The following is a 57,671-nucleotide window of genomic DNA, read 5'->3' as shown; positions in this document are numbered from 1 at the left end:
GTAGCGGCGCACCGCAGCCGGGGTGGCACCTGGCCGGGCGGCGGTGAGCACCAGCCCGAGTAGCGAGACCCCGTCAGGGGCGAGTCCGGCGTGCCATTCACGCAGCCGATCCGCCGCGGCGGTCAGGCCCGGAATGCACAGGCGGGCGGCGATGACGACCTGCTGGGTGGTGCGCGGGCTGGCAGGCCACGCCAGGCCGGTGTCGGCCGCAGGTGCCCACCAGCGGGCCAGGGTCGACGTACCGGCGCCGCCGTGGGCACCGAGCACGGCGAACAAGGGCGCGTGGGGGCCGGTGGTCGGCAACGGATTCTCGCGCACCGGCGCCCGCCGCTGCGGGGGTGGGGCGGCAACAGTGCCCGGGTCCAGGCCCCTGGCGGGTCTACTGGGCGGGCGGGTTTGCAGGGCACCGGTCATGATCGTCAGCCCCGCTTCTGGATATTGGTAATGAGCAGCCGGTCCCCGTCACGGCGCACGTTGATCACCTGCAGGTAGTCGCGGCGCTGCCCGCCGGGGTGCACCTCAACCAAGTGCACCTCGGCGGCGGTGTCGGCGACCGGAGTGATCGCAACGCAGTGGCGGGCGCCGGCCGGGATAGAGGCGATCCCACCGGCCAGCATGTGCGGGTCCAACCCGGCCTCCGGACCGGTCAGACGCAGCGCCGCCGCCGCGTCGCGCGCGGTGTAGTAGGCGTATTCGAACGCCGCGATCACCCCGGTCACAGTGGCGGCGTCACCATCGCGGTCAGTGACGAGATCGCCCGTCAGTCCACGACATGCCTCAGGACTCGCAGGGGCCGTGGAGGGTGTCTCCGAGGTGAGCGTGAGTGGCGGGGCGGCGGTCACGCTGGGCAGTTCCGGAGCGGTGGTGGTGCCGCCGTGCAGCGTGAACACCCCGCCGCCGATCAGGATCACCGAGACGATCAGGCTGGCCGTCAGCGCAATCCGGGCCCGGACCGGCATGCGGTGCGCCCACCTGGCGACCGTTTCGGGTTCGGGTTCGGGTGGTGTAGTCAGGCTGGGTGGTTCGGCCGTCGCCGTGTCGAATGCGTTGTCCGGGTTCGCTTCGTGCCGGTGGGTGAGCGGGATCGGGTCGGTGGTGTCGAGCCAGCCCCACCCATAGTCGGTGCCGGGCTCGGTGTGACTGCCGGTCGGCATGGTGTTCACCTCCTTGCGATGTCGGATCGGGCCCTTCGGAAGGACGTCAGGGGACGGATCAGTGGATCGGGTACGTCTCTCCACTTGGGGTTGCGTCCTTCCGAAGGGGTTCAGGGGCCGCCGCTGCGTTCAGGTGCCGTCGGCGTCGAGGACACCGACGTCGTGGTGGTGGGAGCGGGGGCTGGGGGTGTGGGTGTTGCCGCGGCGAGGTCGGTGGCCAGGGCTGTGAACCAGTTGGCGACGGCTGTGAGAGGGGATGCGCCGTCGGCGGTGGCGCTAGCGGTGGTGGTGGTCTGGTAGGAGCCGTGGCGGCTGACGGTGTCGCTGTAGCCGGCGGTGCTGGCGACCTGGTAGAGCTCGCTTTGGTCGGTGATGTTGGTGGTGATTGCGTCGAAGGCTTCGTTGGCCCACCGGCTCGCGGTCTGCGGGGGTATGAGTTGCACGACGGCGCCGGCGAGTTTGGCGCCCAGGACCGCGGCCGCCGCCCACGGGTTGGCCATTCCGACGGTGGCCAGTTCGGCGATGGTGGCCGGGGTGAATACCGTCCGGGCAACGGTGATCACCGCGTTGAGGCCGATGCCGCCGAGTTTGAGTAGTGCGGCCAGCGCCTCGTGTGGTCCGGGCAGCTGGGCACCGGGGGCCGACGCTTCGGCCAGTCGTTGCCCGACCGTTTTTTGCGGGGAGTAGGACAGTGTGTCGAGGGTGGTGCCGGTCAGGTCCTCGTTGACCACGTTCACCGCGGTGGTGAACACCGTGGCCGAGAGTGCTTGCGAGATCGTGGATATCGCCGCGATCGGATCTCGCAGGTCCGAGCGGGCAGCGATATTGGCGACCGTGGCGGCCAGGGTTCCGCCGACCGGGGTGTCGCAGGTGGCATCACCGGGGACGCACAGATCGGCGACCCGCCCCGCTAATGTGCCGTAGTCGCTGGCCGGGCTGCCGGTGCCGATGCCGCCACCGGTCAGGGTCGGGGTGTGCAGGGATACCTGCGCGACCGCCTGTCCGGTCGTGCCCGGCGACGCCGCCGGGTGGGTGTCGCCGGGGCGGCCCGGCAGGATCGGGGTTCCCGCGGCGCGGCCGGGGTGGGCCAGCAGCGCGATGCCGGCGACCCGGTCGGCGGGCACGGTGGTGTCGCCGCGGCCGATGCGGTGGGCGAATTCCGAGACCGCGACCGCGCCTTGGGCATAACCGGCTGCGGCGATCTTGGTGTCCGGGCAGCGGTCCAAGACTTCACTCGCCCGGGTGAGCAGGTTGTCGGTTGCGGCGGCGGTGGCCTGTTCGTATGGCAGGGCGGTGCCGTGAGAGTCGTAACCGTACTGGATATAGGCGCGCTGGACGGTATCGCCGGAGCCGGCGAGCAGCGGCCCGAACACCCGCCCCAGCGCCCCGCTGTCGCTGTCGGTCGGCGCGTCGGGCGAGGATTCCTCGCCGCCCTGCACGCCGAGCACATACAGGTTTGGGCACCGCGCTCCGACAGCGTTCGGGTCGGTGGGGGCTGCCGACACCATCGTGGCGGTCGCAGTGACAGCGACCACCACGACCAGGACCGCGCGCAGCAGCATCCGGGACACAGTCACGACAAGTGCGACGGGACGCATAGGGTGTCACCTCTTTCCCAGGGATCAGACCGAAGGACGGCGGAGCTGTCCGGGCAGGTGGTTGAGGTCCTCGGCCAGTTGGTCGAGAGCGTCAGCGGTGCCGGCTGCGGCAGCACCGATGTGCCCGGTGGCGTACGCGCGCCAGGTCGCTTCCGCGCCGATGAGGCGGTACTCCGCGTAGAGCTGCTGTCCCATCCCCACCGGGATCAGCCCGTCGCTACTGCCGTGATAGAGATGCACCGGAACTCTTGGGACTTGGGCGCCGGTGGACTCGGCGGTCAGCACGAACTGCCACTGCGCGTCATTCCACGGGTCCGGCCGCATGCACCAAGCCGTCACACGCTGGTCGCGATAGCTCTTGAGGATCTCGCCGGCGTCCGATCCGGAGGCATTAGCCATCGCGGCAGTCCCAGCGCCGGTGAAGACACGGTCGACGCTCAAGTACGAGTACGCGCGGCTCAGACCGATCAGCCCGGCCAACACCAGCCCCGACCACGGTCCGCCATCGAGGCGGGCCGCCAAGCTTCCTGGGTCTGTGACGACCGCTCCCGCAGCCACCCCGCGCAGGTCCAAGGACGGGGCGTAGCGGGGCTGGGATTCCGCGGCCCACACAGCGGCCCGTCCGCCGTCGGCGTATCCCCAGATCACGCACGGTGCTCCAGCGGCGTCCAGGGCCGGGATCATGCGTGCGGCGCGGGCGAGGTCGAGCACGCTGTGGGCGACGTCGGTGCCAGCCAGGAACGTGTGGGGTCCCAGACCGCTCAAGCCCAGGCCCGGCCCGTCGGGCACCGCGACGATCCAGCCCCGCTCCAGCGCTGCGGCCACGGCCGGCAGGTCCGGGTCCGGTTGCGGATCGGTGAACAGCTGCGACGGTGCGCATCGGCCCCCCAGCCCGCGAAACGGTGGGCAGTACACCGCGACCGCGGAATCCGCGCCGGGTCTCGGTGGCGCAATGACAATGCCCGAGGCCGGGATCGGGGCGTGCCGCCCGGTATGGGTTGTATACACCACCTGCCATGCCTGATGGGGCCGGCCGAGCGTGGGCACGATAGTGGAGCGGTAGCGCAAGATCGCACCGGGCCGCGCTCCGGATCCGATGGCGGGGGCAGCATAAAACGCGTCAACAGGACGGTCGTCGAGGGTCATGGTCGGCTCCCTTGCAGATCGTGGGCCAGGGCGGTCAGCCACGCGATACCGGAATTCAGATGCCCGCCGACCGCGTAGTCGGTGTGGCGGGACACGGTGTCGCCGTAGCGGATCCACACCGCGGGGTCGAGCAGGGCGGCGTTGTCCGCGATCAGCTGTCCCCACGCCGCCGCCAGACCGGTGGCCAGCCCGGGCAGAGTGGTGACCGGGTTCGCCGCCACCGTGGCCACGACCGCACCCCAGCGGGTGTTCGCGGCCGCGGTGTCGGCCGGTGCAGGTTCGCGCTGGCGCGGGTCGGCGGAGTCGATCAGCCGCTGCGCCAACGTCTTTTCCGGCCGGAAGGTCACGGTGCCGTCGGCGAGGTGGATGTCGTGCAGCAGCACCGTGGTCCACGCCTGCCCCAGTGCGGTGGACAGGACCGCGCCCAGGGAGTTCACGGCGGCGATCGGGTCACGCAGGTCTGCTTGGGCCGCAATCAATGCTCCGAGGCTCAGTAGCGCTGCGTGGTCGGGGGCGGAGCACGCCAGGTCTCCCTCGATACAGATGTCGGCGACCCGGCCGGTCAGGGCGCCGTAACTGGTCGCGCCGCCAGCGATCCCGCCACCTTTGGGTGCTGCGGGGGCGAGCCGCACTGCTTCCACAGCGGCGCCGAGGGTGCCAGGGGCCGAGTCGGGTGTGGTTTGCCCGGGTCTGCCCGGGAACACCGGTGACCCGAGTGCGCGGTCCGGGTGCGCATACAGTGCGATCCCGGCGATCCGGTCGGCGGGCACCGGGCCCGATCCCGAGCCGATGTCGTGTGCGAGCCACGACAATGCTTGCGCGCCTTGGGAATATCCGACTCCGGCGAACATGGCGTCCGAGCAGGCGGCGGCGATCCGGCCGATTTCGGTGTCCAGGCGTTGGCGGGCTTCGGTCACCGAGACCGCATATGGTGCGGTGCCGCCGCCGGGTACCGCGCCCCCGAACCCTGCCGGGTACGGGATGTAGGTGCGGTCCACTGCCCCGGGGGCTGCGGCCAGGACGGGCGCGATCAGTGCCCCGATCACTCCGGTTTCGGTGTTCGGGTCCGCGGCCGGGGAGGACTGGCCGGTACCTTGCACGCCGAGGACGTGTAGTGGCGCACAGCCGCCGGCGGATTGCGCGGCAGCCGAGCCGGTTGCGGTGAGTACGGTGCACACTGCCACCGCTACGGTCGCCGCGGTCGCGACGCGAGCCTTGGTTGTCACGGCGGTCACGGCTGCCCGACCCCCACACCTGCCCCGAACCCGGCACCCACCGCGCCGGCCGCGACGGCACCGACCGCGGCAGCGGGGACACCGGCGACCACCGCGCCGATCGCGGCGCCGACCGCCGCGCCCAGTGCGGTGCCGGCGACGCCGGAGGTGACCGTGCCGACCACCGGAACCGGCACCAGCGTGCCGATCGCGGCGCCCACAATCCCACCGATCGTGCCGCCGATCAGACCGCCGACCACGGCACCGGCTGCGGCGGCAGGCACGCCCGCAACGGCGGCTCCGGCGGCGCCACCGACCGCGGCACCGGCCATGGTGGCACCCGAAACGCGGTCCGAACGCCCCGCGGGGATCCCGACCGAGTCCAGCGCGGTCGCGGCCTGGGCTTCCGCGTTCGCTGCGACATCGTTGATGGTGTCGCGGGCTTCCGGCGGCAGCCATTCCGGACTGGGCGCCTGCCATTGCCCGATTCGGATCGTGTTCTCCGGCGGTTCGATCGGCGCGACCGGCGGCACGGGTTCGGGCAGGTGCAGGTCCTCGACACGCACCGGTGCCACCGGTTCCTCCGGTGATGGTGCGGGCCGCGAGGGTGCGTTGCGCACCTCCGGTGGCTGCTCGTAATACACCGGCGGCTCCGGAGCCGGGGCGGACGCTGGTGGGGGTGGGGTGGAAGTGCCGGGCTGTTCAGGGCTGGTCACCCCAGGCTGGTCGGCGATCGCTGCGGGCTGATCGCCGGCGTGCGCGGTGCCGGTGGCGGCCAACGCGATCGCGATCGGGATCGTCCCGGCAAGCATGATCCGGCCGCCGCGGCGTGCTCGACCTCGACCGGGCTGGCGTTCAAGATGATCGGGGAGTTTCACAGGTTCGGACATGCCGAATGCACCCTTCGTCATGAAGGTAGAAAGGAATCAGGAAAGTGAATGGATGCGGGAAATGTCCCGCCGGGTACCTCCCGGCCGGGAAAAAGCCGGGAGGCCACTACTCGGGGAGCTTTCCGATTAAACGAATGACAAGATGAGCCACAGCGCTTGCGACGCGACCGTCAAACCATTCGACAGCAAGATCAAGCCGTCGTTTATCCAGCCCATCACAATGTTCGGATCCAAAGTTATTTTCCTTCCTGGACGTCGTACTGACATCACCATCCAAACCACCGAACATGTTGGCGCGCTATAGTTCAGGCTTTCCTATTTTTGCGTTCACGCAGCCCCGCGCGAAATCGATCTGCCCGAAATCCTGCGGTTTCAGGAAAAATCTCCACAACTTGAGGAAAATATAATTTCCAAGTGACATGCGGATTGGCACTGCCGAGGCAGGCACCCCGACAGGAAATGGCTATCTCACCGCGAACGATTCGTCCCAAACCCTCTTGCCGGTGTATACAGTCTCTGGTAGGAACTAAATCGACTCGGGGAGAAAGTCAACCGCGACTCCGCACACTGGTGACGGAGTCGCGAGAAGGGGGGGTTTCCGCGTTGCCTCGGAATCCCGCACGTCCACAGGCGTCCACACGGACGCTACGAATCGTTCCACCCACGTTAGGTGCTATGTGTCTCACCATTCGCAAAGCACGCAAGCTCAGTCGTAGCAACGCCTACGATATCCATGGCGTTAGCCAGTCCTATCTGTTCGATATCGAGCACGATATCCGCATACCGACCAGCGAGACATTGGATCGGCTGATCGACGCCTACGAACTCGACAACATGCAGTCGCAGTACCTGCACGAACTGCGCCGACCCGCGCAAGACCTGCCGGACATCGATCATCTCACCCGCCAGCTGCGGGGCCACCCCAGCCTGATACACCACATCGACCACCTCACCGCCAGCAAAGTGCCTGGCGCCTATGTGGGCCCACTGCACCACGTCTTGGCCTGCAACGATCTTTTCCACACCGCATGGCCCGGACTGGGGAAAGCCGATTCGGTGCTGTCCTGGATCTTCGGGGAGGCCGCGGCGCATTCCGCACCGGATCGCGACAGGGAAGCCGCGCAAACCGTCGCCATCACCAAAGTGCTGACCGGCCGCTACCGCACCAGCGCCCAAACACACGCGCTGCTGCAGCAACTCAGTCACCACGACGACTTCACCGACCGATGGAGATCGACCATCGACGTCGCCGACGGCCGATCCCCGGACGACCTGTTGTACCGGCGCCACCCCGAAACCGGCGAACCGCTCTCGTTCGCCATGACCATGAGCAAAGTCCACATCATCGACCACGTCTGGCTGATCACCCTTCTGCCCATCCCCCACCCGGGACCGGCGACCACCTGACCGTCACCGACTGTCGTTGTGCCCCAGGCCTCAAGAGTCACTGCCTGGGGCACAACACTTTCAGCCGGGGTGGCGGACTGCCGCGCACGCTCGATCTGATTCCCCGCCTCGCATCTCTGCACTAACGCACCGGACACCTCCATGCACGATGCGACAGGACGCGCCCATCTACGCCGCGCCGTGGTGTCGATCGTCGCTGCAACCGGATCCGACACCACACGGTCCACTACCACGAACTGGCGTGTCGAGCCCGCCGCTCCGCCGCTACCGGGCCCGGCACACTCCCAGGGAAACACAGCCATCGATCAGTTAACCCTCACCGGGCTTCACGATCCGAGTCGGTCCCGACCGGCATCGGCCGATCAGGCCTCACATCAGGGCTGATCGATCGGATTCCCGCTCATGAGGCGATACTCGGCCAGGCGGCAGGCCGTTCAGGCTACCCATAGAACACCGACCGATTTGTCCGCTTGCCGCTCCCCCCCAGGCCCCGCATATCAGCATGGACGCAATTCCTCGATCGCACTATTGCGCCGGTGCCACGAGAATTCTAACTGACTTCGACCGTACCCGGTCTACCTGCGTCGGCCGACAATCCCACGCCCTCGGCAACTTCACAACAAGCCGGCCTCCCACTTGCACAACGGAATTCGATTCTCCAGGCTTGGGCCAGCCACCAACAGTCTGTTTTCGGCATCGGTTCTAGCCGGGCGTATCTTGACGAAGCCGCGCTCCCGTGGCTATTTCGGGTTGTTCCGCGATCGATCCAGCTGACCACCACCGATGGTAGGCGGCCGACGGATCGGCCGTCGGCGCTTGTGAACCCGAGCGTGGCAAAGGGTTCGCCGGAAGTGCTGTCGCATAACGTCATCGGCGCAGGACGCGGCCGCGACCCCCTGGCAGGAGCGACTCGTCGCAGCGCACGATCAACTCCTCAGATGTAGGCGCCACCGTCACAGAACGCAACTCCCTCTCATCGAGGGTTGACGGCGATGGACCTGCAGCGCCACGGCGACCCGGTGGCGACCGAGCACCGACTGATGGCCGGCTCCTGCGGTGTACGTGGATCGGGTGCGGTCACCGCCCACTGCATCGCTGCGTGAACACCGCGCGGCCGGGACCAAATGGCCCTTACCTCCCACGTGACCCCGGGCGCGGTGACGCACGAGACAGCGGCAAGCCTGTCCCGATCCGGCCTGATCAAGGTCATGTGCGGTCTGCAAGGAGCGAATCAATCCCACCCAGGGCCATCACGCGACGAGTTTGTGGCAGGGCCGATGTCGTGCACGCCGGGGAAGGCCGCAGGCCACCGCTGTTGGGGAATTTCAATATGAAAAGCGAAGGCGGGCAACGTATTACGGTGCTCGCCCTCCCCTGATGGAAGGGCAAAACCCTGATGAAAAACAAGATGGCCTCTGCTCTGTCGTCGATGGACAAGCTGCTGCCGGGGCTGGAGGAAACGCTGGGCTGGCTGGGGGAGGTGTTCGAACGCATCGACTGGGCCGAGGAAGAGATCCAGGCGGCACAGAAACGCCACCCTGAACAGGCAACGCAGGTGTGGCACGGATTCTCGCTGCTGCAGCCCACTCATCAGCGCGTGGAGTACGAGCTGCTGTTCCGGGCACACTGCCGAGAAATCCTCGATCGGCTCGCGGCCGGCAAACCGACACAGCCGGGGACGGCGGCAGAAGTGTTGGCGGCGTTGTCAGAGGCGTCGATGCGGGCCCCGTTGAACACCGAATCGGTGGGCTTGTACTTCCGAATGTGGCGGGCGGCGGCGCTGCCGCCGCTGGAGGACAACGCCGGGCAGCTCGAGCACTACGAGGCGATCACCGGTTCCCGGATCGATGAGCTCGAGGCAGAGTCGCGGCATCGGTTGACGATGCCGGACCGCAGGTTAGGGGCGATCACGTGTGAGAGCCGGCATCACGGGGAGCCGGTAATGTGCGAGTTCGCGCTGGCAGCAATCGACGCGGCTTGAACCGGCCAGCAAGTAAGAGAAGGCCCTGCATCGGGGACTGAGCCGCCGCCACCGGCCTGCGCCACCACCAGACGTCGACCCGTGACCCTCACACGACACGCCGTGTCGCCGAAAATTCTGCCCGAATTGCCGGAGCCGCGCGCATGGAGTGTGACCTGCGATGACGGCATCACCGCCGCAGGGGATTCGCCGCAAGGTGCGTATCGGGGTGTCACGTCGGTACCACGGTTCGGGCTTTCATGGAGTCGGGACAGGTCAGTGGACAGCACGCAAAGGCGGCTGCCGCATGCAAACGATCCTGATTCCTTCTACCCACAGGCTCCGCGGAGCCGGTGGCCATCCCTGGTATCGAGTTGCTCGATGCCGCCGCGAGACCCGCTCCGTGACGGTCGGTCCGATCGACGGCGCTCGCAGTGTCCTCCGTCTCGCCCACTACGGTGACGGCCTCATCCGGCCACTGGCTGCGCCGCAGCCTCGGCCGGTGCACATAGCATCGCCCGCCGCGATGCCGGGACACCCACAGTCGTGGAATCCATTCACCACCAGGGACATTCGGCAGGGCGTAGCCCGGACGAGCTCGGTAGGCGGTCCGCGATGACCGAGCATCCGTTCATGACCGTCCAGGAAGCCGCAGACGCCCTGCGAGTCTCCCGCTACAGCATCTATCAGCTGATCTGGTCGAACAAGCTGCACTCGGTCACAGTCGGTCGCTCGCGCCGGATCGTCCGTGCCTCATTCGACGCCTACCTCGCCGATCTGATCGAAAGGGAACAATAATGTCCAAAAATAACCCGGCCCGCCGCCGGAAGAACCCGAACGGCTCCGGCAACATCAGTGTCCGCGCCGACGGCCTTTACGAGCTGAAGCTGTTCGTCAACGCCGCCGACGGCACCCGTAAACGCATCAGCATCTACGGCGCCACCTGGGAAGAGGCCGATGCCGAACGCACCCGTCTCAAGGAGATGGAACGCCAAGGTATCCCGGTGGAGATCACCACGATGACCGTCGCAGAGTACATGTCCTACTGGCTCGAGGAGGTCGTCGGACCGTCGATCCGCCGCACCACCTACGCCACCTACCGAGGCGATATCCGCCTGCACATCGCGCCCGCCCTGGGGAAGCGCAAACTCAAAGCACTGAGCGCGCAGCATGTCCGCACCTTCATCAACGGCCTGCGGACGCGGTGCCAGTGCTGCGCCCAGGGCAAGGACGCCGCCCGCCGCAAACCCCGCTGCTGCGCCAAACAGAGCGCCGATTGCTGCGGTGATGTGCTATCGATCAGCTCGATCCGGCACGTCCTGCGGGTGCTGCGGGCCGCGCTGCAAGACGCGGTCGACGACGAGGTCCTCGCCCGCAACGTGGCCCGATCGGTGCACGTCTCCGGCGGAGCCAAGTCTGCGGGCCGCCGGTTCACCCGGGCCGAGGCCATCCACTTCCTGGCCGCCGCCGCAGAACACCGCCTGCACGCCTTGTGGGCCGTGGCGCTGGCTCTCGGGTTGCGGCGCGGGGAAGCACTGGGCCTGGCCTGGGACGACGTGGATCTGGCCGGTGGGCGGATCACAATCCGACAGGCTCTGCAACGCGTCGATGGGCGTCTGCAGCTCACCCCGGTCAAGACCGACGGCTCCAACACCACACTGCCGCTACCGTCGCCTCTGGTTCCAATCTTGCGCGAGCACCAGCGCATCCAGGGCGAGCAGCGGTTCGCCGCCGGCGACGAGTGGCGCGACTCCGGGCTGGTGTTCACCACCGCGGTCGGCGGCCCCATCGAGCCCCGCAACGTCAACCGCATGTTCGCGCGTCTGTGTGAGCAGGCCGGGCTCCCGCGCCTACGGGTGCACGATCTGCGGCACTCCTGCGCCACCCTGTTGTTCACCATGGGCGTGGATGCAGCGACGGTTCAGCGGATCCTCCGGCACAGCTCGATCGGCGTGACGATAAACACATACACAGAGGTGATCGAGCAAGTGCAACGCAAGGCTGTCGACGAGCTGAATCCCCTGTTCAGGGACTCTCACGACGGATCTGCCGGATATGCGGAATAGCCCGTTGTCGTAGTTCGTGTCGTAAATCCGGGTTATTTCATCATGCCAATAATGCATAACCCTTGGTGGAGCTAAGGGGACTCGAACCCCTGACCCCCACACTGCCAGTGTGGTGCGCTACCAGCTGCGCCATAGCCCCGGATAGTTGCCGCCGGTTCCCCGGCTGCCTGAACGAAGTTACACCACCCGGACACCAGGAACCAAATCGCCTGGATTCCGGGTGAACGCCGAGGTCACGGCGCCAGCTGCTGGACCCAGTCCGGTTCGTTGACGTCGATCTTGGTAGCGACATCGAACACACTGGGGGTGGCCGCGGCGCCGTCGAGGGCCGCCGTCAGGTCGTCGAGGGTGGCGGCGGCCTGATCGGCCACCTGACCGCGGCGAGCGCCGGAGGTGATGCATTCGCGGGCGGGTTCGGTGGCGCCGGATTCGGTCGCGATGGTGAGCAGTTCGTCGTCGCTGAGCTCGGAGCCCTCGTCCGGTTGGCGGGTGGTGAACAGCGTCTCGTGAAACTTCGAGTAGGTGACGCCGGAACCGGTATCCGCTACACACTGGAGGGCGGCGATCGCGCGCGTGGAGTAGTCGCCGCTGGAGGATTTGGGGTCGAGGAAATTGACGAACCGGTAGCGGATGGCGAGTTTGCCCTCGTCCAGATTCTGCGCGAGTTCCTGTCCGTAGAGGGTTTCCAGGGTGCCGCAGGACGGGCACATCGGGTCCTCGTAGATCTCGATCGTCTTGGGCGCCTCCGGGGTGCCGAGCCGGACACCACCGTCGCTCTGCAGGGCGGCGGTCACCGCGTCGTTGCGCACCGAACCGTAGCCGCCGTTGCGCACCTGGGCTTCCTCGCGACTACCCCAGCGGTAGGCGAAGACGACGATCAGCGCGATCAGGACCAGGGCCAACGCGCCGAGGGCGTAGGTGGTCCGGTTGGACATCGGCCGCGGCGTGTAGTCGGACGGCGAGTTGCTCACGCGACCACTCTGCCGCATCCGGGCGAACCGGTCACGTGCGAATCCCGTGGGCGCGGGTCAGGGGCGGTTTTCCGAGCGGCTTCCGAGACCCGCGGAGCCCGGGAAGCCCGCGGTCGTCTCCGTGATGCCGGCATTGTCGTCCGCGGTCCCGGGTACGGAACCACCGGGACTCGCGGCGGCACTGTCCGGCTCCGCGGTGGCGGGGGCACGGTCCATCGGTTCGGGCACGATCAGCCAGGCCACGGCGGCGATCGCGAGCAGCGACCCGGTGACGGCGAGACCGGCACCATAGGACAGCCGCTGCGCGATCGCGCCGACCACGATGGGCCCCAGGACCGTCCCCAGGTCCTGGGACATCTGGAATCCGGCGAGCATGGTGCCGCCGCGGGCGCGGTTGCCGATGATATCGCCGACGGCGGCCTGTTGGGCCGGAGTGAACAGACCGGACCCGATACCGGCGACGAACGAGGTGACCAGGAGCCAGGTGAAGGTGGGCGCCAGGCCGAGGCCGGTGGTGCCGACCGCGCACACCAGCGCGCCGGAGATCAGCAGCGGGCGGCGGCCGTAGCGGTCGGACAGCCGTCCGGAGAAGAACAGCACCGTCGCGTTACCGGCCGCGAACACGGTGAGCGCGACACCGGCCATCCCGGACGACTGACCCAGCACTTCGACCACCAGCAGTGGGACGAGCGCCATGCGGACCCCGAACACCGCGGCTCCGCTCGCGAAATTGGAGAACAGTGCCGCCCGGTACTCGGGACGCGCGAGCCCCTGCCGGAAACTGACGGTGGCGATATCACGGCCGGTATCGGATTCGGCGATATGAGAATCGCGCAGGTTGAAGTAGACGACCGCGACGGCGAGCAGCAGCGCCACGGCGTAGATGAGGAACGGGGCGCGCAGACCGAAGCCGGCCAGCGCGCCACCGATCAGCGGGCCGGACAGGCCGCCGATGAGAAAACAGGTGGACCACAGCCCGGTGACCCGTCCCCGTTCGGTCGGCGGGGAGAGCCGGATCACCAGCGCCATCGACGAGACGGTGAACATGGTGGACCCGACCCCGCCCAGCGAGCGCAACACCATCAGCTGCCAGTAGGTCTGCGCGAAGGCGCTCGCACCGGTGGAGATCGCCACGATGAGCAGGCCGACCAGATAGATCCGCCGCTCCCCCAGCAGTTGCACGAGCCGGCCGCTGACCGGCGCGAACAGCAGCCGCATGGCGGCGAAGGCGCTCACGATGGCGGACGCGGCCGCCACGCCCACCCCGAAGCTGAGCGCGAACTGCGGCAGCACCGGGGACACCAGGCCGAACCCCATGGCGATACAGAAGGCGGCGCCGACCAGCACCCATATCTCGCTGGGTAGCGGGGGCTTGCCCGAGGTGTTCGGGGGCCGGCGAGCCGTGAGCAGACGCCGGAGTCCCGGCCTTCGCACCCCGACCCGTCCGCCCGTTCCGTGCGCATTCCCGGATCCGGGTCGATCATCTGCCAGGGCCTCACCACTCACCCCGGCAGTCAACGCCGCGGTGGACCCGACAATTCCCGCGCCGGCGTGGGGTTCACCGAGGCCGGGCCGCTACCCGTCGGCCAGAACCCGCCCGACCATCTCCCGGGCCGCCTCCTGCACCCGCGCGAGGTGTTCGGCGCCGTGGAAGGACTCGGCGTAGATCTTGTACTTGTTCTCGGTGCCCGACGGCCGCGCGGCGAACCAGGCGTTCTCGGTGCTCACCTTGAGTCCGCCCAGCGCGGCGCCGTTGCCCCGGGCCCGGGTGGCGATCTCGGTGACGGGTTCGCCCGCGATCTCGTCGCCGGTCACCTGCTCGGGGCTGAGACCGGCGAGCAGTTTCTTCTGCGCGGGGTCGGCGGGAGCATCGATCCGGGCGTAGGCGGGGCTGCCGTAGCGGCGTTCCAGTTCGTGGTAGCGGGTCGAGGGGCTCTGCCCGGTGACCGCGGCCATCTCGGCGGCCAGCAGAGCCAGCAGGATGCCGTCCTTCTCGGTGGTCCACACGGTGCCGTCCATCCGGAGGAACGACGCGCCCGCGCTCTCCTCACCGCCGAACGCGAGACTGCCGCTGAACAGTCCCGGGACGAACCATTTGAACCCGACCGGCACCTCGTACACGTCGCGGCCCAGCACACTCACCACCCGGTCGATCATCGAGGAGGTGACCGCGGTTTTGCCGATCTTGGTGAGCGCGTCCCAGCCCCGTCGGTTGGCGACCAGGTATTCGATGGCCACCGCGAGGAAGTGGTTCGGGTTCATCAGGCCGCCGTCGGGAGTGACGATGCCGTGTCGGTCGGCGTCGGCGTCGTTGCCGGTGGAGATGTCGTAGTCGTCGCGGATCGCCACCAGCGAGGCCATGGCGTGCGGGGACGAGGGATCCATCCGGATCTGACCGTCGCTGTCGAGCGTCATGAACCGCCAGGTGGGATCCACGCTCGGATTCACCACTTCCAGATCGAGGTCGTAGCGCTGCCCGATCTCCTCCCAGTAGTCGACGCTGGCACCGCCCATGGGGTCGGCGCCGAGCCGGATCCCGGCGCCGCGGACGGCGTCGAGGTTCAGTACCGCGGGTAGGTCGGCGATGTAGTGGTCGAGGTAGTCGTAGCGCTGCACCGAGTCCATCGCCCGGGTGAGCGGAGCGCGCTTCACCTCGGCCAGCCCGCCGCGCAGCAGTTCGTTGGCGCGCTCGGCGATGCTGTCGGTGGCGCCGGTATCGGCCGGGCCGCCGTGCGGGGGGTTGTATTTGATGCCGCCGTCGCGCGGCGGGTTGTGGGACGGGGTCACCACGATGCCGTCGGCCTGGGCCCGGGCGCCGTTCCGATTGTGGCGTACCACCGCATGACTCAGTGCGGGGGTCGGAGTGTAGCGGCCGCGGGAATCGACCACGGCGCCGATATCGTTGCCGGCCAGCACTTCCAGGACCGTGGTCCACGCGGGTTCGGACAGCGCGTGGGTGTCGCGGGCGAGATAGACCGGGCCGGCGATGCCCCGGGTCGCCCGGTATTCGACGACGGCCTGGGTGATGGCCAGGATATGCGCCTCGTTGAAGGTGCCGTCCAGACTCGAACCGCGGTGCCCGGAAGTACCGAAGATCACCCGCTGAGTGGGTTCGGCCGGGTCGGGCACCCGGCTGTAGTACGCGGTCACCAGCCCCGGAACATCCACCAGATCGCCGGGGCGGGCGGGCCGTCCGGCTCGATTGTGGGCCATGCTCGGGTCTCCCTTCGTGGTCGGCCGCACGCGGCTGGTCATCGTGATCACCGGAACGGCCCCGCGGCCGCGTCCGGTGCTCCGGACCTTCCCGACACCATCATGACCCGACCCCTCTCGCTCGTACCGTACTGCGTTCAGCTCGTGCCGTACTGCGTTGCCACGCCGTGCCTTCCGGCCATCTCGCGGGCGGCCGGGCCGGGCCGCGACGACAGCAGGATCGGCACACCACCATTCGGCGCGGCCCCCACACCGGCGGCTACCGGTCCGAGCAGTGTACGAACCCGGCCGGGGTGGCCGGAAAAGGGTGGTGAACCCCGCCGCTCACCGGCGACCGGACGGCGGGTCCGAGATGGACCTCGATGCCGGTGACCAGCAACTACTGTCCTATCGGGAGAAGGGGGCCGGCCGCGGGGGAACCGCCGAATACGCGGCCTCGCAAGTGGTCCCGAGTCCGCCGGGGCCGGGGTGGGGACCGTCTACCGGAGATTCGCCAACCAGCAGGCCAAGGCCGCCGAATCGGATCCGATGCCGATCCGCCGACGCCGACCCCGCGGGTCGATTTCTCCGCGCTTCTTCCCCATCGACCGCACTCTTCCCTTAGAGTTGGACGCGTGACCAAGTTATGGGTGAACTGGGCCGGTGATCAGCAGTGCACACCGGCTCGCCTGTGCGCGCCGCGCGATCAGGCGGAACTGTCCGCCGAACTCGCGCGTGCGGCCGAGGCCGGGCACCGGGTCCGCGTCGCGGGCTCGGGTCACTCGTTCACCGACACCTGCCTCACCGACGGCGTCCTGCTCGACCTGTCCCGGATGAACCGCGTCCTCGAGGCGGACCCGGCGACCGGGCTGGCCCGGGTGCAGGCGGGGACTACCCTGGCGGCACTCAACGCCCGGCTCGACGAGTACGGCCTGGCGTTTCCCAATCTGGGCGATATCGATGCCCAGACCATCGCGGGCGCCACCGCCACCGGTACCCACGGCACCGGCGGCCGGCTGCCCAATATCTCCGCCGCCCTGCACGCGGTGGAACTGATGACCGCCGACGGCCATATCGTCGAACTGACCGAGGAGTCCGACCCGCGGGCCTGGCGCGCCGCCCGGGTCGGACTGGGCGCCCTGGGCGTGGTGACCGCGTTCACCCTGAAACTCGTCCCCTCGTTCGTCCTCGAAGGCGTCGAACGTCCGGTCCCGGTCGACGAGGTACTGGCCGACCTGGACTCCTATATCGATGGCAACGACCATTTCGAGTTCTACATGTTCGCGCACAGCCCGATCGCCATGACCAAGCGCAACAACCGCGTCGATCTCCCCGCCGCGCCGCGACCCGAACCGGTGGACTGGTTCGCCGATATCCTGCTGTCCAACCACGCCTTCGACGCGCTGTGCCGGCTCGCCCGCCGCCGGCCCGGGCTCATTCCGTGGATCCAGCGCGGGGCCGCCTACGCGGGCAGCTACCGCCGCCAGGTCGATCGGTCCTACCGGGTCTTCACCAGCCCCAGGCTGTTCCGCTTCACCGAAATGGAATACGCGATCCCGCGCGAGCATTCGATCGCGGCGATCCGGGAGATCAGGGAGACAGCGCGGGGTTTCGACAGCCCGATGCCGATCGAGGTGCGCTGGGTGGCGGGTGACGACGCGTTCCTCTCACCCGCGGGCGGGCGCGCCACCTGCTATATCGCGGTGCACCAGTACCAGGGCATGGACCATGAGCCGTTCTTCCGCGCGTGCGAAGCGGTTTTCGACCGCTACGACGGCCGCCCGCACTGGGGCAAACGCCACTATCAGACAGCGGAGACACTGCGCGGCCGCTACCCCGACTGGGACCGGTTCGCGGCGGTGCGCCGCCACTACGACCCCGACGGCCGGTTCGCCAACGCCTACCTGGACCGAGTCCTCGGCCCGGTGTCAGCGACCGAGGATGCGGTCGACCAATTCGGGTAGCGCGGTGCCGATCGGTTCGCGCACAACCTCGGTCGCGAGCGCATCGTAGGGTGTGGGTTCGGCATTGACGATGATGAGATCGGCGCCGGCCGATACCGCGCGCCCGCACAGTGAGGCCGCCGGCTCCACCTGCAACGAGGTACCGACCACCAGGAAGATCTCGGCCGTCTCGGCGGCCAGCGTCGCTTTGATCAGGGTGCGGTGATCGAGGGCCTGGCCGAACATGATGACATCGGCCTTGAGGACTCCCGCACATTTCGGGCAGGGCGGGTCCGCTTCGCCGTTCGCCACCCGCTCCAGCGTGGCGGCCATGGTGGCGGTGTAGTCGCACTGCACACAGACCACGTCGAACATGTTGCCGTGGATCTCCACCACCCGCTGCGGGGCGGATCCGGCACGCTGATGCAGCCTGTCGATGTTCTGGGTGACGATGGTGAGCGCCCGCCCCGCTCGTTCGAGATCCACCAGGGCGCGGTGGGCGCCGTTCGGTTCGGCCGCCCACGCGGGATTGTCCCGGCGGGCTAGCCAGGATTTCTCGCGCAGCGCCGGATCGGCCAGGTAGTGGTCGTAGGTCGACAGCAGTTCGGCGATGGGATCTTCGGTCCAGACCCCGCGCGGCCCGCGAAAGTCGGGGATTCCGCTGTCGGTGGAGATTCCGGCGCCGGTCAGTGCGGCGATCCGGCCGGTGCGGGCGTACCAGTCGGTCACCGCCCCGCCTCCGGCCCGCCGCGCGCCGCGCGGGGCAGCGCCACCCGAGGGGTTGGATTGCACATGCCACGAGCTTAGGAGGCCCGCACCGCGCAAGGGATGCGACGGTCTTCGAACAGACTACAGTTAATTATTAGCAAGCAGTTTGCTGCATTTCTCTTCGGCTTCTGAACCCCGAGAAATCTTCCGGTCGCGATAATCGGCCATAAACCGACCACAGGTCTTTTAACAGGCATCTTTACCGGAAAGATCACGAGCTCATCGCACGATTACACGATGTCGATGGCCTCGCCGTGATGGCAATCTCTCGATTTGCTGAGTGGTATCCAGGAGGAGATTTCTCCGTTACTGTGAACACATCCACACCGCCACCGAAACGGAGGTTCTGCCATGGCTCGCCACCGCATTCCCCGTCCGGCAGACCCGCGGGACGGATACCATATTCCGAGCGAATACGGGAGTCACGGTTTGGTAACCCACGCCGCCGGGTATACGGAAGATATGACAGCACTGCGTAACCGACCCACCCGGATCGCCGGTATGGAATGGGGCACCGCACTGCTGGCCCTCGCCACGTGCCTCATTTTCAGCACCAGTATCGCCGCTCTCACCCAATCCTTCGCGACCGCACTGGTCGCCACCGCCAGCATTCTCATCGGCCTCGGCATCACGCTACGGATCCTCAGATAAGCTCGGCCACCCGAATTCGCGTGCCCCGCCCGCGAATATCTGCCCGCACGGCTAGTCTGCGAGCATGGTATCCGGGGACGGGTCCGACGACTCCATCGGCGGAGACGGGGGTGGCTCCCCCGGCGAACCGGCAGACGGTCCACCGCGGAGCCGGAGCGCGGACCCGGCGGTGGAGAGCAGCTGGCTCGATCGTCGAGTCCGGCCGCAGCCCGCCGGCCGGCCCCGGATCTCCACCGTCCTGCTGGTCCTCGGCTTCGCCGCCGTGTTCGTTCTGTATCTGATCCTGCAACCCGGCTGACCAGCGGCCGGGAATAATCCGGTTGGCGCGGCCGCTTAAGGTTGTCGTTATGAAGGAGAACGGGCGCAAGGTCATCGCGACCAACCGCCGGGCACGGCACAACTACACGATCCTGGACACCTACGAGGCCGGGATCGCGCTGGTCGGTACCGAGGTCAAGAGTCTGCGTGAGAGCAAGGCCTCACTGGTGGACGCCTTCGCGACCGTGGACAACGGCGAAGTGTGGCTGCGGGGTCTGCACATCCCCGAGTTCAGCCACGGCACCTGGACCAACCACGCCCCGCGCCGGGTCCGGAAATTGCTACTGCACAAACGGGAGATCGAACGCCTGGTCGGCAAATCGCGCGAGGGCAATCAAACCCTTGTCCCGCTGTCGATGTACTTCTCCGACGGGAAGGTGAAGGTGGAACTCGCCCTCGCCAAGGGTAAGCAGGACTACGACAAACGGCAGGATCTGGCCCGGCGAACCGCCGAGCGCGAGGTCACCCGCGAGCTCGGCCGCCGCATCAAGGGGATGAGCTGAGCAGCCCCGGCGGCGCCGGGAAAAGGGAATGAACCACGGTGGGTCAGGTGTTAACATGACTAGCCCGGCAAGGTGCCGGGACGTACGGGGCTGAACGGTTTCGACTGCGTACGTAGATTCAGGGGAAGCGTGTCGGTGCAGGCAAGAGACCACCGTAAGCGTCGTTGCAACCAATTAAGCGCCGATTCCAATCAGCGCGAGTACGCTCTCGCTGCCTAAGCGATAGCGTCTCTGTCGGCCCGAGGTTCGCCCTCGGCTTCGGTGCCGGCATCAGCTAGAGGGCTCACCGCGCGACTCGGTCGCGGAGTAGTGCGGGACATCTAACAGCGACTGGGATCGTCATCCCGGCTTGTTCGCGAGACCGGGAGATCCGAGTAGAGGCACAGCGAACTGCACACGGAGAAGCCTTGATGAAGCGGCGGAGGACCCGGGTTCGATTCCCGGCAGCTCCACGGAAGGCCCGCAGGTCACCGACCTGCGGGTCTTTTCTTTCGGCGGATCGTTTCCCGGCTCCGAGTGACTCGCTCACCCGGACGGCCGCGGCGACACCGGCGGATACGCGCGGCACTGCCGTGGTCGATATCCGCCGTGTGGTCGGCGGTCAGGACGTGTACCCACCACTGGCGGGTACACCGTGCGGCCGGATTGATCCGGCAGTGACAGCACGGCCTGGAGCGCCGCGATGCGGTGCGCGTCGAAGATTTCGACGCGAGGTTCCCGGGCCTGCTGAACCTGGTCGCGGACTGGGAGCCGCCGAACCGACCGCGCAAGAATTCCTGTTACCCGTCTTTTCTGTAACTCATCGTCCCACTAATGTGTATCATCACAGGTGCCGGTGAACCGCCCGCCGCGACGCGTCGCCGCTGGTACCGGTGACGATCGAGGAGGATCGATGAGGCTGTTCGGCAATGCCGCCCCCACCCGGGCGACCGATCCGGGAGACGTCGCATTGCACGCACGCGATGTCCGCTTCGACTGGGCCGAGATCCCGCTGCACTGGATGGCCGCCGAACCCATCGCCTCCCACGTGATGAACTCGCTCAACCTCCTGCTGCCCGAAGGCGAACGCAACTTCCTGACCACTTTCGGCGCGGCCCTCCCGTTCGTGCGGGACGAGAAACTGCGCGAGGACATGCTCGGCTTCATCGGCCAGGAATCGATGCACGCCGAAACCCACGCCGGCTCCCACGACATGCTGCTCACCGCCAACGGTATCGATCCGCGGCCGTTCCTGCGGCAGGCGGAATACCTCTTCCGCAAGACCGTCGGCCCCCGGCAGAGCACCGGGACGCGGGCCGGGCGGCAGCAACTGGTCGACCGGCTCGGAGTCATCGCCTCGCTGGAACACTTCTTCGCGTTCCTCGGCGATTGGGTGCTCAACAGCGATCTGGAACAGTTCGACGCCGACCCGCGCATGCTCGATCTGTACCGCTGGCACGGCGCCGAAGAAGTGGAACACCGCAATGTGGCCCACGATGTCGCCGAATACTTCGGCGTGGGCTATTTCCGGCGCGGCGCACTGATGCTGCTGGTCTTCCCGTCGTTCCTGGTACTGCTGGTGCGCGGCACGAAATACCTGGTGCGCCGGGACCCGTCCCTGCCCGATCTGGGCTATCCGCGGCTACTGCTGCGGATCTTCGGCGCGATGCGGCGTGGTGCGCTGCCCGGTGTTCCCGCTCTGCTGATCAGTGCGCTGTCGACGTTCCGGCCGGGGTACAGCCCGGAATCGGTCGGGTCCACCGCGCAGGCGATCGCCTATCTGGCGCAGTCCCCGGCCGCCCGGGCGGCCTCGTGACCCTCGCCGACCCCCATCCGGGGACGTCGCTTCCGCTGCCGGCCGATCTGTACGGCAGACCGCGCCGCGACCGGACCCTGCGCCTGCTCGACGCCGTGGTGGACGCCCGCATGCGCTGGACCGCCCTCACCAATCGGCGCGAGCCGACCCCGCGCGCGGACGACGGGCGGATCGGTGTCCGCGTCGTCGAGCGGCGGATCCGCGCGCACGACAACGAGGTGGTGAGTCTGCGGCTGGCCGCGGCCGACGGCCGGGACCTGCCGAGATGGCGGCCGGGCGCACATCTGGACGTGGAACTGCCCTCCGGGCGGCTGCGCCAGTACTCGCTGTGCGGGGACCCGGCCGATACCCGCACCTACCGCATCGCGGTCCGGCGCATCCCCGGCGGCGGCGGAGGCTCCGCGGAGGTGCACCGGGCGTTGACCGTCGGGTCCGCGATGACGGTGCGGGGCCCGCGTAATGCGTTCCCGTTCGCGGTACCGGGCCACGGATCTCCGGCCACCCGGCTGCGTTTCGTGGTCGGAGGTATCGGTATCACCCCGATCCTGCCCATGATCCGACTGGCCGATTCCCTCGGCATCGACTGGACCGCGGTGTACACCGGACGTGCCCGCGAGACCCTGCCCTTCCTCGACGAAGTCGAGCGCTTCGGCGGCCGGGTCACCGTGCGCACCGACGACCGGTCCGGGCTGCCGACCGGCGCCGAACTGGTGGACGGCGTGCGCCGGGGTACCGCGGTGTACTGCTGCGGTCCGGCACCGATGGTCGGCGCGGTCGCCACGGCCCTGCGCGGGATCTCCGGTGTGGAACTGCATTCCGAACGGTTCTCGGCACCGCCGATCGTGGACGGTGTGCCGTTCGAGATCGAATTGGCCCGTAGCGGTGAGGTACTCGCTGTCCCGGCCGACCGGTCCGCCCTGGACGTACTGCTGGCGCACCGTCCCGACCAGCCGTATTCGTGCCGCCAGGGTTTCTGCCGTACCTGCCGGGTACGGGTCCTGGCCGGTGCACCCGACCACCGCGATTCCGTCCTGACCCCGGCCGAGCGTGCCGCCGGTGATCTGCTGGCGTGCGTATCGCGCTGTGCGGGTGACCGTCTGGTACTCGACCTCTAGATCCCGTGAGCACCGAGGAGTAAAGCGTGACCGAATCCGGCAACGAACCCATCGCGACCCGGCGCACGGTGCGCAGCGGCACCTTCGACCTCGCGGTCTACGAATACGGTGACCCCGCCGCCGAAACCGTGGTGCTGGTACACGGCTGGCCCGATACCAGCCACCTCTGGCACGGGGTGATCCCACTGCTGGCCGCGCGTTTCCACGTGGTGGCCTACGACACCCGCGGTCACGGGGCCTCGACCCGCACCGGCCGGGTCGCCGATTTCCGGCTCGCGGAACTGGCCGCGGACTTTTTCGCGGTCGCCGACGCGGTCGGCCCCGACCGGCCGGTCCACGTCCTCGCGCACGACTGGGGGTCGGTCCAGGTCTGGGAGGCGGTCTGCGAGCCGCGGGCGGCCGGGCGCATCGCCTCGTTCACCTCGGTCTCCGGCCCCAACCTCGACCACCTGGGCAAATGGGTACGCGACCGGCTCGGCCGGCCCAGCCCGCGCAATATCTGGCAGCCGTTCACCCAGTTGCTGTCCTCAGCCTATACCGGGTTCTTCATGACACCCGGTCTGCCGCGGCTGGCGTTCGGCCTGCTCGCCACCGAGCACCGCTGGCGCCGGATCATCCAGCTCATGAACGACACCGCACCCTCGACGATCTTCTTCGCCCCGACACTGAAGCGGGATATGGTCGACGGTCTGCTCATCTACCGGGCGAATATCCTCGCGCACCTGCTGAACCCGCGCGAACGGACCACCGACGTACCGGTCCAGCTCATCGTCGCCGGTCGCGATATCGCGGTGCGGCCCGCCGGTTACGACGATACGGGCCGGTGGGTCTCGCGGTTGTGGCGCCGCGATGTACCGGCCGGGCACTGGATGCCGTTCTCCCATCCGGAGCTGTTGGCCACCGCCACCACGGAATTCGTGGACGCGCTGCGCAACGGCGAGGTCGCCGCGGGAGTCACCGCGCCGCGGGCCGACGGGCAGCCGTCCCGCCGGCTGCGGGCGGTCCGGCATACCGGCACCGACTGATCTCCGCCGGGCCGCTCACGGCGCGGCGGGTCGCCGAGTGGCACGACGGAAACGTTCGCCCCAGACCCGGATGTGTTCGACCAGTTCCGGGGGTTCCAGCACCTGGAACTCGGCATCGAGCGATCCCAGTGTCAGGGCGGGCCAGTCCAGCGAGTCGGTGGTCATGGCGATCCGGCAGCGGCCCGCGTCGATCGCCTCGACACTGCCCCAGCGTCCGAGACGCTGCCGGACCGACTCCGCCGGGGCTTCGACCAGCGCTTCGATCCGATACAGATGCGGCATATTGTCCACGCCGGAACGGACGAACTCCGCGGCATCCGCGGTGGGCAGTTCCCGGGGGCGGAAACGTGCTCCGTCGCCTGCCGGGTCGGTGAGCCGGTCGACCCGGAAGCTGCGCCAATCGTGGCGGGTCAGGTCGAACGCCACCAGATACCAGCGCCGGCCCAGCGCGACCAGGCGGTGCGGTTCGACGTGCCGTTCACTGCGGCGGCCGTCGGCGGCGGTGTAGGTGAAACGCAACCGCTCACTGTCTCGGCAGGTCAGGGCCACCGCGGCGAGCGCCGACAGATCGAGGGCGGCAGCGGAACGGCCGCCCTCCCAGTCCGCGGGCACCGTCATGGCCCGGATCGCCTCCACCCGCTTGCGCAGCCGGGGCGGCATCACCTGCACCACCTTCGCCAACGCGCGCACCGAGGACTCCGCAACGCCCTCCACCATGCCCTGCATCGCGAACTGCAGCCCGACCACGAGTGCTACGGCTTCGTCGTCGTCGACCATCAGCGGCGGCAGCGCCGCCCCCGCGGCGAGCTGGTAGCCGCCGTCGACACCGCGTTGCGCTTCCACCGGATACCCCAGGTCGCGCAGCCGGTCGATATCGCGCCGCAGGGTCCGCGGCGAAACTCCCAGCCGCTGCGCCAGCTCGGTGCCGGGCCAGTATTTGTGGGTCTGCAGCAGCGACAGCAGGCGCAGCGTCCGCGTGCTCGTATTGGCCATATCGTCGATTGTTCTCGAATTGCGGTCGATTAGTGGCCGCTGCCCTGGGAAACCGCCCTCAGGGCCACGGATTCGCCGCGGTTCCGGCCGCCCGCGCCCCGGCTAGAGCGTTCCGAGCGCCCGCAGTGATACGCCGGTGATGGTGTCGGCGAAGATCGAGCCGTCGGCGTGCTTCCGGCCGTAGACGATGATCGGGGCGCCCTCGGCGATTGCCTCGATGGTGGTGGCGATCAGCACGTAGACCTTGGTGTGGTCGTCGGTGTGCACCACGACCTCGGAGTAGCTGATCTCGCTCTTCACAGTGAGGGTGGTGCCGTCGTTGGTCAGCACCTTCCCCCATACGAAACCAACCCCGACATCGGGAGATTTCGCAGTCGGCGCCTCGCTCTCGCGGGGTGCCATGGTCGAGGCGGCGATGGCCCCGTTCGGGGCGGCGGCCTGGTCGGTATCGGTCGTCCGCCCGAGGTAGAAGAACCCCACGGCGAGCAGCACAGCCATGCCGAGACACAGGCCGAGCAGCGCGTGACCCCCGGCCGGAAGCAATGCCGGCGCTTCGGCCTCCGGTATGTCCCACTCCGGATTCGCGGGCTCAGGCGGCAGGCCCGCGTAATGGGCCCCCTGCGCGCTCGCCGCCGGGGGCGCCGCTATACGTGCCGAGTGCGCCGCCGGCGGATCGGGCACAACCCACCGCCGCCCGCCGTCGTCGACAGCGGGCTCCGCGGGCCGGTACCTCTCCGGTGCGGGCCCGGCGGGAAGATTCGTGGGCTCATATCCTTTTGGATAGGGTTCCGGTCGCCCGGGTGCCGAAGGTGATCCACTCGACGCGGCGGCCTGCCCGCGGCCGGGCGGACACTCGGATAGATCGTCCTCGCTGTCGGACTCGACATCCTCGTCCCACATACCGGCCCCGAGACCCGAGTCGTACGCGGCGGATCCGAGTAGCCGAACCGATTCGAGGGACCCGGCAACCGCCCGGCGATTCCGGGACGCGCGGTTGGTCGCGGCCCGAATAACCCTTGGGTCCAAGCCGCCGAACTGCTCGACGGACAAGCCTGCGCGGTGGCGTGACCGCGACCACGGAGTGTGCTTGTTGGACATCTTGCCAGGTTAGGCCCTTTGTTCAGGCCCCTATCGTCACTGACGGGAGGAATCATCGGATGAAAGCGATTCTGTCACAGCGGCTTCCGCGCACCCATGACTCATCCGGCCGCCAGCACCTCCAGAACCTGCTCTCCGTAACGTGCCAGCTTGTTCTCGCCGACGCCGTTCACCGTGCCCAGTTCCCGCAGATCGGCGGGTTTGCCGGCGGCGATATCGCGGAGGGTGGCGTCGTGAAACACCACGTACGCGGGGACACCCTGTTCCTTGGCGGTATCGGCACGCCACTGCCGCAGTTTCTCGAACAGCGCGGTGTCGGCGGTATCGAGATCGGCGGGCACGGCCCGGCCGGATTTCGCGCTGCGCGCCGCCCGCGCGGGAGTGGGCCGTTCCGGCTCGCGGCGCAGCGCGACGGTACGGCCGTCGAAGAGGACGGCTTCGCTGGCCTCGGTCAGGGTGAGCACCCCGTAATCCCCGTGCACCGCGAGCAGCCCCTGGGCCAGTAGCTGCCGGACCACCCCGCGCCACTGGGTATCGCGCAGATCGGTGCCGATACCGAACACGCTGAGCTCATGGTGGTCGTACTGCTGCACCTTCTGGTTCTTCTTGCCGAGCAGGATATCGATGAGATGACCCGCGCCGAAGCTCTGGCCGCGCTCCCGTTTCAGGCGCAGTACCGCCGAGAGCAATTTCTGCGCGGCGACGGTGCCGTCCCACGATTCGGGCGGGTTCAGGCAGGTGTCGCAGTTTCCGCACGGCTGCGGCGGCTGACCGAAGTAGGCCAGCAGCTGGGCGCGGCGGCAGCCGACCGTCTCGCAGAGCGCGAGCATCGCCTCCAGGTGCAGCTGCAACTGGCGGCGGTGCGCGGCATCGCCCTCGGAGGTTTCGATGAGTTTGCGCTGTTGCACCACGTCCTGCAGGCCGTAGACCATCCAGGCCGTGGACGGCAGCCCGTCCCGCCCGGCCCGTCCGGTCTCCTGGTAGTAGCCCTCGACGGATTTGGGCAGATCGAGGTGGGCGACGAAACGCACATCGGGTTTGTCGATACCCATACCGAAGGCGATGGTCGCCACTACCACCAAGCCCTCCTCGCGCAGGAAGCGCGCCTGGTTCTCGGCGCGGGTGCGATGATCCAGGCCCGCGTGATACGGAACCGCCCGGATCCCGTTCTCGGTGAGGAACGCGGCGGTCTTCTCGACGGAGTTGCGGGACAGGCAGTAGACGATGCCGGCATCGCCGGGATGCTCGGCGCGCAGGAACTCGAGGAGCTGCCGATCGGGCCGGTTCTTCGGTTCGATGCGGTACTGGATGTTCGGCCGATCGAAACTGGCCACGAAGCGCCGGGCACCGCCCAGGTCGAGCCTGGCGATGATCTCGTCGCGGGTCTTCTCGGTGGCGGTCGCGGTGAGCGCGATCCGGGGCACGTCGGGCCAGCGTTCGTGCAGCACGGACAGCGCCAGATAGTCGGGCCGGAAATCGTGACCCCACTGCGAGACGCAGTGCGCCTCGTCGATCGCGAACAGCGCGATCCGGCCCCGGCCGAGCAGCTGGGCGGTCGATTCCATGCGCAGCCGCTCCGGCGCGAGATACAGCAGATCGAGTTCGCCGGCCGCGAACTGCGCTTCCACGGTGCGGCGCTCGTCCGGGAACTGGGTGGAGTTCAGGAAGCCGGCCCGCACCCCGAGCGCGCTGAGCGCGTCCACCTGGTCCTGCATGAGCGCGATCAGCGGAGAAACCACCACTCCGACGCCGTCGCGGACCAGCGCGGGAATTTGATAGCACAGCGATTTGCCGCCGCCGGTGGGCATGAGCACCAGTGCGTCGCCGCCGCCGATCACCTGGTCGACGATCGCGCGCTGTTCACCGCGGAAACTGTCGTAACCGAAGACCCGGTTCAGCACCTGCTGTGCCGCATCGGATTCGGCACCGGACTCGGCAACGGGCACGGTCGGGGCTTCGGGGGCTTCCACGCGGCCCATCCTACGAGCACCGCCGGACAACCCCGGGGGCGTCCGGTGCGGACGCCGCGGTCCCGCGCGTAGTGCACACATGTGGATGAACCGGAACCCGCTGCGGCCGCCGACACCGTGACCACGGGCCGCGCGAATCCCACGGTACCGCCGCCGATCACTTAGGTTGTCCGATATGGCATCCGAAACACGATCGCGTGCCCGGTGGGCGATGGTCACCGCCTTTACGGCAGCAGCGGCCTGTGTGAGCGCGGCGCCCGCGCACGCACAGGAGTTCCCGGCCATGTGCGCCGACGGCTGGCAGGCGACCACGATCGTCGAGGGGGTCGGCAACCTGGAGAACCTGGATTCCGACGGGGCCGGCGGCTTCTATGTCACCGGCATCGTCGACGGCTATCTCGCCCATGTATCGGCCGACGGGAAATTCGAGAAGCTGGTCACCGGGCTGCAGCATCCGGCGGGCGTCCGCGTGGCCGGGCGCTCGGTGTACTTCCTGACCGGCGACGGGGTGACCGATCCGCCGGGCACACTTCAGCGCTACGACCTCGATACCGGCGCGGTGACCGTGCTCCGCACCGGCCTCAACGGACCGAACGGTCTGCTGTTGCTCCCCGACGGGGACCTGCTGATCAGCACGATCGGGGTTTCGCGGGCGCCCACCGGAATCGCCCGGTACCGGCCGTCGACCGGCGAGTTCACCGAATCGTGGTCGCCGCTCCCGCTCACCAACGGTCTGGCCCTGGCTCCCGACGGGGAGTCGATCTACACGGGCAATCTGAACTTGCGGATCTTCCGTATTCCCCTGGGTTCGCCCGCCGACGCCCAGGTGGTCGCGGGGCCGCCGAATCTGCTCACCGTTCCCGACGATATGGAGGCCACCCGCACCGGTGACCTGTACGTCGCCGATCACGGAGTCGGCGCGATCTACCGGGTGGACCCGGCCACGGGGACCGGATGCGCGATCATCACGGGCCTGATCAGACGGCCCGACCCGGTCCGGACCGTGCCCGATGGAACCACCTCGGTGCGGATCGCCCGCGACGGCGAGTCCTGGGCGTTGTTCGTGACCGGGATGGACGGGGCGCTGCGGCGGCTGAGCCCGCCGCCGGGTATCGACCTGACACCGGCCGACGCCACCCGACGCTGACACATATCGCCGGCTCAGAATGATCTTCGGGAATATCCAACTGTCGCTCAATTGAGGTCGGAAAGTGGCCGCTAGGGGTCATACCGTGGTTCTCGAACACGGAATCCCCCGAACCCTTTGACGGAAGGCGATGACCTTGAGCGAGCACTCCACCCTCCCCCGGACCGACACCACCGCGACCCTGACCGGCGAACGCGCCGACCTGCTGACCGAACTGCGGGCCGCGCGCTTCTTCCTGCGCTTCACCGCCCGCGAGCTCACCGATGAACAGGCCGCGGCCCGCCCCACTCCCAGCGCACTGTGTGTGGGCGGCCTGATCAAGCATGTGACCGGCGTCGAACGCGGCTGGGTGGATTTCTTCGTGGAGGGCACCGCGACCTCGAAGGATTTCGACGATATGACCGCCGCGGATTTCGCGGCCCGGGAGAACGAATTCCGCATGCTGCCCGGCGAAACGCTCGCCGGGGTACTCGCGGCCTACGAGGAGGTGGCGCGGCGGACCGACGAGATGGTGGCCACCCTGCCCGACCTCGACGCGAAGTGCCCGCTGCCCAAGGCCCCCTGGTTCCAGGAGACCCACTGGTCGGCACGCCGGGTACTCCTGCACATCATCGCCGAGACCACGCAGCACGCGGGTCACGCGGACATAATCCGCGAGGCGATCGACGGCGCCAAGACCATGGGCTGAGAGGGTCACCACCGTACGTCGAGCGGGGAATGGGGGCCGGCGGCCACCCATTCCCTGGTGAGATGCGCCAGCTTCGCGGGCGCGACCTGCACATGCAGCGCGGCGATCCCCGCGGGAGCCATTTCGAGGCACAGGACGCCGTGGACCCGGCCGCCCGCCTCGATCACGATCGCGGGATCGCCGTTGAGCACGGCCGCGTAGAACGTGAGGTCGTCGCCGACGAAGGCGCGTTTGGCGCCGGTCGGACGGAACAGATTGCGCAGGTAGCGGGCCACGGCGACCGCCCCCACCACCGGGGTTCGACGGGCCGGAACGGCGCCGCCGCCGTCGGCCACACTGACCACGTCACCGGTGAGCAGCCGGACCAGCGGCTCGGTATCGCCGCTGAGGGCGGCGACGAGAAACTCTTCGGCGATCCGCCGCGCGGCCGCCGCGTCGACCTCGGTCCGGGACCGGCCGCCGAGATGCCGTGCGGCCCGCCGGTAGATCTGCTGGCAGTTCGATTCGGTGAGATCGAGTATTTCCGCGATCTCCCGATGCGGGTATCCGAACGCCTCGCGCAGCACGTACACCGCGCGCTCGTTGGGAGTGAGCCGCTCCAGCACGGTGAGCATCGCGAGCGAGACCGACTCGCGCTGCTCGGCGGTCTCGGCGGGACCGAGCATCGGGTCCCCGGCCAGGACCGGCTCCGGAAGCCACTGTCCGACATAGGTCTCCCGCCGGGCCCGCGCGGAGGTGAGCTGGTTGAGGCACAGATTGGTGAGCACCTTCGTCAACCATGCCTCGGGTATCTCGATCCGCTCCCGGTCCACCGCGTGCCACCGCAGGAACGTTTCCTGGACCGCGTCCTCGGCATCGCCGGCCGACCCCAGCAGCCGGTAGGCGATCGCCTCCAGACGGCCCCGGGCGCGCTCGAAGAGATCGGCCTCGTGCGTACTGAGCGACATCAGCCCATCGTCGGCCATCGGCGCAGCCCGCGTCCACCGGCGCGGTTCGGGACGGAGCACGGTACCGAGCCCGCGCGGCGTCGTGCGGTCGCGAGGAGCTGCGGACTAGCCGCGGAGCCGGAGCAGAACCTGCTGGTGCAACCGCCCGTTGGAGGCCACCGCGTCCCCGCCGTGCGGGCCGTCGCGGCCGTCGAGGGCGGTGAAAGTGCCGCCGGCCTCGCGGATCAGGATGTCCAGCGCGGCCAGATCCCACAGCGACACCTCGGGTTCGGCCGCGATATCCACCGCCCCCTCGGCGACCAGGCAGTAGCTGAAGAAATCGCCGTAACCGCGGACCCGCCACACGTCGTCGGTGAGGTCGATGAACTGCTCGCGCAGACCGCGGTCACGCCAGCCGGACAAGCTGGAGAACGCGAGGCTGGCCGAACCGAGATCGGAGACGGCGCTGACAGTGATCGGTTGCGGCGCGCCGGGATGGAAACTCGACCACGCGCCCTGCCCCGTCGCGGCCCACCAGCGCCGGGCCAGCGCGGGCGCGCTCACCACACCGACCACCGGCACACCGTCCTCCAGCAAGGCGATGAGAGTGGCCCACACCGGGACACCGCGCACGAAATTCTTGGTGCCGTCGATCGGGTCGATGACCCATTGCCGGCCGGTGAACTCGGCCGTGCCGCCGAATTCCTCGCCGAGGACCGCGTCCTCGGGGCGGCCGTGCCGCAGGATCCGGCGGATCGCCTCCTCCACGGCCAGATCGGCATCCGATACCGGAGTGAGGTCCGGTTTGGCATCGACCTTCAGGTCCAGCGCGCGGAACCGTTCCCGGGTGATCGCGTCCGCTTCGTCGGCCAGCCGCAATGCGAGTTCGAGGTCAGAGGAGTGAGCAGCCACACCCGAACACTATCGAGTCGGTCCGGGTGCGGCCGCGCGCCGTGCCGTCACGCGGTCTGCGGGCGGGCCCGCCCTCAGGCCGCCACCGCGCGGGCCGCCACCAGCGCCTCCGCCCACCAGTGCAACCGGTCCAGCATCACCTGGGCCGCGGCCTCCGGTTCCGCCGGTGCGAGCAGTTGCCCGTCTTCCCCGAACAGCAGGTAGTAGCGGGGGAAGGAGACGTACTCGCGCACGGTGTGGGCGTCGAGCTCGTTGAACACCTGGCGGAGCTGTTCGATGGCCAGCAGCCCGCCGCCGGCTCCGCTGTAGCCGACGAACGCGATGGCCTTGCGCTGCCACTGGGTGAAATGCCAGTCGATGACGGCTTTCAGCGAGGCCGGGAAGCTGCGGTTGTAGTCGGGGGTGACGATGACGTACGCGTCGGCGGCTTCGAGCCGTTCGGTCAGGTCGCGCATTCCGGCGGGACGCTGCGGGTTGGGCTCCATCGCCGGGGAAACAGCGGGCAGCGCCAGGGGGATATCGGCTTCGGCCAGGTCGATCACGTCGATCTCGAACCGGTCGTGGCGGGCGGCCTGCGCGGTGATCCATGAGGCGACGACCGGCCCGAAACGGCCTTCGCGGACGCTGCCGACGATCACCGCGAGACGCAGGGGCGTAGTGGACATGGTGTGCTCCGTTCTCGATCGGGCGGCCCGGCGGCCGCCGGAATCGAATCTGCCGCCCCGGGTACTCCATTGGGAGACCGCACCGAGAGTGGTACTGCCACGGCCACCCTGAGCGGCCGGCCCGCCGCTACCGTGGGACCGTGAGCGAGAACGAGATGGGCCTGTTCCTGCGCAGCAGGCGCGATGCGGTGACACCGGCCCAGGTGGGACTGCCCACCGGGGCGCGCCGCCGGGCGCCCGGGCTGCGCCGCTCGGAACTGGCGACGCTGGCCGGGGTCAGCGTCGAATACATCACCCGTCTCGAACAGGGTCGCGACCGCAACCCCTCCCCCCAGGTGCTGGCCGCGCTGGCCGACGCCCTCGGGCTCACCTCCGCCGAACGGGTGCACCTGTACCGGCTGACCAAGGCCGATACCGGGTTCAACTGTATGGGCCGGGCCCGGCCGGGGCGCGAGATCCGGCCGACGATCCGGGCGCTGCTCGAGCAGCTCGAACCCGCGGCGGCGGTCGTGGTCAACCGGCTCACCGAGGTGCTGGCCTGCACCGAGGGCTACCGCAGGTTGATGGAGCCGACCGGCGCGCTCGACGGGGAGCACTGGTCGAATCTCGCTCATTTCGCTTTCACCGATCCGCGGGCCCGCGAGGTCTACCCGGATTGGGATCATCTGGCCGACCACCTGGTAGCCACCCTCAAACAGGGCCCATTCCGCACTGATCCGGAGATCGCGGCGCTGGCCGACCAGCTCACCGTCACCGCGGGTGCGGCGTTCACCGACCGGGTCGCCACGGTGCCCAACCTGCCCGCCGCCACCGGGGTGACCCGGATGGCGCACCCCACGGCCGGGACCTTGCGGCTGGCCTTCGAGACCCTGGACCTGTTCGCCGACGACGAGCAGCAGCTGATCGTCCATCTCCCCGCCGACCCGGCAACAGCCGCCGCCCTGGACCGGCTCGCCGGCCACCGGCCCGGCAACCTGCGGGCCGTCCCGAGCTGACCCGTGGCGACCGGCGGTGGCCTCCGCGGGCCGCGCGGTGCACCGCGGTGGACACTCCTAGTAGCCTTGAACACCGTGCATCCAGACGTGACCGCCGACCTCGCCGAACTCGACGCGACCCTCAAGACCGTCGAATCGGTCCTCGATCTCGAGGAGCTGCGCCGCCGTATAGACGAGCTGGAGCACCAGGCCGCCGATCCCGAGCTCTGGAACGACCAGGATCACGCACAGCGGGTCACCAGCGAGCTCTCGCACGCCCAGGGCGAACTGCGCCGGGTGGAGGAGTTACGGCAGCGGCTCGAGGATCTGCCGGTGCTCTACGAGCTGGCAGAGGGGGAAGAAGGCGAGGCGAAGACCAGCGCACTGGCCGACGCCGACGCCGAGCGGGCAGCGCTGCGCAGCGATGTGGAGGCGCTCGAGGTCCGCACCCTGCTCTCGGGCGAGTACGACAAACGTGACGCGCTGGTCAATATCCGTTCCGGCGCGGGCGGCGTGGACGCGGCCGACTGGGCCGAGATGCTGATGCGCATGTACATCCGCTGGGCCGACCGGCACAAGTACGCGGTCGAGGTCTACGACACCTCCTACGCCGAAGAAGCCGGTATCAAGAGCGCCACCTTCGCGGTGAAGACGCCGTACGCCTACGGCACCCTCTCGGTGGAGATGGGCACCCACCGGCTGGTCCGGATCAGCCCGTTCGACAACCAGGGCCGCCGCCAGACCTCGTTCGCCGAGGTCGAAGTGCTGCCGGTGGTGGAGACCACCGACCATATCGAGGTCCCGGAAACCGATATCCGGGTCGATGTGTACCGGTCTTCCGGGCCCGGGGGCCAGAGCGTCAACACCACCGACTCGGCGGTGCGGATCACCCATATCCCCACCGGGATCGTGGTGACCTGCCAGAACGAGAAATCCCAGTTGCAGAACAAGGTCTCGGCCATGCGAGTGCTGCAGGCCAAACTGCTGGAACGCAAACGGCGGGAGGAGCGCGCCCAGATGGATGCGCTCAAGACCAACGAGGGCGCGTCCTGGGGCAACCAGATGCGGTCCTATGTGCTGCACCCGTACCAGATGGTCAAGGATCTGCGCACCAACTACGAAGTCAACAACCCCTCGGCGGTACTCGACGGCGATATAGACGGATTCATCGAATCCGGAATCCGCTGGCGGATGAGTACAGAGGGCTAGCGGTCCCGGATCCGGGGCGCCGCAAGCCGTTTCGCCGGTGTGAAAGCAGGTGATCTGATGCATTCGGAGGGGGCGCAGGCCCTGGCGCTGTCGCTGGCGGCGCCGGTGGCGTCTTCGGAGGTGACCTCGTGGCTGCGATCGTCCGGTCTGGAGATCGTGCTGCTGATCCTCGGAGCGATGCTGTTCGCCCGCTTCGCCACCTATGTCCGCGACCGGGTCACCCAGAAAATCGATTCCGGGTTCCGCGGCGGTGACGCGTTGGTCCGCTCCGAGGAGGCCAAGCACCGGCACGCGCTGGCGCAGGTGCTCACCTGGGTGGTGCTGACCGTGGCCTACGTGCTGGTCGCCATGGAGGTGCTGGGGCGGATCGGCTTCTCGATGTCGGGCCTGGTCGCGCCGGCGGCGGTCCTGGGTGCCGCGCTCGGTTTCGGCGCGCAGCGCATCGTGCAGGATATCCTGGCCGGATTCTTCCTCATCACCGAACGGCAGTACGGGTTCGGCGATGTGGTGCGGATCGCGGTGACCGGTATCCAGGATCCGGCCGAGGGCACGGTCGAGGATGTGACGCTGCGGGTCACCAAATTGCGTAACCCGGACGGTGAGGTGATCACCGTCCCGAACGGTCAGATCGTAAAAGTCACCAACCTGTCCAAGGATTGGGCCCGCGCGGCGATCGATGTCCCGGTCTCGGCCGGTGCCGATATCATCCGGATCAACGAAGTGCTGCACGAGGTGGGCGGCCAGGCCTACCAGGACCCCCGCCTCGAGCCACTGCTGCTCGACGAGCCGACGGTGATGGGTGTGGAGGACCTGACCGTGGACCAGATGAACATCCGGATGGTCGCCCGGACGCTGCCGGGTAAACAGTTCGAGGTGAGTCGCGAGCTACGGGTGCGCGTGGCCGCGGCCATGCGCCGGGAGGGCCTGAATGCGCGCCCGTAGATCGACGCTGATCCTGGCGTGCGGCTGGGTGGCGACCTTCGTGCTGTACCTGTTCGTGAAGCCGGACCAGATCGCACCCGCGAAGCCGGCGCCCGCCCCCGCGGTACCCGCCGTCCATCAGGTCCCTGTGCAGGTGATTCCCGTTCGGTAGCGGGTGCGACACAGCCCGCGCGCCGCTTCGTTATCGAATGGTTACACTGTCTCCTCGTGATCACCCTGCGCAACGTCAGCAAGTCGTATCCGACCGCTACGCGACCAGCGCTGGAAAACATCAACGTCCATATCGACAAGGGCGAGTTCGTCTTCCTCATCGGTCCGTCGGGTTCGGGTAAATCGACCTTCATGCGGTTGCTGCTCAAAGAGGAGACACCGACCGCGGGCGAGATCTCGGTCGCGGATTTCCGGGTCGACCGGCTGCCGGGGCGGAGGGTGCCGCGATTGCGGCAGCGAATCGGGTGCGTTTTCCAGGATTTTCGGCTGCTGCAGCAGCGCACCGTCGCCCAGAACGTGGCGTTCGCCCTGGAGGTGATCGGAAAACGCCGGCAGTTCATCGACCGGACGGTGCCCGAAGTGCTCGAACTGGTCGGGCTGGGCAACAAGGCCGACCGGCTGCCCACCGAATTGTCCGGCGGCGAACAGCAGCGGGTCGCGATCGCCCGGGCCTTCGTCAACCGGCCGCTGGTCCTGCTGGCCGACGAACCCACCGGCAACCTCGACCCCGAGACGAGTTACGAGATCATGCTGCTGCTCGAGCACATCAACCGGATGGGCACCACCGTGCTCATGGCCACGCACGATCCGCTGATCGTGGACGGTATGCGCCGGCGTGTGGTGGAACTCTACGACGGCCATCTGGTCCGCGATCAGGCCGACGGTGGATACGAGGTGCGCCGGTAATGCGGGCGGGATTCCTGTTCGGCGAGGTCTCCGAGGGGCTGCGCCGCAATGTGACCATGACCATCGCGATGATCCTGACCACCGCGGTCTCGCTGACCATGCTGGGCGGCGGTCTGCTGGCGGTGCGGATCGCCGACAAGACCGAACAGTACTTCCTGGACCGGCTCGAGGTACGGCTGTACCTCACCGAGGACGTCTCCGCGACCGATCCGGACTGTGTGAACGATCCGTGCCGGACGCTCATGGCCGATCTCGAGGCCGTCGACGGCGTGGAGAACGTGCAGTACCTCAACCGGGACGCGGCGGTTCGGGAGGCGAAGGAGAAAACCTTCAAGGATCAGCCGGAGCTGGCCGAGTACGTGAGCGAGACGCCGCTGCCGGCCTCCCTGCGGGTCAAGATGACCGACGCGTCGCTGTACCCGACGATCTACGAGCAGTTCTACGAGCGGCCCGGCGTCGGCATGGTCCGCAACGACAAGGACATCGTGGACCGGCTGGTCAGCCTGTTCGACGGACTCCGCAACGCGGCATTCGGTATGGCGCTGCTGCAGGCGGTGGCGGCGTTGCTGCTGATCGCGAACATGGTGCAGATCGCGGCCTTCACCCGGCGTACGGAGGTGAGCATCATGCGCCTGGTGGGCGCCACCCGCTGGTACACCCAGCTGCCGTTCCTGTTGGAGGCGGTGGCCGCCGCGCTGGCGGGCGGTCTGCTGGCCACGGTGGGTCTGTTCGTGGCCCGGCCGCTGGTGATCGACCGAGCCCTCGGCGACCTGTTCGCCAGCAATGTGTTCCCGCAGATCACCTTCGACGACATCTTCACCACCGCGCTCATGGTGATGCCGGTCGGCGTACTGTTCGCCGGTCTCACCGCCTACGCGACCCTGCGCTGGTACGTGCGGGAATAGACGGCCGGAGTCCGCGGTCCGGGTGACGACAACTCCCATCCGCGGGAACTCCGGTAACCGAGATCGCCCGCCCCGGAGTCCGGGGCGGGCGTTCTCGGCTTCATCACCTGGGTGTTCCGCGCGCCCGTCCGCTCACCAGGACGTAAGGACCACTCGACGCCTTTCTTACTCCGCAGTAAGATAGCCTTACTCCGCAGTAAGATACCCGGGGCCCGACCCTCACCCCGCGCGAGAAACAGGTGATGATGAGCATTCGAGACAGCGCTACCGAGCGGCGGTCGCCGGGCGGCGTCCGCCAGGAGAACGGGGTGGGCCTGCACCAACCCAAACGGGACTGGATGGGCGCCGCCATGCGGGTCATGTCGACCATCACCGGTTCGGAGCTGGCCGAGAAATACAACCTGCGCAAGCCGATCGACCGGGTCACCTACCAGAGCACCAAAACCGGATTCCGCACCCTCGGCGCGGCCACCCGCGCCTTCAACAAGGTCGCGGGTGGTGGTACGCCCAAGCGGCTACCGGACAACGAGTCCAAGACCAAGGACTATTTCGACCTCACCCCCACCGACGAACAGCAGATGATCGTCGAGACGGTGCGCGAGTTCGCGGCCGAGATCCTGCGCCCGGCCGCGCACGACGCCGACGAGGCGGCCGCCGCGCCGGCCGATCTGCTCGGCCGGGCCGCGGAACTGGGTATCACTCTCATCAACGTGCCCGAGGAACTCGAGGGCGCGGCCACCGAACGCGGTGCGGTCACCAATGCGCTGGTCGCCGAGGCGCTCGCGCACGGCGATATGGGTCTGGCGCTGCCGCTGCTCGCACCGAGCGGGGTCGCGGTCGCGCTGTCCCAGTGGGGCACCGACGCCCAGCAGCAGACCTATCTTCCGGCCTTCACCGGCGAGAACGTGCCCCAGGCCGCCGTGGTCATCAGCGAACCGCGCGCCTTGTTCGACCCCTTCAGCCTGCAGACCAAGGCGGTACGCTCCACCAGCGGATACCGGCTGAACGGCGTCAAGAGCCTGGTCCCCGCGGCCGCCGACGCCGAGATCTTCGTGGTCGGCGCCGAACTCGACGGACGCCCGGCCCTGTTCGTGGTGGAATCCGACGCCAAGGGCCTGTCGGTGGAAGCCGATCCGAGCATGGGCCTGCGCGCGGCCGGCCTGGGCCGGCTGGTCCTGGACAATGTGGCCGTCGCCGCCGACGCCGTCCTCGGTGAGGGCGATGCCGCGCAGCACGCGGCCGACTACCGCGATGCCGTCCAGCTCGCCCGCCTCGGCTGGGCTTCGCTGGCCACCGGCACCGGGCAGGCCGTACTGGACTACGTGATCCCCTACGTCAACGAGCGGGAAGCCTTCGGCGAACCGATCAGCCACCGGCAGGCGGTCGCGTTCATGGTCGCCGATATCGCCATCGAACTCGACGGTCTGCGCCTGGTTACGCTGCGCGGCGCCGCCCGCGCCGAACAAGGCCTCACCTTCGCCCGCGAAGCGGCGCTGGCCAAGAAGCTGGCGGCGGACAAGGGCATGCGCTTCGGGCTGGACGGCGTCCAGCTACTCGGTGGCCACGGCTTCACCAAGGAACACCCGGTCGAACGCTGGTACCGCGATCTGCGGGGTATCGCGGTCGCCGAGGGCGTGGTGCTGGTCTGAGTTCCCGGCGTCGTCACAGCTTTTTCACCAGGAGACTTCCATGATCAATCTCGAACTTCCCAAGAAGCTGCGGGCCAGCGCCAACCAGGCGCATCAGGTGGCCGCGCAGATCTTTCGGCCCATCTCGCGCAAATACGACCTCGGCGAGCACGAATACCCGGTCGAGCTCGACACCATGGCCGCCATGGTCGACGGGCTCAGCGATTCGGGCACGCAGAAGATCAGCGGGGCCGGCGGCGGGCGCGCCGACGACGAGGCGCCCTCCACCGATGTGCTCCTCAACGCCAACGGCGGCAATATGTCGGCGCTGCTCAACGCCCTGGAAACCTCCTGGGGCGATGTCGGGCTGATGCTGTCCATCCCCTACCAGGGGTTGGGCAATGCCGCGATCGCCGCGGTGGCCACCGACGAGCAACTCGAACGGTTCGGCAAGGTGTGGGCCTCGATGGCCATCACCGAACCGAGCTTCGGATCCGATTCGGCCGCGGTCACCACCACCGCCGTCCTCGACGGCGACGAATGGGTGCTCAACGGCGAGAAGATCTTCGTCACCGCGGGGCAGCGTTCCACCCATATCGTGGTGTGGGCGTCGGTGGACCGCAGCCTCGGCCGCGCCGCCATCAAATCGTTCGTGGTCCCGCGGGACGCTCCCGGCCTGTCGGTGGCCCGGCTCGAGCACAAGCTCGGCATCAAGGCCTCCGATACCGCGGTGCTGCTGCTCCAGGACTGCCGGATTCCGAAGGACAATATCCTCGGCAGCCCGGAAGTAAATGTGGAGAAGGGTTTCGCCGGGGTCATGCAGACCTTCGACAACACCCGCCCCATGGTCGCGGCCATGGCCATCGGCGTCACCCGCGCCGCGCTCGAGGAACTGCGCACCATCCTCACCGACGCGGGTATCGAGATCTCTTACGACACCCCGCCCAACAATCAGCACGCGGCGGCGGCCGAATTCCTGCGGATGGAAGCCGACTACGAATCCGCCTACCTGCTGGCACTGCGGGCGGCCTGGATGGCCGACAACAAGAAGCCCAATTCGCTCGAGGCGTCGATGTCCAAGGCGAAGGCGGGGCGCACCGGCACCGATGTGACGCTGAAGTCGGTCGAACTGGCCGGCGCCGTCGGATACTCGCAGCGGCTGCTGCTGGAGAAGTGGGGCCGGGACTCGAAGATCCTGGACATCTTCGAGGGCACCCAGCAGATCCAGCAGCTCATCGTCGCCCGCCGGGTCCTGGGTAAGACCAGCGCCGAACTCAAATAAGCAGGTCAGACGTGAGAAACCGGTGTGGTCCGCTGGGGGGATCACACCGGTTTCGCCTATTCGACGCCGGTTCCCGGACGACGGCCGAACGCGACGTTCCTCGTCGACCGGCTCGAGGCGAACTGCCGCAGCGGCTGCTTCCAGCGCGCGATCGCCGGCGTAGATATCGGATACGAAACCGCGACCGACCGGCCGCGCGGCGGTCCTGGACACCACCGGGACCGAGTGACAGTGTTTGTTCGATCGGATTGTTCCGATCGGTGCCGCCGGATCCACTTCCCGGCCGCGCCGGTACGCGTACCACCACGCGGCACCCACACCGAGTCACTGAGCAGTACCCCGGATATCGCCCCTGCAAGGAGACTGGTTATGCGCATATCGGCCTTGACCCGGCGGCTCCTCACGTCTGCCGTGGGGACCGCCGCAGCCACTGTTCTGTTCACCGGGCACGCGACCGCCGAGCCCGCCCGGGTCGATTGGCCTTCGGCCACGCAGGCCCTGCACACCGCGGCGAGCGGTGACCCGGCCGCCGAACAGGCGGTATCCCGGCTGCTCGGTGACGCGCGGGTCGCCGCGGCCACCCGTGATGCCGCGCTGCCCGCGCAGCCGTTCCAGATCCCGGCCGAATCCACTGTGGGCCGCGGCGACGGTCCGGGAATGTACGGCTCGGGCCTGTCGCTGAACATCGACGGCTTCCGGTTCGCGTTCTTCGGCGGACCGGGCACGATCGCGCCGAATCAGACGGGCGCGCGGCTGGATGTCGTCTGGCTCAACCTCAGCAACGGCCGCAGCGGTATCGAGCAGCTCACCGAGCATCGGGACATCATCGCCGACACCACGATCCGCACCCGGCCGATCGATCCGGGCCCGGGCCTGATCGTCGCCGCGGTGTACGGCAACCTGTGGCACCGCTGGCCGGTGCCGGTGAGCCCGGAGCATCCGGACGGGTTCCAGTATGTGCGCGGCGACATCACTTTCCCGTCGCTGGGCTCGATCTACCACTGACCCGATGAGCCGGCGGGCCGGTGCGTGCGAATGCGTCGAATATCCGATGCCCGCCCGCACCGGCCACCTCGGCGCGCTCGGAAATGTCTCTTTTGTCCGGAGCGTATGTTGTGAGCGAATACACTTTCACTGCTACGGTGACCACCGATATGCCGTTCGGAATCGCTAGGTCGAGTGCCGACGCGAGGATCTGTGGAGGTGTTCGAAGGTGAACCTGGCGCACACGCTGGAAGTCGTCAAGGCATACGGGCTGCTGCAGTCCAGCGGATTCATCGATCTGAAGAATCCGGGGGAAACGCTGCGAACGCTGAAGGATTCCAAGACCTACATCCCGCAGGCCACCCTGATCATGCACTCCGCGCGCATCGCGCCGGACGCGCCCGGGCTGGCCGACGAACGCGGTGAGCTGACCTACCGCGAACTGGACGAGCAGTCCACCAAGATCGCGCACGGGCTGCGCGACGCGGGGATCACCGAGGGCACTGTGATCGGCATCCTCGCCCGGGACCATCGCGGACTGATCCTCTCCATGGCCGCCGCAGGCAAGCTCGGTGTGAAGATCGCCCTGATGAACACCGGCTTCGCCAAACCGCAGTTCGCCGAGGTGTGCGAACGGGAGCAGGTCAAGGCGGTCCTGCACGACAGCGAGTTCCTCGGTCTGCTCGACGCGCTGCCCGCCGAAATGCCCCGATTCCTCACCTGGGTCGACGAGGGCACCGAAGTTCCCGCGGGCGCCCGGACGCTGGACGACCTGATCGCCGAGAACGGCACCGAGACACTGCCGGTGCCCGCCAAACCGGGTGGTTTCATCATCCTCACCAGCGGCACCACCGGTCTGCCGAAGGGCGCGCCGCGGGAGAAGGCCAGCCCGGTGGCGACCGCGCAGTTCCTGGACCGGATGCCGTTCCCGAAGCGCGGCACCGTCGTCATCGTCTCGCCGATCTTCCACAGCACCGGTCTGGGTACCTACCTGGTGAGCATCGGCCTCACCAACAAGATCGTCATGCGGCGCCGGTTCGACGCCGAGGCCACCCTGAAGATGATCTCCGACCACAAGGCCCAGTTGCTGGTCGCGGTGCCGACCATGCTGCACCGGATGGTGGAACTGCCCGCCGAGGTCCGCGCGAAGTACGACACGTCCTCGCTGAAGGGGATCATCCTGGCGGGTTCGGCACTGTCGCCGGAGTTGTGCGTCAAGGCGACCGAGACATTCGGGCACGTGCTGTACAACCTCTACGGCTCCACCGAGGTCGCTATCGCCACCGTGGCCCAGCCGGCCGACCTGGCCAAGGCCCCCGGTACGGTCGGCCGCCCGCCGCTCACCTGCGACGTCCGCCTCTACGACGACAACGACAAGGCCGTGACCACCAAGAATGTCACCGCCCGGATCTTCGTCCGCAGTGGCGCGCCCTTCGAGGGCTACACCGACGGCCGGCACAAGCAGATCATCGACGGCTACATGTCCAGCGGCGACGTCGGCCATTTCACCGAGGACGGCCTGCTCATGGTGGATGGCCGCGACGACGACATGATCGTCTCCGGTGGAGAGAACGTCTTCCCGCAGGAGGTCGAGAACCTGCTGCTCGAGCGCGAGGACATCTTCGACGCCGCGGTGGTCGGCGTGGACGATGTGGAGTTCGGGAAGCGGCTGCGCGCGTTCGTCGTCCCCGAGCCCGGGCACACTCCGGACGAGGCCGAGATCAAGTCCTACGTCAAGGAGAACCTGGCCCGGTACAAGGTGCCGCGCGAGGTCGTCTTCCTCGACGATCTGCCGCGCAACCCGACCGGCAAACTGCTGCGCCGGGTGCTGGTGGAATACGAGGTCTGACAACCTTTCTCGACGGGAAACCGGGAATTCTCACAGTAGTATCCCGGTTTCCCTACTGTCCGAGACAATGGGCCGGCAGCCCCCGCGATGGTTGCTAGGGTGGGCGGTGCACAGGAGTTCGAGGAGGTAGCCGCCGTTCCCGGCGGTACACCGCGGAAGGTTGTCGCCGATGACATTGTCGCTGCCCGGCCCCGTTCGCAGAGCCGGCGATATCGCCTCGGCCGTGAACGTGATGCGCAAACGTGGTCTCTTCGATCCGTTGCGGCTCGACCATGCCCTCCGGTCGATGAGCAACGCGACCAAGTACGGCCCATTCGCCGGTGTGGTCATGCACGCCGCGCAGACCCGCCCCGGCTCTCCCGCCATCGTCGACGAGTCGGGGGAACTCACCTTCCGCGAACTCGACGACCGCTCGAACGCCTTCGCTCGCGGCCTCACCGAACGCGGACTGCGGCCCGGCGATGTGGTCGCGGTCCTGGCCCGCGACCACCGCGGCATGGTGCTGAGCATGTTGACGGCCGGCAAACTCGGCCTGCGCGCGGTCCTGATGAACACCGGCTTCGCCAAGCCACAGTTCGCCGACGTGGCCGAACGCGAGAAGATCAAAGCGGTGCTGCACGACAGCGAGTTCTTCGACCTGATGAGCGCCGTCCCCGCCGAGATCCCGCGCATCCTCACCTGGGTCGACGAATCCGATGGTGCCGACCCCGCGATCCCGACGGTCGAATCCGTATCGGCGGGGCAGTCCATCGCACCGCTGGCGGCACCCGCAAAACCGGGTGGGACGGTCATCCTCACCAGCGGTACCACCGGCACGCCCAAGGGCGCCCCGCGCGACAAGGTCAGCCCGTTCATCACCGCCCAGTTCATCGACCGGGTGCCGCTGCCGATCGACGGCACCATGGTGATGGCCGCGCCCATCTTCCACGGCACCGGACTGTCCCAGTTCTCCCTGGGCCTGGCGCTGGGCAACCGGGTGGTGTTCCAGCAGCGCCGGTTCGACCCCGAGCTCACTCTGGCCAATATCGCCCGCTATCGGGCGGATTCACTGGTCGTGGTGCCCACCATGCTGCAACGCATCCTGGACCAGCCGAAAGAGGTGCTCGACCGCTACGACGTCTCCTCGCTCCAGGTGATCTTCGCGGCGGGCTCGGCCATCCAACCCGATGTGGTGGTACGCACGGGCGAGTACTTCGGAGAGGTGCTGTACAACCTGTACGGCTCCACCGAATGCGCGGTGATCACCGTGGCGACGCCGCAGGAGCTGAAGAAGTCGCCGACCACCGCGGGCCGGGCACCGGTCGGGGTGCGGATCGCCCTCTACGACGAGAACCGCAAGCGGATCACCGCGCCGAATGTCACCGGCACGATTTTCATCGACAACCCGCACGCCTTCAAGGCCTACACCGATGGGCGGACCAAGGAGACCGTCGACGGCATGATGTCCAGCGGCGATGTCGGGCATCTTGATTCCGACGGCCTGCTGTTCATCGACGGCCGCGACGACGACATGATCGTCTCCGGTGGCGAGAACGTGTTCCCGCAAGAGGTCGAACACCTCATCGCCGAACGCCCCGATGTACTCGAGGCCGCAGTGGTCGGCGTGGACGATCGGGAGTTCGGCAAACGACTGCGCGCCGTGGTGGTCCCGGGGCCGGATTCGAGACGCGACGCCCAGGAGATCAAGGATTACGTCAAAGCGAATCTGGCACGCTACAAGGTCCCGCGCGAAGTCGTGTTCCTCGACGAACTGCCGCGCAACGCCACCGGGAAACTGCTGCGGAAACCGCTGATGGAACTGGAACCCGGCAGCTGAACGCCGAGCCCGGGCAGCGGACCCGGGCCCTGGGCCGCAGGCCAGGACTCCGCGCCGCCCGGCGGTGATACCCGGACCGCTCCACCGACTGCCGCGAGAACCCGGGTCGCGCATGGTCGAGTCCGGTCGCTCGTCGGCGTCCTCGGCCGGCTCCGGATCCGGACGGTGTGGTGCGCACACCCGCCCCGGCGCGAGCGGGCCGTATCGGCTTCACCGCAGGCAGAGCGGGTGGTCGGATATCATCCTCTGGTGCGTATCAGGTTCGGTTCCACCCATGTGGTGGACCAGCTCGGCGCCGCTCGCGTCCGCGGTGCGGCGGCCGGCCTGATCTCGGGGGCCGTCTCGGTGGCCGCGCACGGCTGGGCGGACCGGATGAGCTCACCCGATGGGACGGCGGTCGTCCTGCTGGCGCTGGCGTCCGCGGCGGTCGGTGCCCTGGTCACCGGATTGCGCCCGCTGCGCACCGGAACCGCCGGACTTGCCACGGCACTGACAGCCGGGCAACTGCTCGGCCATCTAAGCCTCGGTTGGGGTTCCGGACATCTGCACCCCGGTGCTCTCCAGCCGACCCCCACCATGCTCGCGGCGCACGTCGTCGTCGCCGGCGCCGCGGCGGTGATCGTGCGCGGCGCCGAATTCGCCTACCGGGTCGCCGCGACCGCCCTCGCGCGCCTGGTTCCGGTTGCGCCCCGGCCACCGGCCCTCCCGGATCGACCCCCGCTGCGGCTACTTCATCGTGACCGGGTCGTCGCGTGGATTCTGGCGGCCGATACCGTCCGCACCCGGGCGCCGCCCCGGGCCGTCCTGCTCTGATCTTCCACCCGGCTGTCTCGGCCGGGCGCTGTCGTTCGCTGCGGTGACCCCGTACGCGCCCCGCGCCCATGGCCCCGGCCGGTTTCCCTCAGCGCGGCGTCCCGAGCCCTCGGTGCGCGCCGCGTCCCCGCGCACCCACCCACCTCCGACCGGGTGCCGGGCCGGCCCAGGACGCAGGTAACACCGATGAGTACCACCGAGGTCCCCGCGGCGCCCGAGGGCGCTGTCCCGGTGACCAGTTCGCCCCGGCAGCCGAGCAGGGGCGCGTTCCGCGCGCTCGCGCTACGACTGCATTTCTACGCCGGTCTCTTCGTGGGGCCGTTTCTCCTGATCGCGGCGGTGACCGGCGGGCTCTACGCCGTCGCGCCGACTATCGAATCCTTCGTGAACCGGGATCTGCTGACCGTGGATTCCCGTGGACCCGAGCGGCCCCTGGCCGAACAGGTGACCGCCGGGACCGCGGTCCGTCCCGACCTCACTCTGGTGGCGGTCGCGCCCGCGCCGGCGCCGGGTGACACCACCCGGGTGCTGTTCAGCGATCCCGCCCTCGGCGAATCCGAGCGGCGGGCCGTCTTCGTCGACCCGGTGACCGCGCAGCCGGTGGGCGAATCGGTGGTGTACGGCAGTTCCGGTGCGCTACCGTTCCGGGCGTGGGTGTCCCAGGTACACCGCCACCTGCATCTCGATGAACCCGGCCGGCTGTACTCCGAACTGGCGGCCTCCTGGCTGTGGCTGATCGCGCTCGCCGGACTCGCCCTGTGGATCCGGCGAGTACGCGGCCGGCGGCAGCGCGCCGCGGCGCGATGGCTGTTCGTCCCGAACCTCGCGAACGCGCGAGAACGCCGTTTGAACTGGCACGCGGTGGTCGGGGTGTGGATTCTCCCGGTTGCGCTGCTGCTCTCGGCCACCGGCCTGACCTGGTCGACCTATGCGGGCGCCAATATCGAGACACTCCGGGAGAACCTCGGCTGGACCACCCCCGCCGTCACGACCGCGCTGCCCGGGACGGTGGCGCCGGCCCAGACCGGGCACGGCGACCATCCCGGCGGCCATCCGGCCGGCCACTCGGTGCCGGCGGACCGGATCCAGCAAGTGGACCGGGTACTGGCCGCGGCACGCGCGGCCGGAGTCACCCGGCCCGCGGAGATAACGATCCCGGCGGCCGACGGGACCGCGTTCGCGGTGAAGGAACGACGGCTGCCGGGCACACTGACCGCCGATGCCGCGGCCGTCGACGGGGCCACCGGCACGGTCACCGATCGGCTCCCCTACGCCGAGTGGCCGTTCATGGCCAAGATGGCCAACTGGGGCATCCAGCTCCATATGGGCCTGATGTTCGGCGTGCTCAATCAGTTGTTGCTGCTGGCGGCGGCGATCGGGCTGATCACGGTGATCGTGCGGGGATATCTGATGTGGTGGCAGCGCCGGCCCACCGCAACGGCCCGCACCTTCGCGGTGGGCAGGCCGCCGCGCCGCGGCGCACTGCGCCGGTCGGCGATGCCGGCGGTGCCGGCGCTGGGCGCGGCTGCCCTGATCGGCTGGTTCGCTCCGGTGTTCGGTCTGAGCCTGCTGGCCTTCCTCGTGGTCGACGTCCTCGTCGGCGCGCTGCGCCGCGTGCGGCCGGCGGCCTGAGGGAGAAGGTCCGGTGCCACGGTAGCCGCGGCACCGGACCTTCCTCAATCGACCGGTCCGGCTCCCGGACCGGCTACGGCCTCGATGGTCCGCGCGTCGGGAAAACCCTTGCGCGCGAGGCTTTCCCGGACCTCTCGCTCGACCCGGCCGGCGGCAGCGGTATCGACCAGGGCGATGATGCTGCCCCCGAAACCGCCACCGACCATCCGTGACCCGTAGGCGCCGGCCGCGCGAGCGGCGTCCACCGCCGCGTCCAGCACCTCGGTGGACACTTCGAAATCGGCACGCAGCGAATCGTGTCCCGCATCGAGCAGCGGACCGATCTCGCGCGGGTCGGCGCCCGAGCGCAGCAGTTCCGCCACTGCGCGCACCCGGTCGTTCTCGCTCAGTACATGTCGGGCCCGCCGGTACAGCACCGGATCGGTGAGCCCGGACAGTTGCCCCGCGTCGTCGATATCGCGGAGCGATGCGACCCCGAGCGCCGCCGCGGCGGCGGCGCATTCGGCGCGCCGGGCGCCGTACCCCCCGGCCGCGTGCTCATGGGTCTGCCCCGTATCGATGACCAGCAGCCGCAGGCCGGTGGCCGCGAGATCGAATGGAATCTGGTCGAAACCGCCCGAATCGGCCGCATCGAAGGCGCGCACGTCCAGGTACAGGGCGTGTCCCGCGGTGCACAGGATGGACGCCGCCTGATCCAGGATTCCGGTGGGCGCGCCCACATAGTCGTTTTCGGCGGCCCGGGCGATATCGATCAGCTGCCGGTCGCCGACCTCCGGCGCACACAGATCACGGACCGCCACCGCGGCGGCGCAGCACAGCGCCGCCGAGGAGGAGAGCCCGGCCCCGGCCGGGACCGCGCCGTCGAAATCCAGCTCCAAGCCCGCGATCTCGTGTCCCCGGCGCCCGAACTCCGCGACGACGCCCAGCGGGTACCGCGCCCAGCCCGGCAGCAGGTCACGCTCGGTGGCCAGCGCCGCGGCCGGGAGCCGCACCGGTTCGCCCGGCCGCTGGCGCGAGCCCACCCGGACCAGATCGTCGGCGTGCCGGACACCTTCGCAGGTGACCACCAGGGGTATCGCTATCGGCAGCACGAAGCCGTCGTTGTAGTCGGTGTGCTCGCCGATCAGGTTGACCCGGCCCGGCGCCGACCATCGACGACGCCCGCCGGGGGTGATGTACTCCTCGCGTTCGGTCACCGGACCACCGTACGAGCCGCCCGCCGGTGCCCGAGATCCGCCGCGCCGCCACCATCGAGACACCTGTTACGACGTTGTTGCGCCAAGAGAGCGACAAATTCGACACTGCGTGTCATCATCGGATCCATAGTCCAGGTTTGGTGGGCCGGACGCACTGCGGACGGCTCGGACTTCCCCTCGTACAGGAACACTCGGTTTGCGTCAGCCGCCGCTCGATAGACAGGTAGAGCACGACAGACAGTTAAGGACCCAGGCCTGCGACGCGGCTCGATTTCACCGGGAATGGAGCGATCAAAGGGGGGCTGATGATCATCAGCGAACCGCAGGGAGCAGGGCGGCACGGTATCCACCGGATACGGTATGGCGCAGCGTTTTCCGTGATGGTGGGCGCGCCGCTCTTGGTGCATCTGATAGTCGGGTCCCGTCCGCTGTCGGTAGTGGCCACCTTGTTCGCGGCCGCCGGCACCGTTGTCATGATGGTCTTCGGCCTGCGCCGGCACCGTCCGTCACATCCGCTGCCGTGGTACCTGCTGGCCGGAGCCGCACTCCCCTTCGCGACCGGAACCGTGCTGCGGGAACTGACCGGCTACGCGTCCACCCCTCTCGACGAGATCTGCACACTCGTCGGTTACCTCGGCTCCGGTCTGGCGGCCCTGATGTGGCTGCGGCCGCGGCAGGCCCGGGCCCATCCCGATGTCATCCTGGATTCGGGACTGATCGGGCTCGGCGCGCTGCTGGCGTCGTGGATCTTCCTCATCGCACCTGTCCTGCACTCCGAGACCCCGGACGTCAACACGGTGACGGCGGTGGCCCTGCCGGTCTGCGATGCGCTGCTGCTGACCTTGCTGGCGCATTCGCTGGCCACCTCGAGCCGCTCGGAAACCTCGCTGCGCCTGCTACACACAGCCCTGGCGGGCGTGCTGGCGACCGATCTCGGGTACCGGCTGGTCGCGGCCGGCACCCTGAACACGGCACCGGAAGCGTTGATCCTTCCGCTGATCGGCGCGTACCTGGCCGCCGGGGCGGCGGCCCTGCACCCGACCATGGTGACGCTGGGTGCGCCGCGCACGATCCGGATCCACCATTCCCGCCAGCGCGCCAGTGTCATCGCCGTCGCCCTGGTGCTCTCCTCCCTGGTGCCGGTGGCCCGCGCCCCGCTGAGCCCGCTCGACCAGATCATCGTGTCCGCGGTGCTCGCCCTGCTGCTCATCGGATTGCTGATCCGCAGCGAACGCGCGATCGGTCACAGCGCCCGCAGCGAGCGGCGCGCCCAATACCAGGCCGACCACGATCCGCTCACCGGATTGCTCAACCGCTCCGCGCTGCTGCGGGTACTGCATCGTGAGCACCGGGACTGGGCCGAACGCGCGCTCTGTCTGCTGTTCATCGATCTCGACGAGTTCAAGGTGATCAACGACAGCTACGGGCACACCGTCGGCGACGAACTGATCGCCGAAGCCGCCACCCGGATCCGCTCCACCGTGCGCCGCGACGATGTGGTGGCCCGCTACGGCGGAGACGAATTCGTCGTCCTGGCTCCTTTGGAGCGGATGGAAGCAACCAAAATGGCCGAACGCCTGCTCGGGGTGTTCATGAAACCGTTCCAGCTCAGCACCGGCGAAGTGCCGCTTACGGCCAGTATCGGGCTGGCCTGCGGCGGCCCCCGCGATATCGACGCCAGCATCTACGACCTCATCCGCGACGCGGACGCGGCCATGTACCAGGCGAAACGGCGCGGCTTCGGCTACATGTTCCACGACTCGATCCGGTACACCCCCACCGAACCGAGCCGCCACGGCTGGCGGCCGCGGGAAACAGCTGTGTGATCCGCACTGCCGCCGGCGCCGTGGAGGCGGGCCCCGGCCCGACCAGGAACGCAGGTCCTCCGGAGAAGCAGTACAGAACCCGCTGCCGTGTGCCCGGCGAACCCGGATAGGCCCGCAACACCATCGGCGCTCAACTGTCGCCGATCCCTGGACGGTCGCCTCGCACTCCGAACCGGGGCGGATCCCGCCCGCGGAGGTGGCTCCGGGAGCGGGTCTACCGGCGAATGAGTATCAGTCCGTCAGTTCTTCGAGAAGTTTCCGCGCCTGCTCAAGTTCGGCCTGCAGCTGCTGGACCTTGGCTTCCTGGGCGCCCCGCACCGAGTCCAGTAGACCGTCCACCACCTCGGAGACCTCCGGCGGCAACAGTTTCGCCGCCTGCGCCACCGCCGTACCGGTGACCGGGATCGCCCGCGCGGTCCGCTTCTTACCCGCGGTGACATCCACGGTCCACTCACCGTCGGCGGTGCCGTTGATGGTGACGGTGACCTCCGGCGTCTTGGCCTTGCGCGCGGCCGGCGCCTTGGTCGCCTTGGGGGCGGCGGGGGTTCGCGGCGCCGTGGCCGGTTTCGGCTCGGCGGCAGCGCTCTTCACCGGGGCGGGCGCCGGTTTCCGGTCCGCGGCCGAGGGGGCGGAGGTGGACGGGGACGCGGCGGGAGTCACGGGCGGTTCCTTCTTCTCGGGGGCGGGTGGGGACGCGGGCGGCGCGGCGGCCGGCTTGTCACGCTGGGGTTTTACCATCGTGACCTCGGTGGGGCCGAAGGACAGCACATCCTTGGACCCAGTGGGCCGGATCTGCAGGAAGTCGCCGTCGGCGGGATCGCCGAGCGAGACCACCTTGCCCGACCGTCCCTCGGTGACCCCCACCGCCGCGGCGGTGAACCAGACCATCGGCGGGCGCCCCGCGTCGATCTCCGCGGCGATCTGCTCGAGGTCGTTGTCGGACAAAGGTTTCGGCTTCGCGTTCGCTGGTGTTCGCGACGGCATGGGGCACTCCGGGCAATCTCACTTGTTCGTCGAATAGCTGCGTGCACAGATGATGCCGCACCGCACCGACATTTTCACAAGCAGGCAGGGTTACGACACTCGGCCACCCATAGAACGTGTTCTATTGTGAGAGCGAATTCCGGCCACCGAAGGGAGTCACCGTGTCGCTGGACCCGACCGCCGCGGATCTGCGCGAGGCCGTTCTCGCCTCCCCTCGCGCCGTAGCGGCCCACGACCGGGCGGCGTGGGTGGGCCTGTTCGCGACCGGCGCGGTGGTCAACGATCCGGTCGGCTCGGATCCGCACACCGGATACGATGCGATCGCCCGGTTCTACGACACCTTCATCGCGCCCAACGACATCGTGTTCGACGTGGCCCACGATTTCGCCGGTCCGGCGACCGTGCTGCGCGATCTCACCATCACCATCACCATGTCGACCGGCGCCCGGGTCCGGGTGCCGATGCACCTGCGCTACGAGGTGGTCGAGCAGGACGGCACCCTGCGAATTGGATATCTGGCCGCGTACTGGGAACTGGTGCCCATGGTCGGGCAGCTCATGGGCACCGGCCCGAAGGGATGGCGGGCGGGCACTCGGCTCGGCGGCCTGCTGCTGCGCAATCAGGGCGTGCGCGGTCTGACGGGTATGGCCCGGGCGTGCACCGGTATCGGTGCCACCGGGAAGCGGATCGCGCACCGGCTGTGCGCGGCGGCGGCCGCCGGCGATACCGCGACGGTCACCGCACTGACCGGCGACCGCGGCACGGTGCGGCTGTGGTCGGGCGAGTCGATCGGCAGCGCGGAGCTGGCCGTACGAGCGCGCGGCCTACGACAGGGCAAAACACTGGCGGCGGGTCGTTCGGTTACGATCAGCGCCGATCTGCCGGCGGGTCCGGCGCTGCTGATCTTGGACTTCCACCCCACCCGGGACCGGATCGAGACCCTGCGAGTACACACGGACACTGTCCCCGCGCGGTAGCGGCCAGGTCCTCGTGCGCGGCTGGATCGGCACCCATGGCTACCGCGCCCGGAGGCGCTCGACGCGCAGGGGTGGCCGCAAACCGGCGATATCGGCACTCTCGGTCGCACCGCATCGTGACCCGGCGGGCAGCCCCCGCACGCATCCGCGTGACCGGGGGTACGACCTGGGGCGCAGCCTTCGCGCACCACCCCCGGCCACACATTCGCACTCATCCCCCCACGGCACGATTGCACACCGGCTCCGCGCGCTCTATTTACTGAGACGCCGAGTCCCGGTAAATTCGTCCGTAGAGAGATGTACGCCATACGCACGAGGAGGCACCGATGACGCCGTCGACTCTGCCGCGGGTTCCCAAGCTGGACACCCGGTACCGCGAGACGCTGGAAACACTGTCGGAGGGCTCGGTGCACCGCCGGTTCGATCCGTATCTGGACATCGATTGGGATGCACCCGAACACGCCCTCGACCGCGACGATCCCCGATGGATCCTCTCCCCCGACTACGATCCGCTCGGCGCCACCCGCTGGTATCGGGAACTGCCGCCGGCGAAACAGATCGAGATCGGCCGCTGGCGGATCGCCAATGCCGTCAAGGTCGGCGCGGCCTTCGAAACCGTGCTCATCCGCGGGATGATGCAGTACATCGCGAAACTGCCCAACGGGTCGCCGGAATTCCGCTACTGCCTGCACGAGATGACCGAAGAGTGCAACCACATCCAGATGTTCCAGGAGCTGGTGAACCGGATCGGCGACGATGTCCCCGGGATGCGGCCGATCTTCCGGGCGCTCTCCCCGTTCATCGGGGTGGCCGGTGGCTACGCCCACGTGGTGCTGTTCCTGGGCATCCTCGGCGGCGAGGAGCCGATCGACCACTACCAGAAGGCGATGATCCGCAACGGCGCGAACCTACCGCCGCTGGTGGTGCGGACGATGGAGATCCATATCGCCGAGGAGGCGCGCCACATCTCCTTCGCGGGAGAGTTCCTGCGCGCGCATATCGCGAAGCTCGGACCGGTTTCGACCGCGCTGTGCGGGCTGTCCTTCCCGCTGGCGCTGCGCTGGCTGGCCGGGGAGATCATGGCGCCGCCGCCGGAGTTCGCCCGTCGCTTCGACGTGCCGCGCGAGGTCATCGAGGAGGCGTTCTGGCGGAGCCCGAACTCGCGCCGGATCCTGTCCGGCTACTTCGGCGATATGCGGACCCTCGCCGACGAGCTCGGCCTGATGAACCCGGTCACCTCGCGGCTGTGGCGGGCACTCGGAATCGACGGCGACCGCTCGCGCTACCGCAGCGAACCGGAACGCCGGGTTCGGGCCTCGGTGGCCTGACCCGGAACGGCCGGGCCGACCGACGACGTTCGGCCCGGTCGACGGCCCCGCGCACTCACGGGGCCGAACCACGCAGTCCGGCGACCACCTGCGCCAGTTCCCGGTCCGGGTCCACCGTCACACCGACCGTCCGGGCCGCGCCGTCGAGGATGTACCAGGCGTAGCCGGAGAGGTCCGCGACCATCTCCGCTCGCGTCCGGCTCGGCTCCGGATCGGCGACCCACGCGGCCAGCACCCCTTCGACCATGGTCACCACGGCGAACGGCACCGGCTCCAGCGCGGCCGACTCCACCTCCATGATGCGGGCGATCGCATCGATCAGCTCGCGTGACCGCTCGGCGATCCGGATCTTCAGGCTGGAGACGGCGTCCACGCTGTCGGGCCCGCCGACCGGCGGGCCGGTCCGCGCGAACGCGGCCAGGTTGGGGTGGTCGCCCATCCAGTCCGCGACCGCGCGAACCGTTCGGGTGATGATCTCGCGCACCGAGCCGCACGATACGTCCAGCTGCGCGTCCAGCACGGCCCCCAGATCGTCGATCAGGTACGACCGGATGCGCCGGTCCAGATCCTCCCGGCCGCTGAACTGCCGGTACACCACGGATTTGGCGACTCCGGCCCGTTCGGCGATCTGCCGCACGGGCACATCCGCGCCCAGCGGCTTCTCCTCCAGCAGTTCGACCGCGGCCCGCAGGATGCGCAACTGACGCTCGGTATTGTGCTGTTCCCAGCGCGCCTCGTATCCGTTGATCTCCCCCGGAATCCGCGATCGCGACGACGCCACCGACATGCCTGGCAGTCTACTCAGCACCGCTGCCGGGAGCGGCCGCTCCCGCGTCGTTCTGCTCCGTCGACCGCCCTACCGGGGATTTCTTCACCGGGATTTCATATGCCGCGCCGTTCTGCACGATCAAATGAAAGCACATTTACACCGGCATCAATTCGAGATTGCGCGCATACATTACGCAATACATTCGCTATATATTACAAACCGGTCGTTTTGTCGACTCCGGAAGCGACGACGCATCGCGTAGCATCGGAAGATGTTCTCGCACAGACACATCCAGAATACCGTGCAGACAGATGGTTCCACCAGGAATAAGTTACGGGCTGCCCACGGATTCCAATCTGTGGGCAGCCGGTGCGAAAAACGCTAGAATTGCGGCACATTGGTACCGGGCGGGTCCGGCGATCTGCTGTCACTACGTTGCTCGGTCGCGGGAATTCCGGCGACACCGGTTACGGGGGGCGGCGCAAACGGAGCAGCGTACGAATACGCGCAGCGACCCGCCGGCGCACCACGCGTACAGGAGGCAAGGATGCCCGACAACACCGGCCCCGAGGAGAACGACGTGGAATCGACCGCCGAGCACGCACCCGTGATCTGGCCGGAGCCCAGCCGGCTGGATTCCTGGTGGCGCGACATCATGACCGATCCGACCGCCGCGGCTTCGGTCGCGGAGTCCGAACCGGCGCCCCCGAGCCTCACCCGTAACGGCTGAGCCGCCCACCGGCCCATCCGCCGGGCCCGGCGCCGCAAGGCGTCGACACCCGTCGCCGATCCGGCGCCGGACCACCAGGCGATACCGCGCCCGGGCATCGCGGCGCCCGCATATGGACACCCGTCGAAGCAGTCCGCCTACTCGAGATACTCGTCGCGGCCGCGCGCGGCTAAGCGTCTCCCACCGTGGGCGTGAGCCGGACCAATGGGATCTCCCGGTCGGTGCGCTTCTGGTAATCCCCGTATACGGGATAGGCGGCGGTGATCCGGGACCACAGCGGCGCCCGCTGCTCCGCGGAGAGGACATGTGCGGTCATCGGCCGGCGCGGACCGTTGCGGAACGAGACCTCGACGGCAGGATTGTCGCGAAGGTTCCGGTACCACGCCGGATGGGTCGGGTCGCCGGCCCGGGACGCGACGATGATGTAGTCGTCGCCCTCGACGACCGGAGCGGTCAGCATGACCGAGCGCGGTTGCCCGCTCTTACGGCCGACGGTGGTCAGTTCCAACGCCGGCATCCCGAAGTATTCGGTGCCGAGACGGCCGAAGCTGATACGCAGCAGAGCTCGGTGCACGGTGTTGACGGCCTTCAGCGTGAAATCAGATGGCACGACGGTTCATCCCCTCCGGTTCGCGGCAGTTGATACAGCAAAGCAGCTCGGTCGGCGTCCGGCAACGCCGCACACTCCCCCCTCCGCCGGAGCCCGCCGGCGGGTGCTGCATGGCGAACCGCTACCGCCGGAGCCCATGACGCCACCGGGTTCCGCCGTGGAAACCCGCCCGGCGCTGTACGGCGGCAGCGAACTCGCCGACCTGCTGCGCACCCGGCACGTCACCCACGCCTTCGTGACACCCGTCGCGCTGGCCGTACCCGAATCGGTTGCCCCATGCCCATCGAGGGCAGCCGGCGGGCGGCTGTGCACCCTCGGCATCGCCGCCCGAAAGGCCGTTGAATTGCACCGATGTAATTTATCGGATGCATGCCTGCTATTACTGATTCGCCCGATCATAAATGCTTCTCGACCATCCGTTTCGAACGATCTTCGCCGCCCGGAACCGGCCCCGAGGCGCTATCTTTGATGTAATAGCTACATGATTGCCCATTCTTTTGCTGCGGCAACGCATCCGGCCACCGGCGGGCCCACCACCCTGGGCAGCACGCCGAACCTTTACCGACCCAGGACGATTCGGGCAGGACGGCAGCTCGCGTGAGCGCCGCGAGAGCCGGTCGCCGGACCGGCCTCGGCGACGCCATTCCCGCCGGCCGATCGCATGACGGAGAACCACCCACGACCGTCGAGCTCCGCGGCGACGTCGGTCGGCTCAGCCCTCCCAGGGGCAGGGGCGGCGGGCGCCGGGCGGCGAGGCCCCGACACAGAAAAGGGAAGGTCCCGGAGAGATTCTCTCCGGGACCTTCCCTGTAGTAGCGGGGACAGGATTTGAACCTGCGACCTCTGGGTTATGAGCCCAGCGAGCTACCGAGCTGCTCCACCCCGCGTTGGGTGTCCCCAACACTACGCACTACCTGTCGCAACACCAAAACGTGCCGCTGAGCTGGCCTTGCGGCGATCACAGGCGGGCCCCGAGCAGCCGAGGCGGCGTCCGATCGCGCGGCGGCAGCCGCCCTGTGACGTCCGGCCGGCCCGACCGGACCATAGAAACGGAGAAGGCCCCGGAACCGTGGTTCCGGGGCCTTCTCCGTTAGTAGCGGGGACAGGATTTGAACCTGCGACCTCTGGGTTATGAGCCCAGCGAGCTACCGAGCTGCTCCACCCCGCGTTGGGTGAACACAACATTACACACGGCTGCCGATGACTGCCAAATCGCCAGCTCAAAGCGCGTATCGGCCGGCGAACCCGCGGGCCGAACCGGCGGCCACCGGGTGCCCACCGGACCCTCTCGGCAACCAACGACGTTCTCGCGCCCGGGGCTCCACAGCGGCAAATCAGACAGTAGGCCTCAAAACGTTAACGGTGCGATTGCCCGTTGTCCCGATCGCTATACGCGTGACACGAATTACCCAAATTCGGTGATCCCGGTCACATTTCCGTGTTGTCGAAGACCGCCATGGGTACCGGAAAAATCCGTTTATGACCTGGACTTTTTCATATATTCCCGCTTTGCACCAAACGACGTATTGATAGTTATCGATACGTGATCTGACGAGATTTCTTCGTTACCGTCGTTCGCAGGCCCCGACCAGACCGGGACGGGCCGACCGAACCGGAGAACGCCGGCAACCCTGTCCCACGGTTCGGATCAAACCCCGACACATCACCTGGGGACAGGGGCACGCAAGCTTCCAACGCGCTGCCGGTGGGCACAGGGAGGGATTCGCATATGTCCAAGACCCGAAAGTTCAGCACCCGCGTTCTCGGCATGACCGCTATCGCCGGGGCCCTCGTTGCCGTACCGTTCGGTCTTTCCACCGCCACCGCAACGGCTGCCTCGGGCAACTGGGACGCCGTCGCCGAGTGCGAGAGCAGTGGCAACTGGTCCACCAACACCGGCAACGGCTTCTACGGCGGCCTGCAGTTCACCCAGAGCACCTGGGAGGCCAACGGCGGCAACGGCAGCGCCGCGAATGCCAGCCGTGAGGAGCAGATCCGCGTGGCCGAGAACGTCCTCGCCACTCAGGGCCCCGGTGCGTGGCCGGTGTGCGGCCAGTACCTGTGACCCGGCCCGGCGCGCGCTGAGCGCGACGCCATCCAGTGCGTACGAAGAGGCGGGGGGGCACAGCACCCTCGGCAGCCCGCACGGAGGGTTTGTGGCCCCGCGGACCGCGCCACCCCCCCCCGCCCGCCCCCCCGCCGGCG

General features: G+C 68.4%; 51 protein-coding genes, 3 tRNA genes and 1 other RNA gene (1 of these 55 running past the window's edge). 32 read left to right on the top strand and 23 right to left on the bottom strand.

The genetic code is table 11. The features are described 5' to 3' along the window. The 6 genes from AB0H42_RS23175 to AB0H42_RS23150 form a co-directional block, all read right to left on the bottom strand. Window positions 1–414, bottom strand: partial view of a hypothetical protein gene (locus AB0H42_RS23175; protein WP_357058969.1) — the 5' portion only. The gene continues 249 nt to the left of window position 1, outside the view; only the first 414 of its 663 coding nucleotides appear in the window; it begins with the start codon at window positions 412–414; the stop codon falls past the left edge of the window. Between the two features lie 5 nt (window positions 415–419). Beyond that, window positions 420–1,154, bottom strand: a complete 735-nt coding sequence (locus AB0H42_RS23170; RefSeq protein ID WP_357058966.1) for a hypothetical protein — start codon at window positions 1,152–1,154, stop codon at window positions 420–422. A 110-nt stretch (window positions 1,155–1,264) separates the two neighbouring features. Beyond that, window positions 1,265–2,752, bottom strand: a complete 1,488-nt coding sequence (locus tag AB0H42_RS23165) for a cutinase family protein (protein ID WP_357058963.1) — start codon at window positions 2,750–2,752, stop codon at window positions 1,265–1,267. A 24-nt stretch (window positions 2,753–2,776) separates the two neighbouring features. Further along, window positions 2,777–3,898, bottom strand: coding sequence for a lipase family protein (locus AB0H42_RS23160; protein ID WP_357058960.1), 1,122 nt, complete (start codon window positions 3,896–3,898; stop codon window positions 2,777–2,779). Continuing rightward, a complete protein-coding gene (locus AB0H42_RS23155) occupies window positions 3,895–5,133 on the bottom strand; it encodes a cutinase family protein (protein WP_357058957.1) in 1,239 nt (412 codons plus the stop codon). The genes AB0H42_RS23160 and AB0H42_RS23155 overlap by 4 nt, the downstream gene beginning before the upstream one ends. Further along, window positions 5,130–6,002: a hypothetical protein gene (locus tag AB0H42_RS23150; RefSeq protein WP_357058954.1), complete on the bottom strand. Its 873-nt coding sequence runs from the start codon at window positions 6,000–6,002 to the stop codon at window positions 5,130–5,132. Before AB0H42_RS23150 ends, AB0H42_RS23155 begins: the two co-directional genes overlap by 4 nt. Window positions 6,003–6,677: 675 nt before the next feature. Here AB0H42_RS23150 and AB0H42_RS23145 point away from each other — a divergent pair. The 4 genes from AB0H42_RS23145 to AB0H42_RS23130 all read left to right on the top strand — a co-directional run bounded on the left by AB0H42_RS23145 (window position 6,678) and on the right by AB0H42_RS23130 (window position 11,435). Next, entirely contained in the window at window positions 6,678–7,409 is a 732-nt protein-coding gene (locus AB0H42_RS23145) for a helix-turn-helix domain-containing protein (protein WP_357058951.1), read from the top strand. A gap of 1,396 nt (window positions 7,410–8,805) precedes the next feature. Beyond that, a complete protein-coding gene (locus AB0H42_RS23140) occupies window positions 8,806–9,390 on the top strand; it encodes a hypothetical protein (RefSeq protein WP_357058948.1) in 585 nt (194 codons plus the stop codon). Window positions 9,391–9,984: 594 nt separating this feature from the next. Next, a complete protein-coding gene (locus AB0H42_RS23135) occupies window positions 9,985–10,167 on the top strand; it encodes a helix-turn-helix domain-containing protein (RefSeq protein ID WP_357058945.1) in 183 nt (60 codons plus the stop codon). Continuing rightward, window positions 10,167–11,435: a site-specific integrase gene (locus AB0H42_RS23130; RefSeq protein WP_357058942.1), complete on the top strand. Its 1,269-nt coding sequence runs from the start codon at window positions 10,167–10,169 to the stop codon at window positions 11,433–11,435. The genes AB0H42_RS23135 and AB0H42_RS23130 overlap by 1 nt, the downstream gene beginning before the upstream one ends. 63 nt (window positions 11,436–11,498) lie before the next feature. Here the strand turns inward: AB0H42_RS23130 and AB0H42_RS23125 are convergent. The 4 genes from AB0H42_RS23125 to pgm form a co-directional block, all read right to left on the bottom strand. Then, window positions 11,499–11,574 (bottom strand) — tRNA-Ala (locus AB0H42_RS23125). Between the two features lie 94 nt (window positions 11,575–11,668). Further along, on the bottom strand, window positions 11,669–12,406 hold the full coding sequence (locus AB0H42_RS23120; protein WP_357058939.1) for a thioredoxin domain-containing protein: 738 nt from the start codon (window positions 12,404–12,406) through the stop codon (window positions 11,669–11,671). Window positions 12,407–12,463: 57 nt separating this feature from the next. Next, the gene (locus tag AB0H42_RS23115) at window positions 12,464–13,816 is read right to left on the bottom strand and encodes an MFS transporter (RefSeq protein WP_357059036.1); all 1,353 of its coding nucleotides are present in this window, start codon (window positions 13,814–13,816) and stop codon (window positions 12,464–12,466) included. Between the two features lie 165 nt (window positions 13,817–13,981). Then, a complete protein-coding gene (gene pgm, locus AB0H42_RS23110; protein ID WP_357058936.1) occupies window positions 13,982–15,619 on the bottom strand; it encodes a phosphoglucomutase (alpha-D-glucose-1,6-bisphosphate-dependent) in 1,638 nt (545 codons plus the stop codon). A gap of 614 nt (window positions 15,620–16,233) precedes the next feature. Here pgm and AB0H42_RS23105 point away from each other — a divergent pair. Then, window positions 16,234–17,562 carry a D-arabinono-1,4-lactone oxidase gene (locus AB0H42_RS23105; protein ID WP_357058933.1) on the top strand — a complete coding sequence of 443 codons (1,329 nt, stop codon included), beginning with the start codon at window positions 16,234–16,236 and terminating at the stop codon, window positions 17,560–17,562. Here the strand turns inward: AB0H42_RS23105 and AB0H42_RS23100 are convergent. Then, entirely contained in the window at window positions 17,527–18,270 is a 744-nt protein-coding gene (locus AB0H42_RS23100) for a Sir2 family NAD-dependent protein deacetylase (RefSeq protein WP_357058930.1), read from the bottom strand. The two genes, AB0H42_RS23105 and AB0H42_RS23100, sit on opposite strands and share 36 nt — an antisense overlap. A 501-nt stretch (window positions 18,271–18,771) precedes the next feature. Here AB0H42_RS23100 and AB0H42_RS23095 point away from each other — a divergent pair. The 7 genes from AB0H42_RS23095 (at window position 18,772) to AB0H42_RS23065 (ending at window position 23,716) form a co-directional block, all read left to right on the top strand. Next, window positions 18,772–18,960 carry a hypothetical protein gene (locus tag AB0H42_RS23095; RefSeq protein WP_357058927.1) on the top strand — a complete coding sequence of 63 codons (189 nt, stop codon included), beginning with the start codon at window positions 18,772–18,774 and terminating at the stop codon, window positions 18,958–18,960. Window positions 18,961–19,024: 64 nt separating this feature from the next. Continuing rightward, window positions 19,025–19,258, top strand: a complete 234-nt coding sequence (locus AB0H42_RS23090; RefSeq protein ID WP_357058924.1) for a hypothetical protein — start codon at window positions 19,025–19,027, stop codon at window positions 19,256–19,258. A 49-nt stretch (window positions 19,259–19,307) separates the two neighbouring features. After that, window positions 19,308–19,781, top strand: a complete 474-nt coding sequence (gene smpB, locus AB0H42_RS23085; protein ID WP_357058921.1) for an SsrA-binding protein SmpB — start codon at window positions 19,308–19,310, stop codon at window positions 19,779–19,781. 86 nt (window positions 19,782–19,867) lie between these two features. Continuing rightward, window positions 19,868–20,236, top strand: a transfer-messenger RNA (tmRNA) gene (ssrA, locus tag AB0H42_RS23080). Between the two features lie 437 nt (window positions 20,237–20,673). Further along, entirely contained in the window at window positions 20,674–21,576 is a 903-nt protein-coding gene (locus tag AB0H42_RS23075; protein WP_357058918.1) for a metal-dependent hydrolase, read from the top strand. A 110-nt stretch (window positions 21,577–21,686) separates the two neighbouring features. Continuing rightward, on the top strand, window positions 21,687–22,691 hold the full coding sequence (locus AB0H42_RS23070; protein ID WP_357059033.1) for a PDR/VanB family oxidoreductase: 1,005 nt from the start codon (window positions 21,687–21,689) through the stop codon (window positions 22,689–22,691). Window positions 22,692–22,717: 26 nt separating this feature from the next. Beyond that, window positions 22,718–23,716 carry an alpha/beta fold hydrolase gene (locus AB0H42_RS23065; RefSeq protein WP_357058915.1) on the top strand — a complete coding sequence of 333 codons (999 nt, stop codon included), beginning with the start codon at window positions 22,718–22,720 and terminating at the stop codon, window positions 23,714–23,716. Between the two features lie 15 nt (window positions 23,717–23,731). Here the strand turns inward: AB0H42_RS23065 and AB0H42_RS23060 are convergent, their stop codons facing one another. From AB0H42_RS23060 to recQ, 3 genes are all read right to left on the bottom strand, one after another. Continuing rightward, window positions 23,732–24,709, bottom strand: a complete 978-nt coding sequence (locus AB0H42_RS23060; RefSeq protein ID WP_357058913.1) for a YafY family protein — start codon at window positions 24,707–24,709, stop codon at window positions 23,732–23,734. 102 nt (window positions 24,710–24,811) lie between these two features. Further along, window positions 24,812–25,390, bottom strand: a complete 579-nt coding sequence (locus AB0H42_RS23055; protein ID WP_357058910.1) for a hypothetical protein — start codon at window positions 25,388–25,390, stop codon at window positions 24,812–24,814. Window positions 25,391–25,908: 518 nt separating this feature from the next. Beyond that, on the bottom strand, window positions 25,909–27,777 hold the full coding sequence (gene recQ / locus AB0H42_RS23050; RefSeq protein WP_357058907.1) for a DNA helicase RecQ: 1,869 nt from the start codon (window positions 27,775–27,777) through the stop codon (window positions 25,909–25,911). A gap of 175 nt (window positions 27,778–27,952) precedes the next feature. Here recQ and AB0H42_RS23045 point away from each other — a divergent pair, with 175 nt between their 5' ends. Together AB0H42_RS23045 and AB0H42_RS23040 are read left to right on the top strand one after the other, a co-directional pair. Then, window positions 27,953–28,924: a hypothetical protein gene (locus AB0H42_RS23045; RefSeq protein WP_357058904.1), complete on the top strand. Its 972-nt coding sequence runs from the start codon at window positions 27,953–27,955 to the stop codon at window positions 28,922–28,924. Between the two features lie 130 nt (window positions 28,925–29,054). Further along, a complete protein-coding gene (locus tag AB0H42_RS23040; RefSeq protein ID WP_357058901.1) occupies window positions 29,055–29,612 on the top strand; it encodes a DinB family protein in 558 nt (185 codons plus the stop codon). Between the two features lie 5 nt (window positions 29,613–29,617). Here the strand turns inward: AB0H42_RS23040 and sigJ are convergent, their stop codons facing one another. The 3 genes from sigJ to AB0H42_RS23025 form a co-directional block, all read right to left on the bottom strand. Then, window positions 29,618–30,559 carry an RNA polymerase sigma factor SigJ gene (gene sigJ, locus AB0H42_RS23035; protein ID WP_357058898.1) on the bottom strand — a complete coding sequence of 314 codons (942 nt, stop codon included), beginning with the start codon at window positions 30,557–30,559 and terminating at the stop codon, window positions 29,618–29,620. A 105-nt stretch (window positions 30,560–30,664) separates the two neighbouring features. Further along, entirely contained in the window at window positions 30,665–31,450 is a 786-nt protein-coding gene (gene hisN / locus AB0H42_RS23030) for a histidinol-phosphatase (protein WP_357058895.1), read from the bottom strand. Between the two features lie 74 nt (window positions 31,451–31,524). Next, window positions 31,525–32,115 carry an NAD(P)H-dependent oxidoreductase gene (locus AB0H42_RS23025; protein ID WP_357058893.1) on the bottom strand — a complete coding sequence of 197 codons (591 nt, stop codon included), beginning with the start codon at window positions 32,113–32,115 and terminating at the stop codon, window positions 31,525–31,527. Between the two features lie 140 nt (window positions 32,116–32,255). Here AB0H42_RS23025 and AB0H42_RS23020 point away from each other — a divergent pair, with 140 nt between their 5' ends. The 13 genes from AB0H42_RS23020 (at window position 32,256) to AB0H42_RS22960 (ending at window position 47,046) form a co-directional block, all read left to right on the top strand. Then, window positions 32,256–33,110, top strand: a complete 855-nt coding sequence (locus AB0H42_RS23020; protein WP_357058890.1) for a helix-turn-helix domain-containing protein — start codon at window positions 32,256–32,258, stop codon at window positions 33,108–33,110. Between the two features lie 75 nt (window positions 33,111–33,185). Beyond that, window positions 33,186–34,298: a peptide chain release factor 2 gene (gene prfB, locus AB0H42_RS23015; protein WP_357058887.1), complete on the top strand. Its 1,113-nt coding sequence runs from the start codon at window positions 33,186–33,188 to the stop codon at window positions 34,296–34,298. A gap of 57 nt (window positions 34,299–34,355) precedes the next feature. Then, window positions 34,356–35,240: a mechanosensitive ion channel family protein gene (locus AB0H42_RS23010; RefSeq protein ID WP_357058885.1), complete on the top strand. Its 885-nt coding sequence runs from the start codon at window positions 34,356–34,358 to the stop codon at window positions 35,238–35,240. Then, on the top strand, window positions 35,227–35,391 hold the full coding sequence (locus AB0H42_RS23005; protein WP_265804082.1) for a hypothetical protein: 165 nt from the start codon (window positions 35,227–35,229) through the stop codon (window positions 35,389–35,391). The genes AB0H42_RS23010 and AB0H42_RS23005 overlap by 14 nt, the downstream gene beginning before the upstream one ends. A gap of 56 nt (window positions 35,392–35,447) precedes the next feature. Further along, complete coding sequence (gene ftsE, locus AB0H42_RS23000) at window positions 35,448–36,137, top strand: cell division ATP-binding protein FtsE (protein WP_030523456.1); 690 nt, start codon at window positions 35,448–35,450, stop codon at window positions 36,135–36,137. Further along, window positions 36,137–37,042 carry a permease-like cell division protein FtsX gene (ftsX, locus tag AB0H42_RS22995; protein WP_030523455.1) on the top strand — a complete coding sequence of 302 codons (906 nt, stop codon included), beginning with the start codon at window positions 36,137–36,139 and terminating at the stop codon, window positions 37,040–37,042. Before ftsE ends, ftsX begins: the two co-directional genes overlap by 1 nt. A 242-nt stretch (window positions 37,043–37,284) precedes the next feature. Next, window positions 37,285–38,691: an acyl-CoA dehydrogenase family protein gene (locus AB0H42_RS22990; protein ID WP_357058881.1), complete on the top strand. Its 1,407-nt coding sequence runs from the start codon at window positions 37,285–37,287 to the stop codon at window positions 38,689–38,691. A 40-nt stretch (window positions 38,692–38,731) separates the two neighbouring features. Beyond that, window positions 38,732–39,952: an acyl-CoA dehydrogenase family protein gene (locus AB0H42_RS22985; RefSeq protein WP_357058878.1), complete on the top strand. Its 1,221-nt coding sequence runs from the start codon at window positions 38,732–38,734 to the stop codon at window positions 39,950–39,952. A 369-nt stretch (window positions 39,953–40,321) separates the two neighbouring features. Further along, window positions 40,322–40,957, top strand: coding sequence for a hypothetical protein (locus AB0H42_RS22980; protein ID WP_357058875.1), 636 nt, complete (start codon window positions 40,322–40,324; stop codon window positions 40,955–40,957). A 208-nt stretch (window positions 40,958–41,165) separates the two neighbouring features. Next, window positions 41,166–42,785: an acyl-CoA synthetase gene (locus AB0H42_RS22975; RefSeq protein WP_357058873.1), complete on the top strand. Its 1,620-nt coding sequence runs from the start codon at window positions 41,166–41,168 to the stop codon at window positions 42,783–42,785. Between the two features lie 169 nt (window positions 42,786–42,954). Further along, window positions 42,955–44,601, top strand: a complete 1,647-nt coding sequence (locus tag AB0H42_RS22970; protein ID WP_357058870.1) for an acyl-CoA synthetase — start codon at window positions 42,955–42,957, stop codon at window positions 44,599–44,601. A 249-nt stretch (window positions 44,602–44,850) separates the two neighbouring features. Beyond that, on the top strand, window positions 44,851–45,414 hold the full coding sequence (locus tag AB0H42_RS22965; RefSeq protein ID WP_357058867.1) for a hypothetical protein: 564 nt from the start codon (window positions 44,851–44,853) through the stop codon (window positions 45,412–45,414). 186 nt (window positions 45,415–45,600) lie between these two features. Then, on the top strand, window positions 45,601–47,046 hold the full coding sequence (locus AB0H42_RS22960) for a PepSY domain-containing protein (protein WP_357058864.1): 1,446 nt from the start codon (window positions 45,601–45,603) through the stop codon (window positions 47,044–47,046). 44 nt (window positions 47,047–47,090) lie between these two features. Here AB0H42_RS22960 and galK read toward each other — a convergent pair whose 3' ends face one another. Further along, entirely contained in the window at window positions 47,091–48,242 is a 1,152-nt protein-coding gene (gene galK / locus AB0H42_RS22955) for a galactokinase (RefSeq protein ID WP_357058861.1), read from the bottom strand. A 437-nt stretch (window positions 48,243–48,679) separates the two neighbouring features. On the opposite strand from galK, the gene AB0H42_RS22950 reads away from it, so the two are divergent. Continuing rightward, a complete protein-coding gene (locus AB0H42_RS22950; protein ID WP_357058858.1) occupies window positions 48,680–50,068 on the top strand; it encodes a GGDEF domain-containing protein in 1,389 nt (462 codons plus the stop codon). Between the two features lie 231 nt (window positions 50,069–50,299). Here AB0H42_RS22950 and AB0H42_RS22945 read toward each other — a convergent pair whose 3' ends face one another. Next, window positions 50,300–51,013, bottom strand: a complete 714-nt coding sequence (locus tag AB0H42_RS22945) for a DUF6319 family protein (protein ID WP_357058855.1) — start codon at window positions 51,011–51,013, stop codon at window positions 50,300–50,302. A gap of 200 nt (window positions 51,014–51,213) precedes the next feature. On the opposite strand from AB0H42_RS22945, the gene AB0H42_RS22940 reads away from it, so the two are divergent. Both AB0H42_RS22940 and AB0H42_RS22935 read left to right on the top strand, forming a co-directional pair. Next, window positions 51,214–52,029: a nuclear transport factor 2 family protein gene (locus AB0H42_RS22940; RefSeq protein WP_357058852.1), complete on the top strand. Its 816-nt coding sequence runs from the start codon at window positions 51,214–51,216 to the stop codon at window positions 52,027–52,029. 326 nt (window positions 52,030–52,355) lie between these two features. Beyond that, window positions 52,356–53,357, top strand: a complete 1,002-nt coding sequence (locus AB0H42_RS22935; protein ID WP_357058849.1) for a diiron oxygenase — start codon at window positions 52,356–52,358, stop codon at window positions 53,355–53,357. Between the two features lie 55 nt (window positions 53,358–53,412). Here AB0H42_RS22935 and AB0H42_RS22930 read toward each other — a convergent pair whose 3' ends face one another. Next, window positions 53,413–54,144: a TetR/AcrR family transcriptional regulator gene (locus AB0H42_RS22930; RefSeq protein ID WP_357058846.1), complete on the bottom strand. Its 732-nt coding sequence runs from the start codon at window positions 54,142–54,144 to the stop codon at window positions 53,413–53,415. Window positions 54,145–54,673: 529 nt separating this feature from the next. On the opposite strand from AB0H42_RS22930, the gene AB0H42_RS22925 reads away from it, so the two are divergent. Next, window positions 54,674–54,856, top strand: coding sequence for a hypothetical protein (locus AB0H42_RS22925; RefSeq protein WP_357058844.1), 183 nt, complete (start codon window positions 54,674–54,676; stop codon window positions 54,854–54,856). 169 nt (window positions 54,857–55,025) lie between these two features. On the opposite strand, the gene AB0H42_RS22920 is transcribed toward AB0H42_RS22925, so the two are convergent. From AB0H42_RS22920 to AB0H42_RS22910, 3 genes are all read right to left on the bottom strand, one after another. After that, complete coding sequence (locus AB0H42_RS22920) at window positions 55,026–55,466, bottom strand: nitroreductase family deazaflavin-dependent oxidoreductase (protein ID WP_357058841.1); 441 nt, start codon at window positions 55,464–55,466, stop codon at window positions 55,026–55,028. 813 nt (window positions 55,467–56,279) lie between these two features. Next, a tRNA-Met gene (locus AB0H42_RS22915) sits at window positions 56,280–56,353 on the bottom strand. A gap of 207 nt (window positions 56,354–56,560) precedes the next feature. After that, window positions 56,561–56,634: transfer RNA gene (locus AB0H42_RS22910), tRNA-Met, on the bottom strand. 561 nt (window positions 56,635–57,195) lie between these two features. Here AB0H42_RS22910 and AB0H42_RS22905 point away from each other — a divergent pair. Continuing rightward, the gene (locus tag AB0H42_RS22905; RefSeq protein WP_357058838.1) at window positions 57,196–57,531 is read left to right on the top strand and encodes a transglycosylase family protein; all 336 of its coding nucleotides are present in this window, start codon (window positions 57,196–57,198) and stop codon (window positions 57,529–57,531) included. Window positions 57,532–57,671: the final 140 nt, after the last annotated feature.

Source organism: Nocardia sp. NPDC050799 (assembly GCF_040654015.1).
GTDB lineage: Bacteria > Actinomycetota > Actinomycetes > Mycobacteriales > Mycobacteriaceae > Nocardia.
Note: the sequence above shows the minus strand (reverse complement) of the source record. Positions and strands in the feature narration are given on the sequence as shown.

Coding starts and splice junctions, on each gene's coding strand:
- AB0H42_RS23170 (WP_357058966.1), bottom strand. CDS start 1,154: ATGCCGACCGGCAGTCACACCGAGCCCGGCACCGACTATGGGTGGGGC.
- AB0H42_RS23165 (WP_357058963.1), bottom strand. CDS start 2,752: ATGCGTCCCGTCGCACTTGTCGTGACTGTGTCCCGGATGCTGCTGCGC.
- AB0H42_RS23160 (WP_357058960.1), bottom strand. CDS start 3,898: ATGACCCTCGACGACCGTCCTGTTGACGCGTTTTATGCTGCCCCCGCC.
- AB0H42_RS23150 (WP_357058954.1), bottom strand. CDS start 6,002: ATGTCCGAACCTGTGAAACTCCCCGATCATCTTGAACGCCAGCCCGGT.
- AB0H42_RS23145 (WP_357058951.1), top strand. CDS start 6,678: ATGTGTCTCACCATTCGCAAAGCACGCAAGCTCAGTCGTAGCAACGCC.
- AB0H42_RS23140 (WP_357058948.1), top strand. CDS start 8,806: ATGAAAAACAAGATGGCCTCTGCTCTGTCGTCGATGGACAAGCTGCTG.
- AB0H42_RS23135 (WP_357058945.1), top strand. CDS start 9,985: ATGACCGAGCATCCGTTCATGACCGTCCAGGAAGCCGCAGACGCCCTG.
- AB0H42_RS23130 (WP_357058942.1), top strand. CDS start 10,167: ATGTCCAAAAATAACCCGGCCCGCCGCCGGAAGAACCCGAACGGCTCC.
- pgm (WP_357058936.1), bottom strand. CDS start 15,619: ATGGCCCACAATCGAGCCGGACGGCCCGCCCGCCCCGGCGATCTGGTG.
- AB0H42_RS23095 (WP_357058927.1), top strand. CDS start 18,772: ATGACAGCACTGCGTAACCGACCCACCCGGATCGCCGGTATGGAATGG.
- AB0H42_RS23090 (WP_357058924.1), top strand. CDS start 19,025: ATGGTATCCGGGGACGGGTCCGACGACTCCATCGGCGGAGACGGGGGT.
- smpB (WP_357058921.1), top strand. CDS start 19,308: ATGAAGGAGAACGGGCGCAAGGTCATCGCGACCAACCGCCGGGCACGG.
- AB0H42_RS23075 (WP_357058918.1), top strand. CDS start 20,674: ATGAGGCTGTTCGGCAATGCCGCCCCCACCCGGGCGACCGATCCGGGA.
- AB0H42_RS23070 (WP_357059033.1), top strand. CDS start 21,687: ATGCGCTGGACCGCCCTCACCAATCGGCGCGAGCCGACCCCGCGCGCG.
- AB0H42_RS23060 (WP_357058913.1), bottom strand. CDS start 24,709: ATGGCCAATACGAGCACGCGGACGCTGCGCCTGCTGTCGCTGCTGCAG.
- AB0H42_RS23045 (WP_357058904.1), top strand. CDS start 27,953: ATGGCATCCGAAACACGATCGCGTGCCCGGTGGGCGATGGTCACCGCC.
- AB0H42_RS23040 (WP_357058901.1), top strand. CDS start 29,055: ATGACCTTGAGCGAGCACTCCACCCTCCCCCGGACCGACACCACCGCG.
- sigJ (WP_357058898.1), bottom strand. CDS start 30,559: ATGTCGCTCAGTACGCACGAGGCCGATCTCTTCGAGCGCGCCCGGGGC.
- AB0H42_RS23025 (WP_357058893.1), bottom strand. CDS start 32,115: ATGTCCACTACGCCCCTGCGTCTCGCGGTGATCGTCGGCAGCGTCCGC.
- AB0H42_RS23010 (WP_357058885.1), top strand. CDS start 34,356: ATGCATTCGGAGGGGGCGCAGGCCCTGGCGCTGTCGCTGGCGGCGCCG.
- AB0H42_RS23005 (WP_265804082.1), top strand. CDS start 35,227: ATGCGCGCCCGTAGATCGACGCTGATCCTGGCGTGCGGCTGGGTGGCG.
- ftsX (WP_030523455.1), top strand. CDS start 36,137: ATGCGGGCGGGATTCCTGTTCGGCGAGGTCTCCGAGGGGCTGCGCCGC.
- AB0H42_RS22990 (WP_357058881.1), top strand. CDS start 37,285: ATGATGAGCATTCGAGACAGCGCTACCGAGCGGCGGTCGCCGGGCGGC.
- AB0H42_RS22985 (WP_357058878.1), top strand. CDS start 38,732: ATGATCAATCTCGAACTTCCCAAGAAGCTGCGGGCCAGCGCCAACCAG.
- AB0H42_RS22980 (WP_357058875.1), top strand. CDS start 40,322: ATGCGCATATCGGCCTTGACCCGGCGGCTCCTCACGTCTGCCGTGGGG.
- AB0H42_RS22970 (WP_357058870.1), top strand. CDS start 42,955: ATGACATTGTCGCTGCCCGGCCCCGTTCGCAGAGCCGGCGATATCGCC.
- AB0H42_RS22960 (WP_357058864.1), top strand. CDS start 45,601: ATGAGTACCACCGAGGTCCCCGCGGCGCCCGAGGGCGCTGTCCCGGTG.
- AB0H42_RS22935 (WP_357058849.1), top strand. CDS start 52,356: ATGACGCCGTCGACTCTGCCGCGGGTTCCCAAGCTGGACACCCGGTAC.
- AB0H42_RS22930 (WP_357058846.1), bottom strand. CDS start 54,144: ATGTCGGTGGCGTCGTCGCGATCGCGGATTCCGGGGGAGATCAACGGA.
- AB0H42_RS22925 (WP_357058844.1), top strand. CDS start 54,674: ATGCCCGACAACACCGGCCCCGAGGAGAACGACGTGGAATCGACCGCC.
- AB0H42_RS22905 (WP_357058838.1), top strand. CDS start 57,196: ATGTCCAAGACCCGAAAGTTCAGCACCCGCGTTCTCGGCATGACCGCT.